The organism is Amycolatopsis sp. lyj-108 (genome assembly GCF_046549005.1).
GTDB lineage: Bacteria > Actinomycetota > Actinomycetes > Mycobacteriales > Pseudonocardiaceae > Amycolatopsis.
On sequence record NZ_JAJPWQ010000004.1, the window covers coordinates 56709 to 114379 of the forward strand.

At 69.2% G+C, this 57671-nt stretch carries 45 protein-coding genes and 1 pseudogene (2 of these 46 cut by a window edge); 28 read left to right on the top strand and 18 right to left on the bottom strand.

From position 1 onward, the window contains the following. The 8 genes from ACLJO0_RS16275 to ACLJO0_RS16310 all read left to right on the top strand — a co-directional run. Positions 1–424: the final stretch of a cytochrome P450 family protein gene (locus tag ACLJO0_RS16275; protein WP_410579358.1), read on the top strand. It extends 803 nt beyond the left edge of the window; the window shows 424 of its 1227 coding nt (coding positions 804–1227); its start codon lies off the left edge, out of view; the stop codon is at positions 422–424. Between the two features lie 336 nt (positions 425–760). Further along, positions 761–1123, top strand: a complete 363-nt coding sequence (locus ACLJO0_RS16280; protein WP_410579359.1) for a hypothetical protein — start codon at positions 761–763, stop codon at positions 1121–1123. Positions 1124–1208: 85 nt separating this feature from the next. Continuing rightward, positions 1209–2435: an amidohydrolase family protein gene (locus tag ACLJO0_RS16285; RefSeq protein WP_410579360.1), complete on the top strand. Its 1227-nt coding sequence runs from the start codon at positions 1209–1211 to the stop codon at positions 2433–2435. Between the two features lie 95 nt (positions 2436–2530). Beyond that, positions 2531–2779 (top strand): phosphopantetheine-binding protein, encoded by a 249-nt coding sequence (locus ACLJO0_RS16290; RefSeq protein WP_410579361.1) that lies wholly within the window; start codon positions 2531–2533, stop codon positions 2777–2779. Next, entirely contained in the window at positions 2776–4332 is a 1557-nt protein-coding gene (locus ACLJO0_RS16295; RefSeq protein WP_410579362.1) for an amino acid adenylation domain-containing protein, read from the top strand. Before ACLJO0_RS16290 ends, ACLJO0_RS16295 begins: the two co-directional genes overlap by 4 nt. Before the next feature lie 20 nt (positions 4333–4352). Beyond that, complete coding sequence (locus ACLJO0_RS16300) at positions 4353–6770, top strand: condensation domain-containing protein (RefSeq protein WP_410579363.1); 2418 nt, start codon at positions 4353–4355, stop codon at positions 6768–6770. A 13-nt stretch (positions 6771–6783) separates the two neighbouring features. Beyond that, complete coding sequence (locus ACLJO0_RS16305; RefSeq protein ID WP_410579364.1) at positions 6784–8073, top strand: MFS transporter; 1290 nt, start codon at positions 6784–6786, stop codon at positions 8071–8073. Continuing rightward, on the top strand, positions 8070–9608 hold the full coding sequence (locus ACLJO0_RS16310; protein ID WP_410579365.1) for an amino acid adenylation domain-containing protein: 1539 nt from the start codon (positions 8070–8072) through the stop codon (positions 9606–9608). Before ACLJO0_RS16305 ends, ACLJO0_RS16310 begins: the two co-directional genes overlap by 4 nt. A gap of 303 nt (positions 9609–9911) precedes the next feature. Here the strand turns inward: ACLJO0_RS16310 and ACLJO0_RS16315 are convergent, their stop codons facing one another. The 3 genes from ACLJO0_RS16315 to ACLJO0_RS16325 are packed head-to-tail and all read right to left on the bottom strand — an operon-like array spanning position 9912 to position 14862. Further along, the gene (locus tag ACLJO0_RS16315; RefSeq protein WP_410579366.1) at positions 9912–11006 is read right to left on the bottom strand and encodes a hypothetical protein; all 1095 of its coding nucleotides are present in this window, start codon (positions 11004–11006) and stop codon (positions 9912–9914) included. Further along, a complete protein-coding gene (locus ACLJO0_RS16320) occupies positions 11003–11731 on the bottom strand; it encodes an alpha/beta fold hydrolase (RefSeq protein ID WP_125787248.1) in 729 nt (242 codons plus the stop codon). The genes ACLJO0_RS16315 and ACLJO0_RS16320 overlap by 4 nt, the downstream gene beginning before the upstream one ends. After that, entirely contained in the window at positions 11728–14862 is a 3135-nt protein-coding gene (locus ACLJO0_RS16325; protein WP_410579367.1) for a non-ribosomal peptide synthetase, read from the bottom strand. The genes ACLJO0_RS16320 and ACLJO0_RS16325 overlap by 4 nt, the downstream gene beginning before the upstream one ends. Before the next feature lie 119 nt (positions 14863–14981). Here ACLJO0_RS16325 and proB point away from each other — a divergent pair, with 119 nt between their 5' ends. The 9 genes from proB (at position 14982) to ACLJO0_RS16370 (ending at position 29473) form a co-directional block, all read left to right on the top strand. Continuing rightward, positions 14982–16094, top strand: a complete 1113-nt coding sequence (proB, locus tag ACLJO0_RS16330; RefSeq protein ID WP_410579368.1) for a glutamate 5-kinase — start codon at positions 14982–14984, stop codon at positions 16092–16094. Beyond that, the gene (locus ACLJO0_RS16335) at positions 16085–17335 is read left to right on the top strand and encodes a glutamate-5-semialdehyde dehydrogenase (protein ID WP_410579369.1); all 1251 of its coding nucleotides are present in this window, start codon (positions 16085–16087) and stop codon (positions 17333–17335) included. The genes proB and ACLJO0_RS16335 overlap by 10 nt, the downstream gene beginning before the upstream one ends. Before the next feature lie 13 nt (positions 17336–17348). Further along, positions 17349–18518, top strand: coding sequence for a pyridoxal phosphate-dependent aminotransferase (locus tag ACLJO0_RS16340; RefSeq protein WP_410579370.1), 1170 nt, complete (start codon positions 17349–17351; stop codon positions 18516–18518). Positions 18519–19182: 664 nt separating this feature from the next. Further along, positions 19183–19983: a VOC family protein gene (locus ACLJO0_RS16345; RefSeq protein WP_410579371.1), complete on the top strand. Its 801-nt coding sequence runs from the start codon at positions 19183–19185 to the stop codon at positions 19981–19983. 217 nt (positions 19984–20200) lie between these two features. Further along, positions 20201–20779, top strand: coding sequence for a DUF5987 family protein (locus ACLJO0_RS16350; protein ID WP_410579372.1), 579 nt, complete (start codon positions 20201–20203; stop codon positions 20777–20779). A gap of 82 nt (positions 20780–20861) precedes the next feature. Next, a complete protein-coding gene (locus ACLJO0_RS16355) occupies positions 20862–21677 on the top strand; it encodes a TIGR03084 family metal-binding protein (RefSeq protein WP_410579373.1) in 816 nt (271 codons plus the stop codon). Positions 21678–21706: 29 nt separating this feature from the next. Then, entirely contained in the window at positions 21707–27472 is a 5766-nt protein-coding gene (locus ACLJO0_RS16360; protein ID WP_410579374.1) for an SDR family NAD(P)-dependent oxidoreductase, read from the top strand. Between the two features lie 7 nt (positions 27473–27479). Next, a complete protein-coding gene (locus ACLJO0_RS16365; protein ID WP_125795790.1) occupies positions 27480–27914 on the top strand; it encodes an acyl-CoA thioesterase in 435 nt (144 codons plus the stop codon). A gap of 23 nt (positions 27915–27937) precedes the next feature. Further along, a complete protein-coding gene (locus tag ACLJO0_RS16370) occupies positions 27938–29473 on the top strand; it encodes an acyl-CoA carboxylase subunit beta (protein ID WP_410579878.1) in 1536 nt (511 codons plus the stop codon). Positions 29474–29489: 16 nt separating this feature from the next. Here the strand turns inward: ACLJO0_RS16370 and ACLJO0_RS16375 are convergent, their stop codons facing one another. From ACLJO0_RS16375 to ACLJO0_RS16405, 7 genes and pseudogenes are all read right to left on the bottom strand, one after another. Further along, on the bottom strand, positions 29490–30824 hold the full coding sequence (locus ACLJO0_RS16375; RefSeq protein ID WP_410579375.1) for a cytochrome P450: 1335 nt from the start codon (positions 30822–30824) through the stop codon (positions 29490–29492). Further along, positions 30821–31819 carry an enediyne biosynthesis protein gene (locus ACLJO0_RS16380; RefSeq protein WP_410579376.1) on the bottom strand — a complete coding sequence of 333 codons (999 nt, stop codon included), beginning with the start codon at positions 31817–31819 and terminating at the stop codon, positions 30821–30823. Before ACLJO0_RS16380 ends, ACLJO0_RS16375 begins: the two co-directional genes overlap by 4 nt. Before the next feature lie 4 nt (positions 31820–31823). Beyond that, the gene (locus tag ACLJO0_RS16385; RefSeq protein ID WP_410579377.1) at positions 31824–33794 is read right to left on the bottom strand and encodes a CRTAC1 family protein; all 1971 of its coding nucleotides are present in this window, start codon (positions 33792–33794) and stop codon (positions 31824–31826) included. Between the two features lie 3 nt (positions 33795–33797). Beyond that, on the bottom strand, positions 33798–34769 hold the full coding sequence (locus tag ACLJO0_RS16390) for a DUF1702 family protein (protein WP_410579378.1): 972 nt from the start codon (positions 34767–34769) through the stop codon (positions 33798–33800). A 116-nt stretch (positions 34770–34885) separates the two neighbouring features. After that, positions 34886–35436, bottom strand: a pseudogene (locus tag ACLJO0_RS16395) (DUF1702 family protein). After that, positions 35361–35609 carry a DUF1702 family protein gene (locus tag ACLJO0_RS16400; RefSeq protein ID WP_410579379.1) on the bottom strand — a complete coding sequence of 83 codons (249 nt, stop codon included), beginning with the start codon at positions 35607–35609 and terminating at the stop codon, positions 35361–35363. The pseudogene ACLJO0_RS16395 and the gene ACLJO0_RS16400 overlap by 76 nt, the downstream one beginning before the upstream one ends. A 50-nt stretch (positions 35610–35659) precedes the next feature. Beyond that, a complete protein-coding gene (locus ACLJO0_RS16405) occupies positions 35660–37000 on the bottom strand; it encodes an aspartate aminotransferase family protein (protein ID WP_410579380.1) in 1341 nt (446 codons plus the stop codon). Positions 37001–37261: 261 nt separating this feature from the next. Here ACLJO0_RS16405 and ACLJO0_RS16410 point away from each other — a divergent pair, with 261 nt between their 5' ends. Next, positions 37262–38395: an epoxide hydrolase family protein gene (locus ACLJO0_RS16410; protein ID WP_410579381.1), complete on the top strand. Its 1134-nt coding sequence runs from the start codon at positions 37262–37264 to the stop codon at positions 38393–38395. Positions 38396–38402: 7 nt separating this feature from the next. Here the strand turns inward: ACLJO0_RS16410 and ACLJO0_RS16415 are convergent, their stop codons facing one another. The 5 genes from ACLJO0_RS16415 to ACLJO0_RS16435 all read right to left on the bottom strand — a co-directional run bounded on the left by ACLJO0_RS16415 (position 38403) and on the right by ACLJO0_RS16435 (position 45602). Next, a complete protein-coding gene (locus tag ACLJO0_RS16415) occupies positions 38403–39977 on the bottom strand; it encodes a GMC family oxidoreductase (protein WP_410579382.1) in 1575 nt (524 codons plus the stop codon). A gap of 24 nt (positions 39978–40001) precedes the next feature. Next, the gene (locus ACLJO0_RS16420) at positions 40002–42935 is read right to left on the bottom strand and encodes an arabinosyltransferase domain-containing protein (RefSeq protein ID WP_410579383.1); all 2934 of its coding nucleotides are present in this window, start codon (positions 42933–42935) and stop codon (positions 40002–40004) included. A gap of 7 nt (positions 42936–42942) precedes the next feature. Next, entirely contained in the window at positions 42943–43314 is a 372-nt protein-coding gene (locus ACLJO0_RS16425) for a VOC family protein (protein ID WP_125795797.1), read from the bottom strand. A 75-nt stretch (positions 43315–43389) separates the two neighbouring features. After that, positions 43390–44412, bottom strand: coding sequence for an alcohol dehydrogenase catalytic domain-containing protein (locus ACLJO0_RS16430; RefSeq protein WP_410579384.1), 1023 nt, complete (start codon positions 44410–44412; stop codon positions 43390–43392). 8 nt (positions 44413–44420) lie between these two features. Continuing rightward, positions 44421–45602, bottom strand: coding sequence for an acyl-CoA dehydrogenase family protein (locus tag ACLJO0_RS16435; RefSeq protein WP_410579385.1), 1182 nt, complete (start codon positions 45600–45602; stop codon positions 44421–44423). A 225-nt stretch (positions 45603–45827) separates the two neighbouring features. Here ACLJO0_RS16435 and ACLJO0_RS16440 point away from each other — a divergent pair, with 225 nt between their 5' ends. Both ACLJO0_RS16440 and ACLJO0_RS16445 read left to right on the top strand, forming a co-directional pair. Further along, entirely contained in the window at positions 45828–46268 is a 441-nt protein-coding gene (locus tag ACLJO0_RS16440) for an SgcJ/EcaC family oxidoreductase (RefSeq protein ID WP_410579386.1), read from the top strand. 24 nt (positions 46269–46292) lie between these two features. Beyond that, the gene (locus tag ACLJO0_RS16445; protein WP_410579387.1) at positions 46293–47675 is read left to right on the top strand and encodes an FAD-dependent oxidoreductase; all 1383 of its coding nucleotides are present in this window, start codon (positions 46293–46295) and stop codon (positions 47673–47675) included. Positions 47676–47734: 59 nt separating this feature from the next. On the opposite strand, the gene ACLJO0_RS16450 is transcribed toward ACLJO0_RS16445, so the two are convergent. Continuing rightward, entirely contained in the window at positions 47735–48496 is a 762-nt protein-coding gene (locus ACLJO0_RS16450; RefSeq protein ID WP_410579388.1) for a helix-turn-helix domain-containing protein, read from the bottom strand. Between the two features lie 488 nt (positions 48497–48984). After that, positions 48985–49866 carry a hypothetical protein gene (locus ACLJO0_RS16455; RefSeq protein WP_410579389.1) on the bottom strand — a complete coding sequence of 294 codons (882 nt, stop codon included), beginning with the start codon at positions 49864–49866 and terminating at the stop codon, positions 48985–48987. 301 nt (positions 49867–50167) lie between these two features. On the opposite strand from ACLJO0_RS16455, the gene ACLJO0_RS16460 reads away from it, so the two are divergent. From ACLJO0_RS16460 to ACLJO0_RS16480, 5 genes are all read left to right on the top strand, one after another. Next, complete coding sequence (locus ACLJO0_RS16460) at positions 50168–50788, top strand: hypothetical protein (RefSeq protein ID WP_410579390.1); 621 nt, start codon at positions 50168–50170, stop codon at positions 50786–50788. A gap of 188 nt (positions 50789–50976) precedes the next feature. Next, on the top strand, positions 50977–51426 hold the full coding sequence (locus ACLJO0_RS16465) for an enediyne antibiotic chromoprotein (protein WP_125795804.1): 450 nt from the start codon (positions 50977–50979) through the stop codon (positions 51424–51426). Positions 51427–51699: 273 nt separating this feature from the next. After that, positions 51700–52491: an NDP-sugar synthase gene (locus ACLJO0_RS16470; protein WP_255431271.1), complete on the top strand. Its 792-nt coding sequence runs from the start codon at positions 51700–51702 to the stop codon at positions 52489–52491. Continuing rightward, a complete protein-coding gene (locus ACLJO0_RS16475) occupies positions 52488–53558 on the top strand; it encodes a glycosyltransferase family 4 protein (protein ID WP_410579391.1) in 1071 nt (356 codons plus the stop codon). The genes ACLJO0_RS16470 and ACLJO0_RS16475 overlap by 4 nt, the downstream gene beginning before the upstream one ends. Next, on the top strand, positions 53555–54706 hold the full coding sequence (locus ACLJO0_RS16480) for a DegT/DnrJ/EryC1/StrS family aminotransferase (RefSeq protein ID WP_410579392.1): 1152 nt from the start codon (positions 53555–53557) through the stop codon (positions 54704–54706). Before ACLJO0_RS16475 ends, ACLJO0_RS16480 begins: the two co-directional genes overlap by 4 nt. 11 nt (positions 54707–54717) lie before the next feature. Here ACLJO0_RS16480 and ACLJO0_RS16485 read toward each other — a convergent pair whose 3' ends face one another. Next, the gene (locus ACLJO0_RS16485; protein ID WP_410579393.1) at positions 54718–56103 is read right to left on the bottom strand and encodes an aldehyde dehydrogenase family protein; all 1386 of its coding nucleotides are present in this window, start codon (positions 56101–56103) and stop codon (positions 54718–54720) included. A 198-nt stretch (positions 56104–56301) separates the two neighbouring features. Between ACLJO0_RS16485 and ACLJO0_RS16490 the strand changes: the two genes are divergently transcribed. The 3 genes in view from ACLJO0_RS16490 to ACLJO0_RS16500 are tightly spaced (at most 1 nt apart) and all read left to right on the top strand, a layout consistent with a single transcriptional unit that may run on beyond the window. Beyond that, positions 56302–57237 carry an alpha/beta hydrolase gene (locus ACLJO0_RS16490; RefSeq protein ID WP_410579879.1) on the top strand — a complete coding sequence of 312 codons (936 nt, stop codon included), beginning with the start codon at positions 56302–56304 and terminating at the stop codon, positions 57235–57237. A gap of 1 nt (position 57238) precedes the next feature. After that, positions 57239–57508, top strand: a complete 270-nt coding sequence (locus tag ACLJO0_RS16495; RefSeq protein ID WP_125795808.1) for a phosphopantetheine-binding protein — start codon at positions 57239–57241, stop codon at positions 57506–57508. Continuing rightward, on the top strand, positions 57498–57671 hold the 5' portion of the coding sequence (locus tag ACLJO0_RS16500; protein ID WP_410579394.1) for a class I adenylate-forming enzyme family protein. The gene runs 1269 nt beyond the window's last position; 174 of the gene's 1443 nt are visible here — the first part of the coding sequence; it begins with the start codon at positions 57498–57500; its stop codon lies off the right edge, out of view. Before ACLJO0_RS16495 ends, ACLJO0_RS16500 begins: the two co-directional genes overlap by 11 nt.

A 57671-nucleotide genomic window follows, 5' to 3' on the forward strand; every position in this document is an offset into this window, starting at 1 on the left:
CAGGCTACGGGCGGATCCGGCGTTGCTTCCCGCCGCGGTCGAGGAACTGCTGCGGTACGAGGGTTCGGTCAGCCTGGCGACGTTCCGCTTCACCACCGAGGACATCGCGCTGGACGGTGTCACCATTCCCGCCGGCGAGATCGTGGTGGTGGCACTGGGTTCGGCGAACCGCGACGCGGAGAAGTTCGAGCACGCGGACAGCCTGGACATCACCCGCGGGCTCGGCAGTCACCTCGCCTTCGGTCATGGCATCCACTACTGCGCGGGCGCACCCCTGGGCCGTCTGCAGGTGGAGATCGGCATCGGCGGGTTGCTGGAACGGTTCCCCGACCTCGCGCTGGCGGCGGGACCGGAGCAGCTCCGGTGGAAGACCAGCACGATCATGCACGGCCTCGTCTCGCTGCCGGTATCCCTGCACGGCTAGGCCGTGTCCTGTGAGTATCGCTTGGCGTGCTGACCTGCGGAAAGAGAGCGGGGGACCTTTGGTGTCGCGTTCCCGGCGGGCTGACTGTGTGGATTTTGGTGCGTTGGATGACCAGAAATCCACACAGTCACCGGGAGGGGGACCGCGAACGCAAGACCCGCCCCGCGGCGAAGGCCCGACAAGCCTTCGCCGCGGGGCATCGGCGTCTTCGACGGGCACGGATGCCTCCTGATCGCGTGATACCGTTTCGGCATGGGCGAATTCGATTTCCTCGTAGGCTCGTGGAATGTCCTCAACCGCCGTCTGACAAAGCGGCTTGCCGGTAGCGACGATTGGGTGGAATTCACGGCACCCGCGAAGAGTTGGAGCCTTTTCGAAGGAAAGGCGAATGTCGACGAAATCGTTTTTCCCGACGGTGTGCGGGGACTGACCCTGCGGTTGTTCGACCCAGTGGCCCGGAAGTGGTCGCTGAACTGGTCGAGCAGCGACGTCGGACGGCTCTTCCCGCCTGTCATCGGCGAGTTCACCGACGGGCGCGGCGTCTTCTACGGCGAGGACACCGAGGGTGAAACGCCCGTGCGGGTCCGGTTCATCTGGTCGGACGTCACCGAGAATTCGGCCCGCTGGGAACAGGCCTTCTCGATCGACGACGGTGAGAGCTGGGAGGTCAACTGGATCATGACCTTCACCCGTGCCTGACGATCATATTTCCGCGAGCGGCGATCCGCGGTGCGCAATCGTCGCCGCGTGACCGGACCGGCCGCGGTCTGCTTCTCTGGCCCGCATGCAGCAACGCATCGAAGCCTCCCAACTGATTCCCGGACGCGGCACGCCGATCACGGACGGTGTCGTGATCGTCGAGGGCGACCGGATCCGCTACGCCGGTCCGCGTGACGAGGCGCCGGCCACACCCGGCGCCGACGTCACCCGCGGGCATACCGTGATGCCCGGAATGTGGGACTGTCACGGGCATTTCATGGGCCTGCGCAGCGCGGACCTGCACGATCTGATGCACGAGCCGATCGCCTTGCGGTCGGCTCGGTGTGTGTCGGACCTGCGGGCCTGCCTCGACTCGGGCTTCACCTCCATCCGCGAGGTCGGCGGTCTCGGCATCCACTTGGTCCGCGCGGTCGCCGAGGGCACCATCGAGGGACCGACGATCTACAGCGCGGGCACGGCCTTGTCGACCACCGGTGGACACGGCGACGTGCACGGCTTCCCTGTCTCGTGGATCAACGACTTCGGCCACCTCGGCGGCGAGCTGCGGCTTGCCGACGGACCCGCCGAGTGCGCGCGGGCCGCCCGTGAGCAGCTGCGCAACAACGCGAAGCTGATCAAGGTGTTCGCCTCCGGCGGGGTTCTGTCCGAAGTGGACCATCCGCACCATCAGCAGTTCACCGACGCCGAACTGGCCGCGATCGTCGAGGTGGCGGGACAGGCCGAGCGGGTGGTCGCGGCGCACTGCCACGGCAAGGCGGGCATCATGGCCGCGCTGAAGGCGGGTGTGCACACCATCGAGCACGGCACCTATCTCGACGAGGAAGCCGCCGCGGCGATGCGCGAGACCGGCGCGATCCTGGTGCCCACCCGCACGATCATGCACCTGCTGCTCACCAGCGATCTGCTTCCCGCCTACGCCAAGCGAAAGCTGGAAGAGGTGGCCGGGCGGCATCTCGACGCGATCGCCTTGGCCCGCGAGGCGGGTGTCACCATCGCGCTGGGCACCGACCTCGCCATGACCGGCCCCGATCGGCCGACCCAATGGGGGAAGGGCGGTATCGAGCTTTCGCTGATGGTGAAGAGCGGTGCCACCCCGCTGGAGGCGATCGAGATGGCCACGGCCACCGCACCCGCCACCCTCGGACCGCAGGCGCCGCGCTCCGGGCAGCTGCTGGCCGGCTACGACGCGGACGTGCTCCTGCTGGACGCGGACCCGGTGCTGGACATCGACGTCCTCGCCGATCCGGCCCACGTGACCGACGTCTGGAAGTCCGGCCGTCAGGTGAAGTGAAGGCAACAACGGCCGTAGAACCCGAGTACATCGAGAGAACAACCGCGGCGGCGATGGTCTCGGTGACGAAGCCCCGGCTCCATGGAGAAATGCCCATGAGTGACACGATTGTCGATTTCGACGCCATCATCACGCGATATGCGACCTTCACCTTCGACGACTCGACGCCCTTGCTCGACGCGGGGCTGGAATCGCTGGCCTTGCTGCGTCTCGCGGTCGACGTGGCGGGTGACGACGACGCTGAGATCGACGCCACCCGGCTGGTCGATCTGCACACGGTCGCCGATCTGAAGCGCTGGCTGGCCGATCTGGCCGCCGCCGGCCAGGACGGGGGCGGGCGATGACGACCCGCAGACTCTTCGACTGGTTCGACGATTCGGTGGCGGTTCACGGTTCCTCGACGGCGATCGAGGTCGCCGAGCTCACGTTGACCTACGACGAACTGCGGGCCGCCGTCGAGCGGATGGCGGTGCGCCTGGTGTCGGCCGCGGGCAGACGACCGGACCGGGTCGGCCTGCTGACCTCGCGCAGCCTCGCGAGCTACGTGGGCTACCTGGCGATCCAGCGGGTCGGCGCGGCCGTGGTGCCGCTCAACCAGGGCGCGCCGGTCGCGAGGAACCTGGCGATCACCAAGGACGCGGGCCTGGACGTGACGATCGTCGACGACACTTCCGCCAAGCAGCTGCCGGAGTACCCGCGGCAGTCGGGTATCCCGATCGTCGACCTGACCGGTGACCGGTGGCGTGGCCTGTTGGACGGCGACGAGCCGCTGCCCGAGATCGGTTCCGGCGACGGGGACGTCGCCTACATCATCTACACCTCCGGCTCGACGGGGAGCCCGAAAGGCGTGCCGGTGACGCACGAATGTGTGTCCTCGTTGCTGGAGGACAACATCCGCCGGTTCGGCTTCACCGACGACTGCCGGGTTTCACAGACCTTCGAGCTTTTCTTCGACGGTTCGATCGTCGAGCTCTTCGCCACCTGGGGGACCGGCGCGACGTTGTGCGTCCCGCAGCACAGCGAAGTGTTCGCGCCGGTGCGCTTCGTCAACGAGAAGCGGCTCACGCACTGGCTTTCGGTGCCGTCGATCATCTCGTTCGCACGCAGGCTGCGGGCCCTCGCCCCGGGCAGTATGCCCAACCTGCGCCGGGGGATGTTCGGCGGCGAACCGCTGAACCTCGAACAGGTCGAGGTGTGGCGGGCCGCCGCACCCAACGCGACCATCCACAACTGCTACGGGCCGACGGAACTGACCGTCATCTGCACCGGATACGAGGTGCCTGCCGCGCGCGCCGACTGGCCGGTCACCTCGAACCGTTCCATGCCGATCGGTGAGCTCTTCCCGCATCTGGACTATGTCCTGCTCGACGAGGAACTCCGGGAATGCGAGGACGGCGAGCTGTGCGTGCGCGGCCCGCAGCGCTTCCCCGGCTACCTGGACTCCGACGACAACGCCGGGCGCTTCCTGGCTTTCGATGGCGAGCAGGGCACGGTCTACGACGGTGCCGAGCCGCTGACCCCCGGGCATTGGTACCGCACCGGTGACCGGGTGCGCCGCGAGAGCGGTGAGCTGGTCCATCTCGGCCGCGTCGACGACCAGATCAAGGTCCGGGGCAACCGGGTCGAACTGGGCGAGATCGAGTCGGCGCTGCGACGGCATCCGTCGATCGCCGAGGTGGTCGTGGTGGCGCTCGCCGCCGCCGACGGCGAGGTGGACCTGCACGCCGTCTACGCGGGCGATCCCGTTGACGAGAAGGAGTTCGTCCGCCTGCTCGAGGACCTCCCGGTCTACATGCGCCCGAGGGGTTACCACCAGCGCGACAGCATCCCGTTGGCCGCCAACGGGAAGGTCGATCGCAAAGGGTTGACCGAAGAGATCCTGCCGATCGTCCGCTGAACACCGGAAAGGAATTCCCGTTGAACGCTCCCGTCGCGACGGACACCGGCATGTTCCCGGCCAGTGCCCTCATGGAGATGCTGTGGTGGATCCATCAGAGGGCCAGGAACAAGTCCGTCTACAACCAGACCTGGCCGCTGAAGGCCGACCGGCCGCTGGACTTCGACGCCCTGCGGGTCGCCTGGCAGGCCGTGGTGGACCGCTACGAGGCGATGCGCGCGAGCCTGCACCACCGTGACGGCGCGATCATGGTGTCCATTGTGGACCATGTCGACGTCGAACCGCAGTGGATCGCGATCGAGGATCCCGGCTCCGTGCCGGTGGAGCCCCTGCTCAGGTCGATCGCGGGGGAGATCCAGGAGCGGCCGCTCGCGCTGGACGTCGCGCCGGCGGCACGGCTGGTGGCGGTGACCGTCGGAGATCAGCACGAGTTGCTGGTCACCGTCCACCACGCTCTCGTCGACGGATGGGGGATGCAGCTGCTGATGGACGACTTCGCCAAGGCGTACGCGGCGGCTGTCGCGGGTGAGGAGCCGGATTTCGGCGCCGAGCCCCCGGTGTCGTTCCGGGAGCACATCCTCGCCTCGAACGCGGCCCGCACCGACGGCCGCTGGGACGCGAGCCTGAAGTACTGGCGAGAGAAGCTCGACGGCGCGGTGACCACGACCCTGGTCGCCGACCGGCACACCTACACCGGAACCGGCAACAAGGGCGGGATGGTGCGGTTCGTCTTCAGCAAGGAGGCCGTCGACGGCATCGGCGAACTCGCGAAGCGGTACTTCACCACACCGTTCAGCGTGCTGTTCGCCGCGTTCCAGACGGTGCTCGCCCGTGGCGGCGCCGGACCGGAGGTGTGCACGGGCCTGGTCAGCGCCAACCGTATGACGCCACAGGACCAGGCGCTGGTCGGGTATCTGGCCAACGTCCTGGTGACCAGGACCGTCATCGAGGACGGCGACTCGTTCGGCACCGTGGTCGAGCAGGTCCGTGACGGCATGTGGGACAGCCTCGCCCATCAGACCGTGCCGTTCTCCCTGGTGTACGGCGCACTCACCGAATCGGCGCAGGCCAGGCTGCGGGACGCGATCCCGCTCCTGGTCACCTGGTACGGATCGATCGGTGTCGGGCTGCGTCTCGGCGACGTCTCGCTGAAGCTGCAACGCGCGCCGAACCGAGCCGCCCGCACCGACCTCGGGTTCGGGGTGTTCGACGTCGAGGGCGAGTACGTCGTCGAGTCCGAGTACAACGTCGGCCGGTTCGACCACTCGACGGCGCGGCGCCTGTTCCAGGACATCGACCGGGTCCTCGCGGAGGGTGGCCTGGATCCGGAGCTGCCGGTGGGCACCATCGAGGTCGGCTCCAGGACCGCGCCCGCCTATCTGGAACACACCATCACGACGGCCGAACCGGACACCACGGAGATGCCTGAGTCCGCGGCGCTCGACCAGGTCCGCAGGGTCTGGACGGAGGTGCTCGGCACTCCGCCGACCGGAGCGGATGAAGACTTCTTCGCCACCGGTGGCCGGTCGCTCAAGGTCGTCCAGTTCGCCTCGGCCATCGAGTCCGAAAGCGGCGTGACGCTGGACATCACCGGGTGGCTCACCGAGCCGACCCCGCGGCGGGCGGCCGAGCAGCTCGACGGCGGCTCCGGCGCCGACGACGGCAGCACTCTGGTCGTCCTGCGGGAAGGCGGTGGCCCGCATCTGCATCTGCTGCCCGGCGCGGGCGGCAGCGTGCGGGACTACCACGAGCTGGTGGCCGAACTTCCGCCGGACTGGCTGGTCACGGCGTCGCAGGAACGCACGCCGCTGGACTCGATACCGGCGATGGCGGCGAAGTTCCGCGCCGATCTCGATGCCGAGGAGCTGCGCCCCCATCTGCTCGGTGGCTGGTCGATGGGCGGGCAGATCGCGTTCGAGATGGCGGCGACCGGCCGGGGCGCCCCGCCGCCGGTGGTGCTGCTCGACTCGACACCACCGGTCCGGCACGGCATCGCCCCCGAGGTGCGGGACGCCGTGGTGTACGAGGTCTTCTCCGAGAACATGGCCGCGACGTTCGGCGCGACCCTCGACGGCACGCCTGCCCGGACCACGCCGGGGGATCCCGAGCTGGCGATGCGGGTGCTGGCCGCCCGGCTGGCCACGGCGAGCGGGCAACCGGTGTCGGTGCCGATGCTCCTCGAGCGCTGGACGACGTTCAACCGGCACACCGATGCGGTCGGCTCGTACCTCAACGAACGGCCGCTCGCGGCTCCCGCGCTGCTCGTCCGGGCGGAGCTGGCCGAGCACCAGGTGGACCAGTGGGCGACGCAGTTCACCGCACCGCCGCGCCTGGTCCGGGTCGAGGCCGACCACTACGGCATCCTCCGAGCCCCGGTGATCGCGGAGATCGCCGGCGAAATCGTGCGACTTCGCGCCACCGCAACACAATCAGTGTGAACTTGGAGGAGCTGTGTCCGAGCGACCCTCGACCGTTCCCGCCGTCGCGATCGAGCCCCGGCCGTCGCAGCGGCGCAACGAGTGGCTGCTGATCTCGTTCACCGGGACGACCAACACCGCGGACGCCGTGATGCGGGTGGCGCTTCCGTTGCTGGCCACCACGGTCACCGATTCACCGGCGTTGATCGCCGCGGTGGCGATCATGCTGACCCTGCCGTGGCTGATCACCGCACTGCACATCGGTGTGCTGGTGGACCGCAAGAACCGGCGCTCGCTGATGGTGGGGGCCGAATTCGCCAGGATGGCCGCGATGGCGGTGATGCTCACCGCGGTCGCGGTGGGCTTCGTCAACCTGCCGCTGATCCTCGCCGTGGCACTGGTACTGGGTGTCGCCGAGGTGGTCGCGCAGCTGTCCGCGATGTCGATCATCCCGACGGTGACGCCGAAGAGCCGATGGCAGTCGCTGAACGCGCGGCTCACCGCGACCGAATACGTCACGTTCAGTTTCGTGGGCGCGCCGATCGGCGGATTCCTCGTCGCCGCCGGATTCGCCGTGGCGCTGGGCGCGAGCGGCGCGGTGTACCTGTTCGGCGCGGTGCTGCTGACCATGCTGGTCGGCGACTTCGCGGTGAAGCAGGCCAAGGAGCGCCGTCCGGCAAGGGTGGAGATCCGCGAAGGTCTGTCGTTCCTGTGGCAGCACCGGTTGCTGCGGACTATGGCCGCGCTGATCACGGGTATGGCGGGCTGCTGGGCCGCGTGGTACGCGCTCATCCCGGCGTACGCGGTCGGCGGGCCACTCGGTCTCACGCCCGCGCAGTACGGATTCCTGCTGACCAGCCTCGGCGCCGGTGGAGTGCTCGGCACGGTCCTGGTCGGCCCGGTCAACCGGTTGATCGGCAGACGCTGGGCGATGTTCGTCGACATCATCGGCACGGTGCTGCTGGTCGGGGTACCCGCGGTGGTGCCCGGCGCGCCCGCCAGTGTCTGGCCGGTCGGTGTCGCCGCGTTCTTCGCGGGCGTCGGCGGGACGATGTGGACGGTGAACTCCCGGGTGATCAGCCAGTCTCTGGTGCCCAACGAGCTGCTGGGCCGGTTCAGCGCGGCGAGCAGGCTGCTGTCCTGGGGCATGCTCCCGGTGTCTGCGGCGATCGCGGGCGGTCTCGCGGAGCTGTTCGGCTTTCAGGTCGCGTTCGGGGTCTTCGCGGTCGTCTGCCTGCTGATGATCTACCCCTTCCTGCGGGTGATCACGGCTGCCGCGATCGCCGAGGTCGACACCCCGGCCGGGGAAAGTGGCGGCAAGTGATCGATCCACAAGGGACGATGTACGGCTGGTTCCTCGACACCGTCCGGAGATGCCCTGATGCGACGGCCATCGAGGTCCGTGAGGACGCGCTGAGTTACAGCGAACTCCGGCTGCTCGTGGACAGGCTGGCGGCCGGGCTGGTGCGGGCGGCGGGAAGGCGCCCGCACGCGGTCGGGCTGCTGGCCGCCCGCAGCCTCGCCACCTACGCCGGTTATCTCGCGGCGCTACGGCTCGGTGCGGTCGTCGTCCCGCTCAACCCGAAGTTCCCGGCCGACCGCAACCGGACGATCTGCGCGGCGGCCGGGGTGGACGTGGTCGTGGTCGACGAGGCGGGCGCGGCGGAGGTGGTGGACGGCACGGGCGCCGTCGCGCTGCCCCTGCTCGGCGATTGGCCCGAGCGGCTGCCCGAGCCGTGGAACCCGCCCTACGAAGGCGATCCCGACGCCGTGGCGTACCTGCTGTTCACGTCCGGCTCGACCGGAACCCCCAAGGGCGTGCCGATCCGGCACCGCAACGTGGCGGGCTACCTGGCGCACTGCGTCGAGCGTTACGCGGTCGCGCCCGGCTGCCGGCTCTCCCAGACCTTCGACCTGACCTTCGACCCCTCGGTGTTCGACCTGTTCGTCGCGTGGAGCACCGGGGCGACCCTGGTGGTGCCCTCCGACGCGGAGGTGCTCACCCCGGCCCGGTTCGTCACCGGCAAGCGGATCACCCACTGGTACTCGGTGCCGTCAGTGGTCTCGCTCGCCGGTCGGCTGCGCGGGCTGCGCCCCGGCGCGATGCCGGAGCTGCGCTGGAGCGTTTTCGCCGGCGAACAGCTGACCGTGGATCAGGCAAGGGCCTGGGCCGCCGCGGCGCCGAACAGCGTGCTGGAGAACGCCTACGGTCCCACCGAGCTCACCGTCACGGTCACCGCGTACCGGCTGCCCGCCGATCCCGGGTCGTGGCCGGACACCTCGAACGGCACCGTGCCGATCGGCCGGGTGCACGACGCGCTCGACGCGGTGCTGGTCACCGAGGACGGCCGCGCGGGCGAGGACGGCGAGCTGTGCGTCCGCGGCGGACAGCGCTTCGACGGCTACCTCGACCCCGCCGACGACCACGGCCGGTTCTTCCGCGGCGAGACGTCGTTCGTCGTGGCCGATGGCGCGCCGCGCGACGGCGATTGGTACCGCACCGGAGACCGGGTCCGGCGGGAACACGGCGAACTCGTCCACATCGGACGGTTGGACGATCAGGTCAAGATCCGCGGTTACCGTATCGAACTGGGCGAGATCGAGGCCGTGCTGCGGAAGCATCCGGGAGTGCGGGACGCCGTGGTGATCGCCGTGCCGTCGCGCGGGCAGACCGTGCTGCATGCGCTGCACACCGGCGACCCTGTCGACGCGGGCGAACTGACCGCCGCCATCGCTCGCCGCCTCCCCGAGTACATGGTCCCGGCCGCCGTGCACCACGTCGACGTCCTGCCCGTCAACGCGAGCGGCAAGATCGACCGTCGCCGCCTCGCCGCGGAGGTGACCGACGCCGCGCGGTGACCTCCGCGTTTCGGCACCTAATTGCGTTCCCCGCCCCGCTCGTTACCCGCTCGGAAGTCCGTGAGGGCCTCCTTCACTACCTTCAGGGTAGGGAAGGAGGCCCTCACGACCTTGTGCCGAGCTGCGCTGGTGCTTGGGGACGTAACTCGCGTGATTGAGCACGTAACTCGCGTGCTTGGGGACGTAACTCGCGTGTTCGGAGGCGGTCCGTCTCTGATCACGCGAGTTACGCTTCTGATCACGCGAGTTACGTCCCTGGGCCTGGCGTTTCGGCACCTGGTTGCGGTGGGAAGTCCGGCTCAGTCACCCCGCAACTCGTCGCGCGAAGGTCGCGCACAGCGAGTCGATGTCCTGCAACGCCTGAGGGGTCAGGTCTTCATCGCCGAGTACCACCGCCAGCCGTGTCTCGACCCGTTCGATGATGTCGACCAGCCCGAAGGAGTTGTAGTTGGGGAGCTCGCGCAGGGTGGTGGCGGCGCGCACGGTGGGCTCATCGATCCGCAGCACGTCCTGGATCGCGGCGAACACCGCGGCGCGGGCGGCGAGCCGGGCCGCGATGGTGACGTCTCCGTGGAGCAGGCGGCCGAGGTCGTCGAGCACGGCGGTACCAGGCGCGCCGGTACGGGATCGGCGCGAGGCCACATAGCTTTTCGAGGCGAGGGTGAGCCAAGCCTTGGCGTGCTCGTCGACCTCGGGGCTCGGCCGGTCGTGCCGGGCGAGCCAGGCACTGTGAAGCAGGCGCGAGCGGCCCAGCAGCCAGATGTCGAGCACCAGGCCGTCGCCGTGGTCCGCCGCGAGATAGGCGTCGATGGCGGGGACCGCGTCGGCCATCGCCCTGGCGTTGGCCGCGAGGACGTCGGGCTGCTCGGTGACCGGTTCGGCGGTGAACCGCAAGGCGGTGGCCGTGGGCAGCATGGCGTCCAGTTCGCCGGAGGAGAGCCGCCACACGCCGGGACGGCACGGACCCCACGGCGTCTCGTCGTAATAGGCGTCGACCACCGTGTCCGATGTGGACAGAAGGAACGTGTGCTCGGTGTGGCGGCGGCCGGCGTACGGCGTCCACGTCAGGCCGTGCGCGTCGGCGATCACGTACAGCGGGCCGGCTTCGTCGGCCAGCGCACGCAGCCGGGCGCCGTCGATCCCGTCCCAGCGTCGCTCCACCCGCAGGCCCAGCGTCTCGTGCGCGGCGGCCAGCCGGTAGGGCAATGAGGCGGCCACCCGCGGCCCCGGCTCGAGATCGAATCGCAGCGGGGCTCCGAGCGACAGGTGCGCGCCCGCCCCGCCGTGCCGGTCGGCCAGCACGGCGAGGTTGGCCTGCAGGCAGTCCAGCGCGTCCGCGCGCACCGTCTCCAGCAGCGGCGACCAGAGCCGGTCGTACGTCTCGGCCAAGGAGGTCACGATTCCCGCTCCAGGCCGAGGAACGCGTCGACCTCACCGGTGAGCCGGTCCAGGTGCCGCGGTTCGAACACGTCGTAGTGGCCCGCGTCCAGGGTCGCGGTCCGCAGATCCGGTGCGAGCTCACACCATCGTCGCAGCGCGACGGTCCGGCCGGAGATGCCGTCGTCGGCGTCCCTGCACATCAGCAGCAGCGCCCGCCCGGGATACTCGCGTTCGGCGGCATACCCGGCGAGCGCGTGCGCCTGTGCCCGGAAGGTGCGCTCCACCCTGGCGACGGTGTGTTCGTCCGGCCGGGGGCCGAGGCCTCCCACGATGAGCTTCCTGATCCGTTCGTCGTCCTCGGCCGAGGCGTGGCGGGGCAGCGGCGAACTGTCCACGATCACCAGATCCGGCCGCGACCCCCGATCGGCCAGCCGCACGCACATCTCCCAGCCGACGGTGCCGCCCAGCGACCAGCCGAACACCAGCGCCGGGGAGCGGTCGCCGAGCGCCGACAGGGCGGACTCGGCCATCGCCGCGATGCTGTCCTCCGGCGGTTCCCCCGGTACCAGCCCGGCCGCACGCACGGCGTACACGCTGTAGTGACGGCCGAGGTGGGAAGCCAGTCGCAAGTACGGGTTCAGCCCGCCGCCCGCGCCGGGCAGCATCACGCATACCGGTCGATCCTTGCGGCGTACCAGAGTGACCAGCCTGCTCGGCGGCTCTTCGCGTACGGGCTCGTTCATTGCCGGACCAGCGCTGCCAGCGTCGCCACGGTCGGCGAGCGGAAGAATTCGACCAGCTGCACGGCCACTCCGTACCGCTCCTGCACCTGGCCCACGACGGTGAAGATGTTCAGCGAGTGCGCGCCGTACTCCAGCACCGGGCGGTCCCGCTCGACCTGGGGTACGCCGAGCACCTCGGCCCAGATGTCTGCCAGCTCCCGCTCGAGGTCGTCGGCGTACTCGGCGGCGGGTGCGGGCTCCACCGCTCGCTGGGCGCTGAGCTGTTCGGCCAGCGCCACCAGCGCGGCACGGTCGGTCTTGCCGCTGCGGGAAGTCGGCACGGACTCGATGTCGACGATCTCCGCGGGTGCCATGTACGACGGCAGCCGCTCGGTGAGTGCGGCCCGGACCTGTTCGTGGTCCGGCGCGGCGCCGGGCTCCGGTAGCAGGAAGAGCAATGGGCGGCGATCGATTCCGTCACCGCGCACCGCGGCCACCGCCTGACGTACGTCCGGCAACCCGGTCGCCACGGCTTCCAGCTCGCCGAGCTCCACCCGATAGCCGCGGATCTTCACCTGGGAGTCGTTCCTGCCGAGGAAGATCAGCGCACCGTTTTCGTCGCGCACCACGTGATCGCCGGTGTGATAGGCCGTTTCGCCCGGGGTGAAACCGTCGGGCAGGAACCGTTCGGCGGTGCGCTCCGGGTCGTTGACGTAGCCCTCCGCGGGCGAGTGGCCGCCGAGCAGCAGCTCGCCGGGGACCCCCGCCGGCGCGAGATGACCGGTTTCGTCGACGACGTACGCGGTCACGTTCGGCAGCGGCAAGCCGATCGGGACGTGGCGTGACCACGGCGGGTCGGCCGCGGTCAGCCGCCAGGTGGTCGCGGCGTTGGTCTCGGTCGGCCCGTAATGGTTGACCAGTGTGCACTGTGGATGGTCGGTGAAGAACCCGCGGATCTCCTCGTCAACCAGCAACTGCTCGCCCGACACGCACAGGTATCGCAGCGACGGCAGGTGCGTCCGCACGGACTGCACGAACGGGCGTAGCGCCGCCACCGGAAGGTAGAGATGGGTCACCTCGGTGTCGGCGACCCGGCGCACCAGCTCGGGGAAGTCGCGCCGGTCGGCGGGCTCCCGCGACACCACGGTCGCCCCGGCCAGCAGCGTGGGCAGGATCTCCTGGAACGACACGTCGAATCCGGCGGGCGCGTACTGCAGGAACCGGCTGTCCGCGGTCATGTCCAGCGCGGAGATCTGCCAGGCGGCGAGATTGAGCAGCGGCCGGTGGCCCATGAGCACGCCCTTGGGCAGCCCGGTCGAGCCGGACGTGAACATCACGTAGACCGGAGAGTCCGCCGTCGCGACGGCCGCGGTTTCCACATCGGACTCGAATGCGGCGGCCGGAGCGACCTCGACCCCGTGCAGGGTGACACCGGAGCCGATCACCACCCGGCAGCGGGACTGCCGCACCATGTACGACAACCGGTCGGCGGGAAGGCTCGACTCCAGCGGCAGGTAGGTCGCGCCACGCCGCAGGATCGCCAGTATCGACGTGACGGTCTCGTTGAGGGAATCCAGCCGCAGCCCGACGACGTCTCCCTGGCCGACCCCACGATCGGCGAGCCCTGAGGCGATGCGCTCGGCGGTACGGGAAAGCTCGGCGTAGGTGAGTGTGCGGCCGGGTTCGGTGACCGCGACGGCGTCCGGAGTCCGGCGTGCGGTCTCGGCGAACCACTCGTACAGGGTCGGCGACGGCACCTGCGCCGGATACCCGTCGTGGCGCCGGCTTCGCACGGCCGAGGCGTCGTCGAACAGTTCGGCGAGGGTGAGCGTGCCGTCGGCCACCGTCCGGCGCAGGGCGGTCCGCATCGAGTTCAGCAGCCCGTCGGCGACCGCGGGCGGGATCAGCTCGCTGTCGTACTCCAGTTCGAGCAGCCACCGGCCGTCGACCAGGGTGGCACCCAGCCACAGGTCGAACTTGGCGGTGCCGTTGCCCGGCTCGTACGCGCCGACCACCGCGCCGGTCCCGGTCGCCGGGTCGAACGTGTCCTGCATGGCGAGCATGCAGGAGAAGAGGGGGTTGCGGTCGCTCGGCCGGTCCGGCTGCACCTGCGCCACCAGCTGGTTGAACGGGACGTCCACCGCGGAGCGGCAGTGGTCCACCGCGGCACGGACGGTCTTGTCGAGGTGTTCGTCGACGGTGCGCGTCCAGTCCACGTCGACGGTGACCGGCAACGTGTTGACGAAGAACCCGCACAGGTCGTACGAGCCGATCGTGCGCCGCGCGGTGAACGGGCTGCCGATCAGCACCCGCGTCACGCCGCCGTGCCGCGCCAGCACCGTGCCGTACACCGCGGAGAACACCACGAACGGGCTGACCCCGAGCCGTTTACAGGTGGCCTGGAACCGCTCCGACTCGGTTTCGCCGAGGGTCCACGAGATCCGCTGTCCGGCGAACTCCGTCCGGTGTGGACGGTCGGGTCGCGGGTACAGCACGAGCGGCGGGACCTCGCGCAGCCGTTCGGCCCAGGTGGTGACCTGTTCGGCCGTCCGCGCCGAACCCGCGGCCCGGTTCTGCGCGTTGAGTTCCTTCACCAGCGCGGCTTCCCGGCTCACCCGCAGCGTCTCCACGTCCATCGGGCCCGCCAGGGCGCGGTCGAGGTCGCGCACGATCGGGCCCATGGAAACCCCGTCGCCGACCAGATGGTGGCCGCAGATCAGGATCGCCGCGGCACTGTCGTCGGTGGCGCGCACGAAACCGAACCGGTGCACCGGTCCGGTCGTCAGATCGAACGGCGCGCGGCCGATGTCCCTGCCCAGCGCAGCGAGTGTGGCGGCGTACTCGGCGGGCGGCACGGAGATCGACTCCAGTGGCAACTCGTCCGCGGTGGGCGGAGGCCGCAGCACGGCGTGCATCTCCGGATGCAGCCGGAACACCTGGCGCAGCGCCGGCTGAACGGTGACCAGGGCGACCAGCGCCCGGGTCACCGTCTCGGCCAGCGGGCCGGCGCATTTGGCCGGATCGAGGTCGAACTGGATGACCTGGTTGTAGATCTGCTTCGTCGGCACCAGGCTGTCCACCACCAGCAGTCCCTTCTGGGACTCGGTGAGGTGGAGTGTCGCCGTGTCGGCCAGCTGGAGTTCTGCTGTCATGCCGAGAGCGTCGCCGGATCCGATGTACCGCCGATGTTCCGGTGATGCAACCGTGCGGAACACCGGCGGCGTATCGCGAGCACATCGGCGGTACATCGACGGCGGTGAGCATCTGCCGCATGTCGACCAACAGCTTGCCCGTCACCGCGCCGCCGACCGAGGACCTGGCGCCGCCGGGGGGCCGGGTGGTGCTCAAGATAGGCACGTCCTCGCTGCTCACGGACGGCAGGCTGGACGCGCTCAAACTCGACAGGCTGTGCGAGATCGTCCACAGAGGACTCATCGCGGGCCTGCACCCGGTGCTGCTCGCTTCCGGTGCCATCGCGATCGGCCGCGGCAGGCATCCCGCGCTGGCCATGGACGATCCGGCGGCGTTGCAGGTGTCCGCCGCGCTCGGCCAGTCTCGGCTGTACTCGGCCGTCGAGGCCGCGTTCGCCGAACGCGGCGTGCAGACCGGGCAGCTGCTGCTCACCCCGCCCGACCTGGTCGAAGACGAGCGGAGCGGAGGCGTCGGGCACACCTTGCACACCATGCTGGCGCTGGGCATGGTGCCAGTGGTCAACGAGAACGACGCGCTCGGCGTGCGCAACAACGACGTGCTCGCCGCGCTGCTCGGCGGCTACCTCCAGGCCGAGCTGCTGCTGTTGCTGACCAACGTGCCCGGTCTCTACGACAGCAACCCGAAGCTGGCCCCCGGCGCCCGGCACATCGAGGAGGTGCCGGTGCTGACGGCCGAGACCGAACGGCAGGCCGGCGGCGCGATCGGAGACGGCGGCACCGGCGGGATGGTGATGAAGCTCGGCGCGTGCTGGATCGCCACGTTCAGCGGCGTACGCACGGTCATCGCGGAGAGCGCGGATCCCGACGTACTGGTCGCCGCGCACTGTGGCCGTCCCGCGGGCACGGTGTTCCACCCGCGCGCGGTCACCGGCGCGACTCCCGGCATCGGAACGCTCTGGCGCGCGTTCCGGACCCCGCCGGTCGGGGCGCTGCACTGCACCCCGGCGGGCCGGGAGGTCGTCGTCCGCGGTGAAACCGTGTGCCACCACCACGTCGCCGCCGTCCACGGCACCGTCGCGCCCGGCGACGTGGTCGACATCTGTGACCAGCACGGGCGGCCACTCGCCCGTGGCCCGCTGAGCCGCGCCGTCGAGCCCGGCCGCCCGCCGACCGCACCCGTCGTCGACGGTGGCGACTACGTACCGATCATGGAGGACCTGCCATGTCAGTGACCGACGTCTGCCGCGCCGCGGCCGAGGCGTGGACCGAGATCAAAGGGCTGACCACCGCGCGCAAGAACGCGCTGCTGCTGGACATGGCCGTCGCGATCGAGGAGCACCGGGACCGGATCGTCACGGCCAACGAGACGGACGTCGCCGCCGCCCGCGACAACGGCGTCTCGGCCACGCTGGTCGATCGCTTGACCCTGACCGAGCGGCGGATGGCGGGTCTGGTCTCGGCCATCCGGACCATCGCCGACCTGCCCGATCCGGTCGGCCAGGTGGTCGAGGGCTGGACAAGGCCCAACGGCCTGCTGATCGAGCGGGTCCGCGAGCCGATCGGGGTGGTCGCGGTGATCTACGAGGCACGGCCCAATGTCACCGCCGAAGTCGCCGCGCTCTGCCTGAAGTCGGGCAACTGCGCCGTACTGCGCGGCTCCTCGATGGCCATGGCGACGAACACGGCGATCATGGCCGCACTGGACAGCGCGATCGCCCGGCACGACGAGGTGCCATCCGGTGCGGTCCAACTGCTCACCGACCCGTCTCATGACGCCGCTCGGGAACTGATGCGCGCCAAGGAGTTCGTCGACCTGCTGGTGCCACGCGGTGGGCCGGAGCTGATCGAGTCCGTCGAGCGCAACGCCACCGTGCCCACGGTGATCGACGGCGCGGGCAACTGCCACGTCTACATCGACCGGTCGGCGGACCTGGAGATGGCCACGGCGGTCACGGTCAATGCCAAGACCTCCCGGCCCAGCGTGTGCAACGCCATGGAAACTCTGCTGGTACACGAGGAACTCGCCCAGGACTGGCTGCCCGACGTACTCGACGAGCTGTCGGCCGCGGGTGTGGAGATCCGCGGTGACGCGACCGTCCGCGAGGTCTGGCCCAAGGCGGTGGCCGCGCGCGAAGAGGACTGGGGCACCGAGTACCTCGACCTGGTGCTGGCCGTGCGGGTGGTGCCGGACGTGGGCGCGGCGATCGCGCATATCGACCGGTGGGGCACCTCCAACGCCGAGGCGATCGTGGCACGGGACATCGACGTGGCCCGCCGGTTCGCCCGAGAGGTGGACTCCGGCAGCGTGTTCGTGAACACCTCGACCCGTTACTCCGACGGCGGCGAGTTCGGCTACGGCGTCGAGATCGGCGTGTCCACGCAGAAACTGCATATCCGCGGTCCGATCGGGCTGACCGCGCTGACCACCGTGAAGAACGTCGTCTGGGGTACCGGACAGACGAGGATCGTGTAGGGGAGCGAGTCCAGTGTCCACTGTCCGAACCGCGTCGCCGATCCGCCCGTCGTCCCTTGTGGACAATGCGGCGCAGGCGCTGTCCATCAAGTACAACAACCTGGTCTACGAGCTGAGCGCGGCCGGGCAGGACATCATCACGCTCTCGCTCGGCGAGGCGTTCTTCGACCTGCCGCTGCCCCGGTTCGACGACCTGGCCGGGCACGGCCTGCATCACTACTCGCACTCCCGTGGGCTGCCGGAGCTGCGGCAGCGGCTGGCCGGGTACTGGGCCGACTTCGACCTCCCGGTCGACCCGGATACCGAGATCGTCGTCACCGCCGGCTCGAAGGTGGCGATCTACATGGTGTTTCTGGCGCTGCTCGAGCCGGGGGACGAGGTGATCGTCCCGGAGCCGTTCTGGCTGAGCTATCCCGAGCAGGTGCGGCTCTGCCGCGGCGTTCCGGTGCTGGTGCCGCACGACGTGAGTGTGTTCGACTTCGGCCGTTACGTCACGCCGCGCACCAGGGCCATCGTGATCAACAACCCGAACAACCCGTCCGGCCGGGTGCACACCGACGCCGAGCTGGAGTTCGTGCACGATCTGGCGGACGCGCGGGGCCTGGTGGTGATCGCCGACGAGGCGTACCACGAGTTCGTGCCGTCGGAGACCCCGTTCCGGGCGTGCGGCTCGTTCGATCCGGAGCTGCGGCACACCGTCACGGTCAACTCGATGTCCAAGAACTACGGGGTTTCCGGCTGGCGTGTCGGCTACGTCATCGCGCATCGCACGCTGATCGACCAAGTGCTGAAGATCAACCAGCACCTGATCACCTGCGCGCCGACGATCCTGTCCTGGTATCTCGCCGAACACTTCGACGACATCCTGGACATCACCCGTCCGCAGATCCGCCGTGTCGTGGACCTGCGCCGCGAGGTCGCGGGCCAGCTCGCGGACATCGGCATCGAGACCCTGCCCGGCTCGGCGACGTTCTACCTCTTCGCCTCCCTCGGCAGGTCCACTTTGGACTCGATGGAGTTCGCCACCCGGCTGCTGCGGGAAAGCGCGGTCAGCGTGGTGGCGGGCATCGCCTACGGTGAGTCGTGCGACCGGCACATCCGCATCTCCGTGGGCACGGAGTCGCCGTACCGGGTGGCAAGGGGCATCGCCGAGATCCGGAACCTGATCGACGCCACGAGCTGACCAGCGCAGGAGAGTGGGGCGTTCGAAGCTCGCACCCGAGCTTGAACGCCCCTCGGGCCTTCCAGAGGCCGGCTTGGGGAACCGTGGAGGATCGGGTCGTAGTACGGGTACTTGCGCTGCAAGGCCTCGGGGTCTTCGTGTTCCATCCCGGTGCGGTAGTTTTTGGTCCAGTAGGAGACGCCGCCTTCCGGAACCAGGCCTCGGCTCGCGTCGCGTCGTAGACCGTGCAGACCTTCAGGGGCGAACCCGAGTGGGCCCTCGGCGTTTGCCGATCAGCCTGCGGTCTCCGTCGTCGAGCAAGAAGAACCGCTCCAGGCTCCGGGTGCCTTATTGAGGGGTAAGGCAAATGTGTCGTGGCGCGGGGGCAGTGTCGCTCCTGCGTGGGCGTTCTCCTGGTAGTGAGGGCCTCTTTTCCTACTCTGACGGTAGTGAAGGAGGCTTTCGCTACCTGCCGGATGTGATCCCTGGTGACAGTGGGGCGGCTGTGACCTTGGCGGCCGGTCGTGAAGTCGTGACTCGCGTGCTTGGGGACGTGGCTCGGGTGTGCGAAGTCTGAACACGCGAGATCCCGGGTCTGAGCACGCGTGTGCGGTGTCGCGTCACCCAGCCGACTTTGCGGCTACCCTTTGTGAAAGCGGATAAAGGGACCAGGTGAGGAGATCGAATGGCTCTGTCGGACGCGGTCGTGGAGACAAGGCTGCCTGCGAAGGATCTTGATCGCGCGAGGGTCTGGTATGCGGAGAAGCTCGGTTTGGAAGCCGTTGACGAACGCCCCGGCGGTCTGCGCTATCGCTGCGGACCGACGGTGTTCTGCCTGTTCGCTTCCAGGGGTGCCTCCGAGGGTTCTTTCACTCAGTTGGCGTTCGAGGTCGACGATATCGAGGCGGAGGTCGCCGAGTTGCGCGCGCGGGGTGTCGAATTCGAGGAGTACGATTTTCCGGGCTTCCGCACGGTAAACGGGATCATCGACCTCGACGACAACTATCCGAGCCGCGGGGCGGGAGAACGGGGAGCGTTCTTTCGCGACAGCGAGGGCAACATGCTATCGCTCGGCCAGCCCGTCGGAGCCTCGACGCCGGCATCGGCGGTCCCGGCGCTGCGGGGCACGAGTGTCCTGCTCGGCAGCGCCGATCCCTTGTCGCTGCGTGGTTTCTACGAGCGCGTGTTCGGGCGTGAACCGGTCGAAGGCTGGCTCCAGCTGGGCAGTATCGGTCTGCTCGTAGACGGCCGGGACGACGTGGCCACCCGGACCGCGGAGCCCGGCCGCGTCCTGCTCACCTTCGACACCGACGACGCGAAGACGTTGGCGGACCGGCTTCGGGCGGCAGGTGCGCCGGTGGTCAGTGAGCTGGAGGAACGGGAGGACGGCCTGTTCTGCACGTTCGAAGATCCGGACGGGAACTACGTTCAGGTAATCCAGCTGAACGAGAGCTATTTCGCGCGGATCGGCGCCAGAGAAATCTGACCGCATTCGAAAGCTGTTTTCCGGCTGCTGACGCCGGCATGGCAATTCCGCCATGCCGGCGTCGGGGAATGCGGCCAAATTGCTCTTCCAGGTTGCCGACAGCGTGATCGGGAGGGGAAGCGCGAAGCCCAAGGCAACAACGAAGGTGTCGCCGTCCGAGACGGACTGATGTGCTGTTGACGCGTTGATCGGCGGCACTCTCGGCGGAAGGAACTTCATGCCAGGCGACGGGGTGAGCGAAGACGAGCAGACGATGATCCTGGAGGCGTTCGCCGACACGATCCTGCCTGGAGCGAAGCGGTCACCCGGCGACCGGGCGATCGCCGGAGTGTCAGCGACACCGGGTGCGGTGGCCGCGGGAGCGCTGACGTTGCTGTGCACACCCGCCACCGGGGTGACCGCGGGCCTGGAGTTCCTCGTACCGGCCCTCAACCGCCATGCGGAGGAACGTGCGGTCGCGAACGGCTGGACGCTCGACGAGACCGTCCCGGCGTTTGTCGCGCTCGACTTCGAGCAGCGTTGCTCACTGGTGCTGGACTTGACGGCCCCTCGGCGGAGATCGAGCGAGCGGCTGATCCGGCGGTGCCGCCCGCGGTACGGGAAGTACTCGACGGCTGGACAGGCGGGCCACCTGGGCCGGGTCGCGGCTGGATGGACCCCGTCGTCGCCGAGCTGCCACCGGCCGATCGCGCCGCCGGAAAGCTGGCCCTGCTCACGGCACTCGCGTCGTACCGGATCGACGACGACGTGGTCGAGGAGTACCGGCGGGACGCTCCCGGGGACGAGGCCTTGCTGAGCCTCACCTCCTGGGTCGCACTGACGGCGGCCCGACGCACCGGGGAATGGATGACCGCCACGAGGCCGGAGGGATCGCGGGAATGACCGAGATACCGAAGAACGCCGGCCCGATCATCAAGGGACTCATCGCGGACGCCGCCGAGTTCGACGAGCTCGTAGCCGGGCTGCCCGAACAGAGTTGGCTGCTGCCGACGCCGGCGCCCGGCTGGACGATCCGGGACCAGGTCGCGCACGTGTCGTTCGTCTTCCGGCTCGCCGGACTCGCCGCCGCGGATACCGCGGCGTTCCAGGCGGCGACAGCGAAGCTCAACGGGGGCTTCTCCGCAACGGTGAACGCCGCCCTCGCCGACTATGCCGGACACACCGTCGAGGAGTTGTCCGCCCGGTGGCGGTCCGAACGGGACACCGCGATCCGCGCACTGGCGACGGTTCCACACGGCCGGACCGTGCCATGGCTGGTCGACCCGCTGCCGCCGGACGTACTCGCCTGCGCGGGGATGATGGAGCTCTTCGGCCACGGGCAGGACATCGCCGACACCCTCGGCATCCGGCGGCGGCGGACCGACCGGCTCCGGTATCTGGCCGGATTCGGTGTGCGTACCTGGGAGTTCGGCTACCAGGCACGCGGGCTGACACCGCCGGAGTCCGGATTCCACTTCGAGCTGATCGCCCCGTCCGGCGCAGTATGGGAGTTCGGTCCCGACGAGACCGGCCAGCGGATCACCGGCCCCGTGGAGGACTTCTGCCTCCTGGTCACGAGGCGCCGACACCGGGACGACCTGGAACTGGTCGCCTCCGGCGCCGACGCGGACCACTGGCTCGACATCGCACAGGCCTACCGCGGGCCGGCCGGCCCAGGACGCGAGCCCGGTCAGTTCAGCGGCCGGCCGAGTTGAGCCGGGACCACCAGAGGAGTGCGGACAGGATGAGTGGGGAAAGAATCTCGATAGTGGGCATCGGCCTGACCTATCCCGACGCCGGTTCGCCCACCGAGTTCTGGGAGAACGTCCTGGGTGGCAGGCGGGCGTTCCGCGAGATCCCACCGGAACGGCTCGACCCGAACGACTACTGGGCCGCCGATCCCGCCGCGCCGGACCGCCACTACGCCCGCCGAGCGGCCGTGTTGCGTGACTTCGAGTTCGACCGCGTGCGATACCGGGTCGCCGGCAGCACCTTCCGCTCGACCGATCTGACCCACTGGCTCGCACTCGACGTGGCGGCACGGGCGCTGGAGGACGCAGGCTTCCCCGACGGGGCAGGCCTGCCCCGGTCCACGACCGGCGTGATACTGGGCAACAGCCTCACCGGGGAGTTCTCCCGTGCGAACGTGCTTCGGCTGCGATGGCCCTACGTACGCCGCACGGTGGCCGCGGCGCTGTCGGCCGACGGCTGGGACGGCGGTGCCGTCGCCACGTTCCTGCACAAGCTCGAAGCCGGCTACAAGGCGCCGTTCCCGGAGATCGACGAGGACTCCCTCGCGGGAGGACTGGCCAACACCATCGCCGGACGGATCTGCAATCACTTCGACCTGGCAGGCGGCGGTTTCGTCGTCGACGGGGCGTGCTCGTCGTCCTTGCTGTCCGTCGTGACCGCCGCGAACGCGCTTGCCGCCGGAGACCTCGACGTCGCGCTCGTCGGTGGCGTCGACCTGTCCATCGACCCGTTCGAGGTGATCGGCTTCGCCAAGACCGGCGCGCTGGCCACCGGCGAGATGGTCGTCTACGACCGGGGCTCGAACGGGTTCTGGCCCGGCGAGGGCTGCGGGATCGTCGTGCTGATGCGTGAACGCGAAGCGGTCGCGGAAGGACGGCGGATCTACGCCTCGCTCACCGGGTGGGGTGTCTCATCGGACGGTAAAGGCGGGCTCACCCGGCCCGAAGCGGCCGGGCATCGGCTCGCGCTTTCCCGGGCCTACGAACGTGCCGGCTACGGAACCGAGACGGTCTCCCTCTTCGAAGGGCACGGCACCGGTACCGCCGTCGGTGACGCGACGGAGATCGAGGTTCTCTCCGGTGCCCACCGCGCGGCCGGTCCGGCCACCCGGCCGGCGGCGCTCGGCACGATCAAGGGCAACATCGGACATACGAAGGCCGCGGCCGGTGTCGCCGGGTTGATCAAGGCTTCGCTGGCCATCCACCACCAGGTGATCCCTCCCGCGACCGGGCATCGCGATCCGCATCCGTTGCTGTTGGAGGCCGAAGCCGGCGTGTACGTACCGGTCGAAGCCCGGCCCTGGCCGGAGAACGTCCCGATGCGCGCAGGGGTGTCGGCGATGGGTTTCGGAGGCATCAACTCGCACGTCTCCCTCGAACAGGGGCCCAGCGTGCACCGGCGCGGCGAGGTCGACGTACGCACCCGAGCCATGGTGGACGGCAGGCAGGACGCCGAGCTGCTGCTGTTCGACGCCGACGACCAAGCCGAGCTGCGCGCCCGCGTTGACCGGCTGGCCGCCCAGGCCATGCGATGGGCGGAGGGTGAACTCGCCGACGTCGCGGGCACCCTTGCCGCCGGTCTGTCCGGACGTCGCCTGCGGGCCGCCGTCGTCGCGAGCGGACCACAGGACGCCGCGCGAGCGCTGGCCCGGCTGCGTGACCGGCTCGACGACCGGCGCAGGGTGATCGAGGACGACGTCTTCCTCGACGACGGAACGCGCGCGCCGCGCATCGCGTATCTGTTCCCCGGCCAGGGGTCCGGGAGGGACGGCAGGGGAGCCATCGCCCGGCGGTTCGCGTCGGCCCGGCGAATCATGGCGGACGCGGCGCTGCCCGAGAACGGCGACCAGGTGGCCACCGAGGTGGCGCAACCTCGCATCGTCGCCGGTTCGCTGGCGACGATGGAGGTGCTGCGCGAGCTCGGAATCGAGGCCGAGGTCGCCGCGGGGCACAGTCTCGGCGAATTGACCGCGTTGTCTTGGGGCGGCTCGGTAGGGGCGCGGACGGTCCTCGACCTCGCCACCCTGCGGGGCAGGGTGATGGCCGACGCGAGCGAAGGTGACGGAGCGATGGCCGGTCTGGCGACCACACCCGACCGCACCGAACGGCTCATGGCGGGATCGGGCACGGTCATCGCCGGTTACAACGGACCTGAGCAGACGGTCGTTTCCGGTCCTTCGGCGGGGGTGGCGCTGGTCTGCGCTCGTGCCCGCGCCGCAGGGGTGACGGCGATCGCCATCAGGGTCTCGCACGCGTTCCACTCGCCCGCGGTCGAGCCGGCGGCCCGAGCGCTGGCCCGGCAGCTCGCCGAGGTGCGGTTCGGGAAGCTCGACCGGCCGGTCGTCTCTACCGTCACCGGCGAGCTCCTGTCCGCCGACACCGACTTGCGTGTGCTGCTGCGGGACCAGGTGGTGCTGCCCGTGCGGTTCGACGAGGCCGCGCGCAAGGCCGTCGCCGGTTGCGATCTCGTGGTCGAAGTCGGTCCAGGGCAGGTCCTCACCGGACTCGTGAAACAGATCGCGCCGGAGACGCCGGTGCTGCCGACTGATTCGGACGGCCGGTCGCTCGCGCCACTGCTGCGGGTGATCGGTGCGGCATACGTGCTCGGCGCACCGGTCGAGGTACCCGCCCTGTTCGCGGGCCGCGTGGTTCGGCCGTTCCCGCTCGACCGGGACCCGGTGTTCTTGGCGAGCCCGTGCGAGCAGGCGCCGTCGATCGCCATCGAGCCGGTGGCGCCGGGCCTCCCGCCCTCATCGGCGGTGCCGTCCGACGGCGAATCCAGCCAGGGCGGCACGCTGGACTTGCTGCGGAAGCTCGCCGCCGAACGCGTCGAGCTTCCGCTGGAGATCGTGACCGCCGAAACACATCCGCTGGACGACCTCCATCTGAGTTCCATCACCGTCGGGCAGCTCGTCAACGACGTCACGCGATCGCTGGGCCGCCCGCCGCTGGACGGCGTTCCCGGTGTCGCCACCGCCAGGCTGGGCGAGCTCGCGGAGCTGATCGACGACCTCGCGGCGACCGACGCCGAAGGGCACGGTCGGCAGGCGGACGAGGTGGCCGGCGTCGGCCCGTGGGTACGAGCGTTCGAGGTGCGTCACGTCGAGGCTCCTCGTCCCGACACTGTCATTCATGGTCGCGGCCCTGGCGGCTGGACGGTTTTCGCTTCCTCGGACAGTCCACTAGCGGAGCCCCTGCGCGCGGCTCTGGTCGCCGCGCAGCTTGGCGACGGCGTTCTGCTGTGCCTGCCCGCCGCCGGCGAGGTACAGGTCGACCTATACCTCGCCGCCGCGAAGGCCGTGCTCGCCGCGGAAACGACCCGGTTCGTCGTTGTGCAGCATGGTCGGGGTGCGGCGGGGCTGGCGAAGTGCCTTCACTTGGAACAACCTGCCAGCCCGACCACGATCGTCGAACTTCCCGATGTCACGCCACCAGGAAGCGAGACAGTGGCCACGGTGGTGGCTGAAGTGGCTTCGACCACCGGGTTCACCGAAGTGCGGTACAACACCGACGGCACCCGCACGGTTCCCGTGCTGTCCGGCGTCGTCGGCGCCGGTTCGGCGAGCCCGCCTCTGGGACCGGGCGACGTCCTGCTCGTGACCGGGGGCGGAAAGGGCATCACCGCGGAATGCGCGTTGGCCATGGCGAAAGACCACGACGTGGCCTTGGCGATCGTGGGGCGTGGTGACCCCGCGACCGACCCTGAGCTGTCCGGGAACCTGCGGCGGATGGCCATCGCCGGCGTCCGGTGCCACTACGAACGCGCCGACGTCACCTCGCCGGAGCAGGTCCACCAGGCGATCCAGCGGCTGACCACCGAACTGGGCGAGATCACGGGACTGCTGCACGGCGCCGGGCGCAACGAACCGGTGATGCTGACCGGGCTCACCGCGGAACGGTTCCGCGCGACACTGGGGCCGAAGGTCGACGGGCTGTGTGCGGTGCTCGGCGCACTCGATCCTGGCAAGCTGAAGCTGCTGGTCACGTTCGGCAGCGTCATCGGCAGAGCCGGCCTGCGCGGCGAGGCGCATTACGCGACGGCGAACGACTGGCTGACCGGGCTGGCGCTGGACTTCGGCCGCGAACATCCTCAGGTCAGGGTCCTCGCGCTGGAGTGGTCGGTGTGGTCCGGCGGGGGAATGGGGGAGAAGCTCGGCGTCGTCGAGGCGCTCAAACGCGACGGTATCGCGCCGATCTCCGTCGACGACGGCGTCGAGGTGTTCCGGCGGCTGCTGGTCGATCCGGTCCCGCGGTCCGCGCTGGTCGTCACCGGCCGTGCGGGCGGGCTGCCGACGCTCGGCTTCGAACAGGCCGAACCGCCGTTGCGGCGGTTCACCGATCGAATACTCGTGCACTACCCGGCGGTCGAACTGGTCACCGAGGCGACGCTCGGACCGGACAGTGATCCCTACCTCGACGACCACCTGCTCGACGGGAACGGGTTGTTCCCCGCGGTACTCGGGATGGAGGCGATGACCCAGGTCGCCGCCGCGTTGACCGGGTCGGCCGGGCCGCCTTGCCTGGAGGACGTGGAGTTCGCTCGTCCCATCGTGGTCGGTACCAGCGGCACGACCACCGTCCGCATCGCCGCGCTCGCCCGCGACTCGTCCACTGTGGACGTCTCGATCCGGTCGGAGGACACAGGCTTCAAGACGGACCACTTCCGGGCCCGGCTGCGCTTTCCCCGGCCGGACCTGCCGCGGGTACGGGGCGAAGAGACCGGTCTGCCACCAGTTCCGGTGGACCCCGCCGATCTCTACGGTGGGGTCTTGTTCCAGGGCGAGCGGTTCCGGCGGCTGACGCGTTATCGCAAGGTGGCGGCACGGCACGCGGTGGCGGAGGTCGCCGCCGGGCAGGTGTCGAACTGGTTCGGCTCGTTCCTGCCACAGGAACTGGTACTGGCCGATCCCGGCACCCGCGACGTCATGATGCACGCGATCCAGTGCTGCGTACCCGACGCGACCCTGTTGCCACAGGGAATCGACCGGCTTTGGCTGTCCACACGCGAAGCACAAGAGTCCGGGCACGTGGTGTTGGACGCGCGGGAACGGTCACAAGACGGGGACACCTACGTCTACGACCTCGACGTGTACGGCGAAACCGACGTACTCGTCGAGCGCTGGGCGGGATTACGGCTGCGTGCCGTCCGAAGGGGAGACGGCGCGCGCCCGTGGGTGCCGTCACTGCTCGGGCCGTATCTGGAACGCAGCGTCGAGCGGCTGCTCGGCCCTGGCCGGGTGATCGTCGTCGAACCGGACGACGGCTCCGGCGACGATTCCGTCACCGCCCGCCGCGCGCGGACAACCCTCGCGGCGAGCCGGGCGCTGGGCCACGAGGTGGAGGTCACCCATCGGCCGGACGGTAAGCCCGAGGTCCTCGGGACCGGACTGTCGGCGTCCCATGGGGCGGGACTGACCCTGGTCGTCACCGGGGCTCCGCGCCTCGGCTGCGACGTCCAGCAGGTGACCGAACGGCCTGAACAGGAGTGGGCGAACTTGCTCGGCGGCGGGCTTCTGGAGCTGGGACGCCGGCTCGCGAGCGAAGGCGGCGAGTCCGCCGGGGTGGCGGGTACTCGACTGTGGAGCGCCCTGGAATGCCTGCGCAAGGCGGGTATGACGACCTCGGAACTCGTTGTCGACGCGGTTCACGCCGACGGCTGGACGACGTTGTCCGCGGGCGATGTCCGCATCGCGACCTGGGTCACCGAAGTGGCGGGCGCCCGGGAACGGGCCGTGTTCGCGGTACTGGCGGGGAGGTAGGGCGGAAGTGACGGACTACTACGAGATCCGGCACACGGTCGGTTTCGAGGAGACGAACCTGGTCGGCAACGTCTACTACGTGAACTACTTGCGTTGGCAGGGGCGATGTCGGGAGATGTTCCTCAAGGAGCGCGCCCCGTCCGTCCTCGGAGAACTGCGGGCAGACCTCAAGTTGTTCACCCTCAAGGTCGAATGCGAGTTCCTCGCGGAGATCACCGCCTTCGACGAGCTGTCCGTGCGGATGCGGCTCGAAGAGCTGACCCGGACCCAGATCGAGTTCAGCTTCGACTACGTCGCGCTGCGGCCGGACGGAGAACTTCTCGTCGCCCGCGGCCGCCAGCGGATCGCTTGCATGCGGGGACCCAACACCGCGACCGTGCCCGCCCAGGTGCCTGACGCGCTGCGTCGGGCACTCGCACCGTATTCCGCGAGGCGTGGGTGACGGACGAGGTGCCGCCCCGTTCGCTGCGTGAGCTGACCGCGGAGAACGCGGAGCTGAAGCGCGCGATCGTGGCCGGTGATCGCGTGGCCGTCCGGCGCCAGCGCGACCTCGGCAAGCACCTCGCGCGCGAACGGCTGGCCATGCTGCTCGACGAGGACTCGTTCACCGAACTCGAAATCCACCGCCGCCACCAGAGCCGGGGGCCGAAGCTCGACGAGAGACGGCCGTTCACCGACGGCGTGATCATCGGTTCCGGCACCATCGAAGGGCGGCGGGTCTTCGTGTACGCCCAGGACTTCACCGTTTTCGGCGGATCGCTCGGAGCGGCACACGCGGCCAAGATCCAGAAGGTGCTCGACCTCGCGACGGAGACCGGAAGCCCGATCATCGGACTGGTCGACAGCGGGGGCGCACGGATCCAGGAGGGCGTGCAGGCACTCGACGGGTACGGCGGGATCTTCCGCAGACAGGTCGCGGCGTCCGGCATGATCCCGCAGATCAGTGTCGTGCTCGGGCCGTCGGCCGGAGGCGCGGCCTATTCGCCCGCACTGGCCGACTTCACCTTCATGGTGCGCGATACCGCCCGCCTCTACCTCACCGGGCCGGACGTGGTGGAAGCGGTCAGCGGTGAGCGGGTCAGTCACGAGGAGCTCGGCGGCGCGACTGTCCACGGTGAACGTTCCGGAGTCGCCACGGTCGTGCACGCCGACGAAGGCGCCTGCCTTGCCGACGTCCGCTACCTGGTGTCGCTGTTGCCGTCCAACAACATGGAACCCACACCGGTGACGGCCGTCCGCGGCGCGTCCCGTGACGTGCGGCCCCGGTTGGCCGAGATCGTGCCTGCCGAGCCGAATCGGCCCTACGACATGAAGGCGGTGATCGGCGAACTCGTCGACGACGGCGAGTTCTTCGAGGTGCACGAGGATTGGGCACGCAACGTGGTATGCGCACTCGCCCGCGTGGACGGCGAAGTCGTCGGAGTGGTGGGGAACCAGCCGATGGTGCTGGCCGGCGTGCTGGACCGGCGGGCGGCGCAGAAGGCGGCCCGGTTCGTCCGGTTCTGTGACGCGTTCGGGATCCCGCTGGTCACCCTGGTGGACGTGCCGGGGTTCCTGCCCGGCACCGAACAGGAACACGAGGGCGTCATCCGGCACGGCGCACAACTGCTTTACGCCTACTGCGAGGCGACGGTACCGAGGATCCAGGTCGTGCTGCGCAAAGCCTACGGCGGTGCCTACATCGTCATGGATTCCCGGTCGGTGGGCTCCGACCTTTCCCTGGCCTGGCCGACCAACCAGATCGCCGTGATGGGCGCGGAAGCCGCGGTGAACGTCCTGTACGCCAAGGAGAAACCGGCCGGTGATCCGGACCGTGCCCGGCTGCTGGCCGAGGACTATGCCGAGCGGTTCTTGCACTCGCGCTACGCCGCCGAACGCGGCCTGGTCGACGACATCATCGATCCGGCGACGACCAGGGCCGCGATCGCGCGTGGCCTGGTCATGCTGCGCGGCAAGCGCAAGCCGCGTCCACGGCGCAAACACGGCAACATACCGCTGTAACGCACACGGCCGCGGCTCAGACCGGGTGCACCGTCATCGACAGCCCGCCCCGCACACGCAGCGAAAGCATCGGCTCCGGGACCAACCGGGCGCCGGGGAGAGTCGACAGCCGTAGCTCCCTGGCGATCATCGCCACCACGAAGACCGACTCGAGAACACCGAGGGAGTTGCCGACGCAGAAGCGCGGGCCCGCACCGAACGGGATGTAGGAATAGCGTGGCCGCCCGCTCGCCCCCTGTGGCGCGAAACGCTCCGGGGCGAACCGGTCGGGCTCCGGCCAGAACTCGGGATGCCGGTGCAGCGTGTAGGTGCAGACCACGACATCCGAGCCGGCGGGCACCGAGTACCCGGCCACCTCGTCGTCGTACACCGCGATCCTCGGCAGCAGCCAAACCGGTGGATAGAGCCGGAGGACCTCTTCGACGACCATGGACGTGTACGTCAGCCGGTGCAGGTCCTCGTACTCCGGTGGACGGTCGCCGAGCACGTCGACGGCCTCCTGGTGTATCCGGTCCGCGACTTCGGGATGCCGGTCGAGCAGCGTCATGGTCCAGCTCAAGGTGCTGGCCGTCGTCTCGTGCCCGGCCAGCAGCAGCGTGATCAGCTCGTCACGGGCCTGCCGCAGACCGGCCTCACCGTCGGCGGAGGCGACCAATCTGCTCAGCACGTCGTCCGCACCGGGCACTGGTGCGGACCGTCGCCGGGCGATCAGCTCGTCGGCCACCTGGCGCAGTTCGCGGCGGGAACGCCGGAACCGCCGGTGGATCGGCAGCGGCAGCCACCGGGGCACGAGCCCCAGTGTCACCGCTTCGAACATTGCCTGGTCCTGAACGGACTCGAACGAGTGCCGGATCGAACCGAACGCGTCAAGATCCGCGTCGAGCAGGGATCTGCCCAGCACCCCGAGGGTCAGCCGGGTCATCTCGCCGACCAGGTCCACCGGCCCATGGCCGTGTCTGGCGAGCAACCGGTCGACCAGCGCCCTGCCCTCCTCGGCGACGACCGCGGCCTGCCGCGCGATCCGTTTCGTCGAGAACGCCGGTGCGACGGTCCGGCGCTGCTTGCTCCACAGTTCGCCGTCGCTGGTCAGCAAGCCGTCGCCGAGTGTCCTCCGGGCCTCCGCGAGGCCGATTCCCTTGTGGTAGTTGGTGTTGTTGTCGGCGAGGACGTGCTTGACGTGATCCGGATGGTTGAAGACATAGAGCGCCTTCGGGCCGATGGCGATCCTCACCGCGTCACCGTAGGTCGACGTCGCCGACCCGATCAGCTCCAGCCGGTCTGTGAACAACTGCCCGAGAAGTCGTGGTGTTGCCGTCCACGGCGGTCCCGGTGGACGGCGGGCGCTCGTCACGTTCGCGCACCTTCGGTCGCGATCGGAGGCTTGGCGACCCCGCCGTCGTGATGTCCTGGCCGTCGCACTGCGAGTTCGGCGGCTCGCTGCTCGGCCGCCGTGTGGACCAGGTGCAGCGACCACAGGAACAGACCGCGGATCAGGCAGACCGCGGTCGTCGCGAAGAACAGTCCGTAGGCGATTTGCGAGATCATGAAGAACCCGTAAAGCAGCGCGACGCCGGCGCCGAACGCCACCTGCGCCCCGGGACTGGACGGCGAGGTGCCAGGGTCGGTGACCATGTAGTTGGTGAACAGGACGAAAGCGACCCCGGTCATCATTCCGAGCGCCGCCGAGATCGAGGTGTCGAACAGCCATCCGCGGACGACGGCTTGCAGGACGAACACCACGAGCCAGGCGCCGATGAGCCACATCCGGCCGGTCAGCTTCGCGTTGAGCATCGTGCCCGAAGCCAGGATGACGGCGACGATCAGCCAGCCGATCCAGCTGTCCACCCGCTCGGTGAAGTGGTAAGGCGGCGAGATGCTGGCCCAGGGGAACAGCAGGAGAATGACCGAAATGCCGAGGTTGGACGGATTCATGTAATGCCGGAGACGGCCCCGTACCGGTGCCCGCAGCACCCACTTCGCGCTGACCGCGACGAAGACGCCGAACATCATCACGAGGACCTGGTCGTTGACATAGGTCAGCATGTTCAGCGCGAGCCCGGTGATGTGGGCGGGATAGAGGAACTCCAGCAGCCCCTTGCCCCCGTGGCCGAGGAACCGAGGAGCGCGCCGGTCGGTCCGGGCGGAGACGAGTTCGAGGGCGATCTCGGTGGCGTACGCGGTGAGCAGGGCGATCAGCGGCCAGGACCAGGGCTGCTCGAATCCGAGCACGGTGTAGCCGAGGACGTTGAAGACGGTGATCGAGATGGCGAAGCGGCGCAGTGCGACGACCACCTTGGGATCGTGCCGTGGGACGGCGGACTGTTTCTCGGTCGTCGTGTCCGTCATCGGATCACTTCTCCTTCGCCTGCGAACCGAGTTCGAATGTGTGGGTGCCCGGACCGAGCCGTAGGTCCGTCTTCCGTACCTGCCCGGACCGGTCGCGCCACTGAAGCGTCACGGCGACCGGCTCGGCGCCGGTCTCGCCGAGTCCGATGTGGACGTCGTGGCTGCGCTTGCCGGAATGCCCGCTGCCGCCGTCGACGCGGCCGATCAGGCGCCGCCCGTCAGCTGTCGTGACGGTGACCTGGGCGCCGATCACCGGTGAGCCCGCCGACGGCGGGGCGGCAGAGGTCACGGACGGTTCGTGGTGGAGCCGGAGACGCAGGAACGCGTTGGTGGCGGGACCGGTGTTGCGGTAGAAGACCGGCGCGTCCCACTGCCGGGCGATGGCCAGGTCGAGCCTGCCGTCGCCGTCGGCGTCACCGGTGGCGATCCCGCGGGTGGGTACCGGAACCGCGAGTCCCAGCCGGTCCGCGATGTCGGTGTACCGGCCGTCGGCTCCCTTCGCGAAGAACCGCAGAGCCTGGTCGCCCGCGAGGTCGTCGCCGCTGCGGACGTTGGGCCACCAATAGGGGTTGTCCAGCAACGCGTCGTTGGCGGTGGCGAGCTCCTGCAGCTGCGGCCACCGGTTCATCCCGCCCTTGACGAACCCGGTCGCCTGCGCGATGGCGGGCACGCCACTGTTGTCGAAGTCGTCGATCTTCGTGTCCCAGCCCCAGCCCGTCCACGCCGTTCCGGCCTGCGCACTGCGGTCGTCATAGGGGGCTTCACCGGCGCTCAGCCGCGCGCGGAGGTCCTCTTTGTCCTGCGCCGTCGCCATGAACTGGAAGTTGCTCTCCTGGATACCGAACGACGTGGTGATGTTGCTGACGAACGCGTCGTTCAGGCCGTTTCCGTCGAGGTCACCGAAGTCGACTCCCATACCTTTGAACGAGTCGTCGCCAAGGCGCTTGGACTTCGGCACGCCGGGTGTCCTGGGCCCGCTCACCGAGCTGAACACGAAGTGTCCCGGCGTGGATCGGTTGTACAGCAGCCGATCCGGCCCGAAGTCGTTGGCAACGTACAGTTCGGGCAGCAGATCGCCGTCGAGGTCGGTCGCGCTCGACGCCAGCGTCCAGCCGTTGCGTGCTTCCTCGGGAAAGACGTCGCGGGGGGCCTTCTCGTACCGCGCGGACGGCGACGCGCCGGACGTGGCGCCGGTCCAGCGGAACAGCAGTTTGTCCCCGCCGTTATCGGCGTGGGACATCGATCGGTTCATCTCGACACCGCCGTCGGCGGACCCGTCGAGAATCGGGCTGTCGGGAAAATAGTTCCCGATGAACAGGTCGTCGTGTCCGTCGCCGTCGAAGTCGCCGACCGTGGCGGAGTTGGTGTTCCACTGTGGACCGGTGTACCGGCCGCTCGTGGAGTTCGGGCCCGGCACCAGTTCGGTGGCGCGGTAGGTGTTCGCCGACAGCGCCGGCGTCTCGGACGCGGCCAGGTACAGGATCGCCGTACGTCCCCAGTAGTAAGCGAGCAGATCCATCCGGCCGTCTTCGTTGAAGTCCGCGGGCACACAACCCATCGGGGCCATCACGTCGTTCATCGGCAAGGCGGACGGGTTCAGCGCGAACGGCGCGTACCGGTCGCCGCCCGCGCCCGGCGTCGGTGTCACGATGACCTGATCGGACCTCGGGTCCACGAGGCACAGGTCGTTGGCCAGTCCATCGCCGTCGAGGTCGTTCATCGCGACGGCGGCGCCGACCGAGGAGATCCACGCGCGGATGTGTTCGTAGTCCTTGTTGACCGTGCGGATGTTCTGCTGTCGTGGCGCGGCGGGGAGCGCGATCGACATCGGGGTGAAGGCGTACCTGGCCGCGAGGCGGTCACCTTCCGCCGCGTCGGTGGAGGGCAGCCGTACGACGAGGTAACCGAGCACCATCAGGACGACCGCGATGATGCCGGGGAGCTGCCGCCGAACCCGGCTTGGTTCCGTAGTCACGTTTCAAGACCTTCCCGTGAGGACGAACTCGTCGGCGATACGCCGTCGCCAGACCTCGAAAGCAGGCACGCCGTCGTGCGTGCCGGTGTCGATGGGTCTGGTCCGGCGGCAGACTTCGGCCGCCTCCTCGGGCGTCCTGCCGCAGAACACCTCGGTGGCGAGACCGGTGTGCGGGACACGCAACCCGGCACGCAGCCGTGCCTCGGCCGCGAAGGCGCTGCCCTGTGCGACATCGGGCTGGTGTTTCCCGGCTCGTTCGAAGAACAGACGGAGTTCCTCTGTGGACACTCCGCCGGCATAGGTGGCCGCCAGGCCCGCTCCGCTGTACAGGTCGGCGTGCCTGCTGCCTGGATAGGCGTCGATCAGCCGCCCGGCGACCTCGGGGTCAGTGCCCGCGACGAACCAGAGCGCCCGGCCGATTCCCTGGTCGATCACCCGCTGCGCGTAGGGCAGGGGAGCGTCGGGCCAGGCGAACCGGTTGTCCCGGTACTGCTCGTGGACGTACTCGCGGGTGTGGAAGTACGCCTGGTGGAAGCCGTAGCCGTCAAGGAGGAGCCAGCGCAGGAGCGGGTCGAGTGCCTCGATCGATGGCCAGCGCAGGCGCGGGAGCCGGGCCAAGGCCCAGCCGACGCCGATGTAGGCCATGTAGAGATGCTCCGTGCCGCGTCCCGCCAAGAACCTGGTCACCCGGCGTCCACGCGGCGGCAGCGCGTCCAGCACGGCGAAACCCATCGCCGCGCCTTCGTAGGCGAAGCCCCGGAAACGTTCCGGAACGCTTTGGAGCCGATATTCGGCGGCGGTGGTCGACCTCGCCTCGACCGCGGTCCCATAGCCGTCGAGAAAGGTGGAGCCGATTGTTTCGAGCAGTTCTTTGCCGGTTTCGTTCTTTACTTCGAAACCGCGTACCGCCATGGTCGACTGCGCGCTGTCGGGGGTGAGTATGCGACGCCTCAACGTTCGCCAATGGCTGCTCAAAACGGCTCGCTCCTCGGTTTGTTGTTTCAGGGTTGGCCGTATACGATCGTCGCAGTACCGCAGCCGGGTTTTCTATGTCCGCCGATGCTCTGTGCGTGGCGCCTTTCCTGGACCGTTCAGGCGGTTTCGGCGAACTTTCCGCGGATACGTTCCCGCCACAGTTCGTACGCCGAGGAACTCCCGTCGTCCTCGGAGGAGACCGCGGTCCGCATCGCGAGTTCGACGGCTTCGGTGGAGGACAGTCCGGTCAGCTCGGCGCCGGTCTCGGTGGTGTGTGACGGCAGGTACCCGGCCATGGCCCGCGCACTGGTGGCGAAGACCGAACCGAGCGCCAGCGAAGGCGCATGCCCGGACCGCTCCACAGGTCGGTGCGCCGGGACTCGGCGAACCGGTTCACGGCCACGGCGGTGTTCGACGCGTCTCCGTTGTGGATGAACCAGAGCGCCCGGCCGAGCCCCTGGTCGAAGGCACGAGGGAAATAGCGCGGACAGCCCTGCCACGGATAGGCCGTGACGGACTCCTGCCGGTCGACCCACCGTCGCGTGTGGAACTAGGCGAGATCGAAGCCGTAGCCGTCCACGGCGAGCCAGCTCATCGTGGGGTGGAACGGGCCGGGAGCGAGGTCGGGCAGCACCTTCTTCCACAGTGGCCGGGGAAGCCGTGCCATCGCGAACCCGATGCCGATGTACGCGAGAAGGGCACGCGTGCGTCTGCCCACTCGAATCCGCAGACGACGGCTTGAGGAATAGCTTCCAGCCGTCGTTTCGGTGTCCCGACGGGGAATCCCCGTCCGGCGAACGTCACGTCGGCGAGCTTCGGCGTGAACAGGAGCCTTCGCACGAACCGGTGAAGGTGGGCACGCGATCCTCCCGGTGCTGATCGATAGGGCCTCAGTGCCCGCCGGTGATCTGTCCGTCGGGGGCGAGCCGGGACAGGACCTCGGTCGCGGCCCCCGTCGTCCGTGCCGCCTGCTCCTCGTCGAGCACGAGCGGCGGGGAGAGCACGATGGTGTTGCCGTAGTCGCGGACCACCACCTGATGCGCCTCGCGGATCTCGGCGGCCACCTCGGCGGCCATGATCGGCTCCCGGGTGTCCCGGTCGGAGACCAGCTCGATGCCGGCGGTCGCACCCTCGACCCGCACGTCACCGACGACAGGCAGGTCCGCCGCGGCCGCCAGCCCTTCGCGGAACCAGTCGCCGATCCGAGTCGCGTTGACCAGCAGGCCTTCCCGCTCGATCAGGTCGAGGTTGGCGAGTCCGACGGCGCAGGCGACGGCGTGGCCGAAGTACGTGTGCCCGTGGAAGAAACCGTCGCCTCCGGTCAGTGCGTCGGCGATCCGGTCGCCGAGCAGCACAGCGCCGAGCGGGACATAGCCGCTGGTGAGTCCCTTGGCCGTGACGACGAGGTCGGGCCGCATCCCGCGCCGTTCCGAGTCGAACCAGCTTCCGGTGCGGCCGAACGCGGTGACCACCTCGTCGGCGATGAGCAGGATCCGGTGTTCGTCGAGGACCTCGCGCACCGCGGGCCAGTAGTCCGGCGGCGGGGTGATCACGCCGCCGCCCGCCATGACGGGCTCCCCGATCATCGCGGCGATCCGATGCGCGCCGATACGCTCGATCGTCTGCCGCAGTTCGGCGACGAGGAAGTCCGTCGGGTCCTGGCCGTCGTAGAACTCGGCACGGTACGGATGCGGCGGCGTGAGCTTCTCCACGTGCGGGAGGTTCGGGCCGACGGCGTGCTGCATACCGTCGAAGCCGGTCGCCGTGCCGCTGCCGTAGGTGGCGCCGTGGTACCCCATCCGCCGGGCGAGGAGCCAAGTGCGTTCGGGCTCGCCTCGCCGGTGGTGAAAGAGCCGTGCGGCCTTGATCGCCGTGTCGACGCCCTCCGAGCCGCCGTTGGTGAAGAAGACCCGGTCGAGGCCGGCGGGAGCCAGCTCGGCCAGGCGAGCGGCCAGCAGGATGGACTTGTCGTTGGAGTACACGTCGAAGCTCGTGAAGTACTCCAGCCGCGCGAGCTGCTCGGCGGCGGCGTCCGCGATCTCCCGGCGACCGTGGCCGACCTGGCACAGCCAGTTCGCGCCTCCGGTCGCGTCGAGCAGCTCGGTGCCGCGCGCGTCCCAGACGAGACAGCCTTCGCCGCGCACGATCACGTGTCGTTCGGAGCGGGAGTCGCGCTGGTGCGGATGGATGAGGTGACGCCGGTCGAGTGCCTCGAGCGCGTCCGCTGTCATCCGCGCCGTTCCCGTTGGGCTGGAAATCGTCACTGCATACTCCGATCTTCGTCGTGGAACTGCGAATGCGCGGATTCCGCTGACCTTCCGGGGCACAGTCGACGTTAGCAATCCGGCGGCGGCCCACCAGCTCGCAGAATGCTTCGTCATCCGGCACAGCACGTTCGCACACGGAATTCCGCCACGGTCCGCCTTAGCGTGACTGCGAGCAGGGGAACCGGAATGCGGTGTCCCTTCCCGACCGGAGTCGAGGCGAGAACAATGCGTCCTTTTCAGATCGCTGTTGCCCAAGACGAGCTCGACGAAATGGGACGCAGGATCGCGGATACGAGGTGGCCCTCCGAAATCGCGGACGCCGGCTGGGAACGCGGGGTCCCGCTGGACTATCTCCGCGATCTCGCCGATTACTGGCGGACCGGGTTCGACTGGCGTGCCGTGGAGCGGCGGCTGAACGAGTTCGACCAGTACGTCACGACCATCGACGGCGCCCAGGTCCACTTCCTCCACGTGCGCTCACCCGAAACCGACGCGCTTCCACTGGTGCTCACCCACGGCTGGCCGGGTTCGGTCGCCGAGTTCGCGGAGGTGATCCCGCGGCTGACCGATCCCCGCGCATACGGTGGTGAGGCCGCGGACGCGTTCCACGTGGTCGTGCCATCCATCCCCGGCTTCGGGTTCTCGGGCCGCACCGAGGACGCCGGTTGGAACGCCCGCAGGGTGGCGGGGGCATGGGCCGAGCTCATGCGCGAGCTCGGCTACGACCGGTACGGCGCGCACGGGGGTGACGCCGGTTCGGTGATCTCCCTCGAATTGGGCAAGCTGCGGTCCGTGGATCCGGTGGGTATCCACCTGACCATGCTGCTGACCTTTCCCTCGGGTGCCCCCGGCGAGCTGGCCGATCTGTCCGCTGTGGACAGGGAACGGCTCGGTAGGCTGAAGCGGTTCGACGAGGAACTGTCCGGGTACATGAAGTTGCAGTCCACCAAGCCGCAGACCCTGGCCTACGCACTGACCGACTCACCGGTGGGGCAGCTGGCTTGGATCGCGGAGCGGTACCACGACTGGACCGGCGAACAGCCGCTCGATCCGGACATCCTGCTCACCGCCGCCACGATCTACTGGCTGACGGCGACGGCGGGCTCTTCGGCACACCACTACTACGAGAGTGCCGCCGACCTGCGTGGCGTCGGCCAGGAGAGTGCGCTGATTACCACACCGGTGGGCGTCGCGGTGTTCGGCGAAGACATCCTGCCCCCGATCCGTCGCCTCGCCGAACGGGACCTGCCCACGATCGTCCACTGGTCGGAGTTCGAACGAGGCGGGCACTTCCCGGCACTCGAGCAGCCGGACGAGTTCGTCGCCGACGTTCGCCGCTTCTTCTCCCGCCTACGCTGAGCGCCGCCTACGGGTGTAGGGGTTCCTCCGCAGGCAGCGGTTCCCGGCCGCGGATCAGATCCGCGGCCTTCTCCGCGATGGCGATGGTGGGCGCGTTGGTGTTGCCGCGCACGAGCCGCGGCATCACCGAGGCGTCCACCACGCGCAGGCCGTCCACTCCTCGCACGCGTAGTCCGGCGTCGAGTACCGTGCCCATCGCACAGGTTCCGGCGGGGTGGAACAGCGTCTGGGTGTGCCGGCGGGCATGGTCGCGCAGGTCGTCGTCGTAGTCGGACTCCGGTGGGTCGAGCAGTCTCGTGGTGTACCTCCGCAGCGCCGATCCACGGGCGATCGCCAGCCCGGCCCGCAGGCCCGCCACCGCGACGTCGAGGTCTTCGGGCTCGGCGTAGTAGTCGTGGATGATGCGCGGTTTGGCGGTCGGATCTGGTGACACGATGCGGACGCTGCCGCGGCTGCGCGGCGCGAGAACGCAAGCGCCGTAGGACAGTGCGTGCCCGGTCGGCGCTCCGAGCCCGCCCGCGAGGAACATCATCGGCGCCGCGTGGAACTGGACGTCCGGTGCGGCCAGGCCGTCGCGTGTCCGGATGAACCCGCCCGCCTCGGGACCGTTGGACGTCAACGGCCCCGTTCCGGAGCGTTCGAACTCCGCCACGTGACGCGGCTCGGCGGTGACCAGCAGGCTGACCGGTTCGGTATGCGCGAAGTTCAGGTTCACCTGGGGATGGTCCTGCAGGTTCGCCCCCACCTCCGGCTGGTCGACCAGCACCCCGATACCCAGTCCGGTGAGAAGATCGGCGGGTCCGACCCCGGACAGCATGAGCAACTGGGGTGAGTTGTAGGCCCCCGCCGAGAGGATCACCTCCCGTTCGGCCCGAAAGGACACCTGCTCGCCGAACCGCTCACCTTCCACGCCACACGCTCTCCCGTTCTCGAGCACCACGCGGTGCACCTGAAGGTCGGTCAGCACGGTGAGATTGGGACGATCCGACACGGGGCGCAGAAATCCGGCGGCGGTACTGCAGCGGCGGCCTTCGCGTTGGGTCACCTGGTAATGGCCGAACCCGTCCTGCTCGGCACCGTTGAAGTCCGCGTTGGCCGCGTACCCGGTCTCCGTGGCCGCCTCGACGAACGCGGTCGTCATGGGATTGCGTGACCTGCTCTCGGACACGGCCAGCGGACCACCCGTTCCGTGGTAGGCGCCAGCGCCGCGTTCGTTGTCCTCCGACCGCTTGAAATAGGGCAGGAGTTCGGGGTAGCTCCAGCCCGGCTGCCGCCAGCCGTCGTAGTCGGAGCGGTGTCCGCGGATATAGACCATCGCGTTCATCGAACTCGTCCCGCCGAGTACTCGCCCGCGGGGCAGGTAGATCCGGCGGTTGCCGCAGTGCCGCTCGTCGTGGCTGTCGTAGTCCCAGTCGAGCGCGGTACGGAAGAGTTTTACGAAGGCGTACGGGGTATGGATGTTCTCGTTGGTGTCGGCAGGCCCGGCCTCCAGCAGGCAGACCTCGACGCCGGGGTCCTCACTCAACCGGTTCGCCAGGACGCAGCCCGCCGAACCCGCGCCGACGATCACATAGTCGTACAAGATCCCTCCAGGCGTTGGTGTTCGTCATCCGAAGCACAGGAACCCGTCCGGACCATCCGAAGTGGACGGACCAGGCGGCGGTGTGACGGTGCGGGGCAGCGGTCCGGGGGACCAGGTCCCCGGCACGGTGCGCGAGGGAGCGGTGCTGACCGCCGCGTCCGAGGGAAGTGCCTCCGGCGCGTACGGCTCGATGACCTGCAGTTGCCCCCAGTCGGTGGTGGGACGGCCGCGCAGGTAGGTGGTGAGCGTCCGCCGTCCGCCGACGACGTCGAGCCAGCCGGCCGGACCACCCTTTTCCGCGCACGACCACCCGGAGTACCGGAAGGTGGCGTCGCCGTCGATCCGAAAGCGCGGCAGCCTGCCGATCCCGCTCCGCGGTCCGATGACGTCGAGGCACGGGAAGGGGAACGCGGCGGGCCAGTCGATGTACGTGGGCGCGTCCGCGACGACTTCGGTCAACGTGCGTACCCGAGGGACTCTGGGCACGCCGTTCGCCCCGGTGATCGAGGCGGCCGGGGCGAGGAACCGGATCCGGTCCGCCCCGACGGCGTCGCCATCGACGGGGACCCGCACTTCCGGGATGCCCGCCGCGACAGAGCGCCGGGTGACGCTCGGCCCACCGGGCCCCCGGTGGCCGAATTCCACGGTGAGGTCGCCGGTGTTCCCGGCCGGGATCGGCAGGACGACCGGGAGTTCACCGTTCGACGCCGTGGCGGGCAGCGCGTACCACGGCGTTCCCGCCAGCCCACCGCCGGCGTCGGCCCACGGCGCTCGGGCCTGCTCGCCGTCCGCGGGGGTCAGGCTTCCGATAGACGGATCGGTTTCGACGAGGACGTCGTCGGCCAGACCGCATCCGCCCCTGCCGACGAGGCGTTCGAAGTTGTCCGCCCCGGGGCTGTAACTGTCGTGCTGCCGACCGATCGCGACACCGGCCGAGGTGAAATGGGCCAGCACCATGGTGGTCGAGACGAGCAGGGCCGGCGCCGTCCGGGAACGGGTGCGGGCGGCCGAGGGCCTGCCCCGAAGGTGTTCGACGACCACGACGGCGGCGGCTGCGCAGGCCAGGATCACGGCGACGGTCCGCAGCGGGATCGGGCCCACCGCCGGTGCGCCGTCTGCCAACGGGAAACCCCAGCCCGACACGTACCAGGCGGTGTTCGGTCCGGACAGCGCCAGCGCGGCAGCCAGCAAGACCGCGGTCGCGACCAGAGCGGCGTCGCGACGGGTCCGAGTCACCGGGGGAGCCCACGTCCTGGTCATCGCGGCGGCGAGCAGGGGGCCGGCGAGGGCGAGGATCCCGAACTGGTGCGAGATCTTGGTCGGGGCCAGCGCGAGAACGGCGAAGGTACCGACCGTGAGACCCAGCAGTCTGCGCAACGGCGCCGTCGCCAAGCCGGCGAGCCGACGGCGCCGGATCAGCAGCACCGCGCACACCACGAGCGAGACGATCGTGAGCAAGACCGGCAGCCGGTAAGCGACGGAACCGGCCACGGAGTCGCTGAGCAGGTCGGCGTAGCGCAGATGATCCTCGTACCAGCCGAATGCCGGGCCGAGGTCGAAATGCAGCCTGGTGGCGTCGGCGAGCGAACGCCAGCTCTGGTCCCAGAACACCACGGTGCCGATCACGGTCGCCGCGGCGGCGATCGGCGGAGCGACCGCCACGAACCCGCGCACCCGCACTCGTTCCCGCACCAGACGCAGCAGCGGACGGGCTCCGACCAGGAAGGGCAGTGTGGCGAGCAGGCCGGTGGGGCTCGCCGCCAGCGCCGGTCCCGCGCACAACGCGGCGAGAGCGACCGGAAGGGGCCTGCGGGTGGCGATGGCGCGCTCGACCGCCCCGTAGACCAGCGCGGTGAAGAACAAGATCACCGGCTCGGCACGCAAGCCGTCGTTGTACGGCAGCCAGAACGCCAGGAACATGGCCGCGCAGGCCCACCGCGATGCTCCGCCTCGCGTCCGCGCACCCAGCCGCGGCAGCAGGACGTGATCGATGACCAGCCAGGTCCCGACGCCCATGATGAGTGACGGCAGCCGGAGTACCGGACCTGCCTCGGACAGCCGCGTCAGAAGGGCGTAGCCCTCGTAGAACCAGCCGAAGAACGAGTCCGGTGCGCCGAACCATCGGTAGAAGTTGGGCAGGTAGCCCGCGTTCACGCGATCGCGCACCATGGTCAGGATGTAGCCGTCGTCGGGGGTACGCGTCCCGATCACCCACCACGCCGTCAGCGCCGCCGTGACAACGAGGTCGGCTTTCCCCGGGCGCCGCCTGTGGCGGGACGGCCGGCGTCCCCGGCCGTCGATTCCTCGCAGGGCGAGGACCGCGCAGCCGGTCAGGGTGATCGCGAGCGCGATCGCGATGAGCTTCATCGGTGAGGGGCTCGTGTCGAACCGGTTGTCCACCTCCGCGCGAACGGACAGGCCCCGGACGCCGTCCTGTGCGCCGTCGATGTCGGAGTAGATCCCGGTCAGCTGAGGACGGTGGTCCCCGGAGACGACCGCGACCGGCGAGCCGCCGATCGAGGTAAGCGTCGCGGCAGCGGTCGCGGTGACAGTGATGTCGCAGTCGCCGCCGGGCAGCGGCACGAACGTCTGGGGCTCGCCTCGCGGCCGCACGATCAAGAGGCCGTTGTCGACGCTCAGTGCGAGTCCGGCGATGGCGCCGAGAGGCGAGGCCGGTGGCGTGGTGGACAGCAGAGTGCCGGGGCCGCTCATCCGGCTGTCCAAGGCTCTCGCCGTGGCACAGCCGATCGTGGCGTCCAGCCGCGTCGGGGAGTAGCTCGTCAACGGGGCGTTCACCGCGCGCGTGCCGTACGCGGTCGGCCAAGTCACCGTGGTCGTTGCCTGGGAAACCGGGAGGAACGGGACGGTCAGGGTGACCAGGACCGCCAGCAGACCGGTCGACCCGGCGACGACGCGGTATCGCGCACCCCGCCGGGTGACCTGTCCGGCGGCGGGCATTCCGTGGTCACCTCTCCTCGACGACGGCGATCACGTTGCCGTCCGGGTCGGTGAACCAGGCGATGTCCGGCCCCCTGCCCCGGAAGATCCCCTTCTCGTCGGTACGAGGTTTGGTGTAGCGCTCGAAGACGACGCCCCGTGCGGTCAGCTCGTCCACCGCCTCGTCGACGTCGCTGACCGGCAGGTACAGCGCCGTGTAGGTGGCGGGCCGGTGGTCCGGCTTGCGGTAGATGAGCACCTTGTGCCCGCCGGGGAGGTGAACGTGCAGCTGGCCGAACTTCTTCGTCACTTCGAACCCGAGTGTCCCGCCGTAGAACTGCTGGGCCTTCTGCAGGTCGTTCACCGACATCCCGCTGAACGCCTGTTTCGTGGTGGGCATGGACATCTCTCCTCGGTGCTCGGTGGATCCGAAAGTGCTGCTGTAAAGGGGCTGTTCGTCCCCGACGGCGTCACGTCAGGGCGTGATCACCGCCCGGAACCGGACCGTGCTCGAAGCGACCCGGTCGACCGCGTGGCTGATCTCGTTGAGCTGGAAGGTCTCCACCTGCGGGACCACCGCCCTCGATGCCGCGAGGTCGAGTGCTTCGCTCAGCAGGTGAAGACCGTTGTGCGTGGCCCCGATCAGCTTGTGGCGCTGGGCGAAGAACGGTGGCCACAGATTCGGCGGAATCGTCAAGCCGCCTGCCGGGTCGATGCCGGCGAGCACCATCCGGCCGTCGGCGCGCAGCCCGTGCAGGCAGTCCGTGGCCGCGGCATACGAGGTTCCCGTCACCAGGACGATGTCGGCTCCTCCCACGTCGCGCAGCTCTTCACCGTCGGCGACCACGATGTCGGCGCCGAGTGCCCTGGCGAGGTCGTGCTTGTCCGGTGACCGGGTGACCGCGATGGTCTCCGCGCCGGACGCCTTGGCGAACTGGAGGGCGAGGTGGCCGACTCCGCCGATGCCGAGCACGGCGACGCGGTCGTGCGGACGCGGCTCGGCCGCCCGGAAGGCACTCCAGGCCGTGTAACCGGCGCAGAGCATGGGCGCGGCGAGTTCGTCGGGCAGACCGTCCGGGATGAGCACGGTCGCCTCCGCCGCCGCCACCAGGTACTGCGCCTGACCGCCGGGGACGGTGAACCCGGTCATCGAAGGGGCGGTGCAGTTCAGCGCCGCCTGCCCGCCAACCGGCCGATGAGACCGGCAGTGTGCACAGCGCCCGCAGGTGGCCTGGACCCAGGTGACACCGACGCGGTCACCGGTCCGCCTACTGGTCACGCCCGCGCCGACCTCGACGACGACGCCCGCCACCTCATGGCCGGGGATCGCCGGATCCGTGGCGGGAAAGGGGATGGCACCGCTAGTGGCCAGGATGTCGTTGTAGCAGATCCCGCAGGCGCGGACCTCCACCAGTACCTCGCCGGGCCCCGGCGCCGGTGTCGGCACGTCACGCACTTCCCACTTCTCGTTCACGCCGGGAATGACCGCTGCTCGCACGAGGTCTCCTAGAGGTAGCGCGTGTTCGGTTCGAGCCCGCACAGCACCCGGCCGTACAGTTCGAGGTTCGTGTCCGGGTGCATGAGGGCGTGCTGGTTGATGGCATGGACGTCGCGTGCCATCCGCTGGATGGGCACCGAGAGGTAGATCGACGAGCCCCCGCTGGCGGAGTCGAGGATGTCGACCGCCTCCTTGGCCAGCAGGCAGGCCTGGCCCATGTCGGCGCGGGCGCGGACCCGCTCGTCGGGTGACCACGGTTCGTCAACGGCGCTCTTGTGATCGACCAGTGCCGCCAACCGGTGGACATGGAACTCCGCGGCGTCGATCTTGAGCGCGGCCTGGGCGACCTGCCGGTGCGTGAGCGGTGCTTCGCGCTGGCTGCTGTAGTTCGTGTAGGTGATCCCGCGGCCGGGCAGCCGGAGCAGGAAGTGCTCCATGGCCGATTTGGCAAGGCCGAGGACGGTGCCTGCCGACGAGACCGACGCCGTCGGCAGCAACGGCGCGCGAAAGATCGGGGACGTGGCGTTGAGCTTGGAGCCGTATTGCTCCACCAGCGCGGCGGCGAGGGGAAGCACCCTGGCGTAGGGCACGTGCACGTCTTGCGCGACCGTCGTGACGCTGCCACTCGCGCCGAGCCCGCTGGTGTGCCAGTCGTCGACGATGGTCAGGTCCGACAGCGGAACCATGGCCATGACCGGCTGTTGCGCGCCGTCGGGGGTCGGCGACATCGCGATGGCGACCTGCCATCGGGCGTGCAGGGCGCCGCTGATGAAGCTCCACTTGCCGTTCAGCAGCAGCCCGCCGTCGACCGGTACCGCCGTCCCGGTGGGACTGAGCGTGCCGCAGACACGGACGTCTCCGTCCGCGAAGACCTCGTCCTGTGTCTCGTCAGGGAAGAGGCCTGCCATCCACGTCGTGATCCAGGAGACGGCGGTGACCCACGACGCCGAACCGTCCCCGCGGCCGAGTTCCGTGGCGACGTCGACCATCGTGCGGGCGTCGCATTCCCAGCCCCCGTAGCGGGCGGGGACCCGCATGCGGTACACGCCGGCGTCGGTGAGCGCGTCGATGACCGCATCGGACAGACGCCGGTCCTGCTCGGCGGACGTCGCCTGTTCCCTCAGCAGCGGTACCAGGTTCGCGGCCCGTTCGACGAGCTGCGTGGTCGTCGGCCTGTGGATGGTGTCCACTCTTGTCCTCCCTGGATGGTCGGGGCCCTCGGCCCATCGGGCTCATCGTGCTCCGTCGCGGCGAAGAGTTAGACCTCGCGGAATGCCCTTTCGGAAACGGCTCTCTCATAAGGAATCTCGATTCCCCGCAGCGCAACAAGCGAGGTGGTGACCCGATCCGGTGGATGTGACGATGCGATGGTGCCGGGCGCGGGCAAAGATCAGCCGCCGATCAGGGGAGCATTCATGTCCGAAAGCGACGAACAGTCCACTGTGGCCAGTGCCGCCGTCCTGCCGGAACCGGAACGGATGGCGGCGCAAAGCAGCATCCAGCGCGTCGTCGACGCGTGGGCCGCGCACGACGCACAGGCATTCGCCGAGGCGTTCGCTCCCGACGGGAGCATGATCCTGCCCGGTGTCTACGTGCACGGACGCGCTCAAATCCGGTTCTTCATGGCGAGCGCGTTCGCCGTTCCCTACTTCGGCACCCGGGTGACCGGGGCGCCGATCGAGGTGAAGGTGTTGTCCCCCAACGTCGTGGTCTTCGTCAACAACGGAGGAGTGCTCGCACCGGGCGACCGGAAGGTGACACCGGAGCGAGCCATTCGCGCGACCTGGGTGGTCGTCAAACACGACGGCCGGTGGCAGATCGCCGTCTACCAGAACTGTGCTGCCGGAACCGCGTGAACCAAGCACGAGAAGGAGAGCGCCATGGGCGATCGAGTGGGACGGCGAGCGGTGGTGCTGGGCGCGAGCATGGCGGGGCTGGTCACCGCACGGGTCCTCGCCGAGGAGTACGAGCGGGTGACGATCATCGACCGGGACGAGGTGACCGAGGTCGAGGACGCGCGCCGCGGTGTACCGCAGGGTGCGCACGCCCACGCGCTCCTGGCGAAGGGACAGCAGACCTTGGAGGCGTTGTTCCCCGGGATGACCGAGGAACTGCGCGCCGACGGCATCCCGATGGTCGACATGGGCGAGATGCATTGGTTCTTCGAGGGCAGGACGTGGCGGCCCGCGACGACGGGGCTCGTCGTGGCGTCGGTGGCGAGGCCGTTTCTCGAGCGCTGGGTCCGGGCCAGGGTCGCCGCACTGCCGGAGGTCGAGTTCGTCGAACGGTGCGACATCGTCGGCGTCCGGACGACCCCGGACGGCGGACGGATCACCGGTGCCCGCGTGCGACGGCATGGCGCCGCTTCGGACGAGGAAGTGCTGGAGGCGGACCTCACGGTGGACTGCACCGGCCGCGGCTCCAGGATGCCGGTATGGCTCGAGGAACTCGGGTACGCAAGGCCGGAACAAGAGCAGGTGAAGATCGGGCTCTCCTACACCACCTGCGAGTTCGACTTGCCTGACCGGCCATTGACCGGGAGCCTCTCGCTGATTCCGCTGGCGACGCCGGGCAGTCCACGTGGCGCGTTCTTCGGCAGAGTGGGCGGGGACCGGCACATCCTGTCCCTGACCGGAATGGTGGGCGACTGTCCGGACGCCGGTCTGGAAGGCTTCTTGGCCTATACGCGTTCGTTGCCGGTACCGGCCATCCACGACGCCGTCGGCACGACCCCGCCGGTCGCCGAGCCGGTCACGATCCGTTTTCCCGCCAGCGTCCGTCGCCGGTACGAGCGGTTGAGCCGCTTTCCCGCAGGGGTACTGGTACTGGGCGATGCCGTGTGCAGCTTCAATCCGGTGTACGGCCAGGGGATGACGGTCGCCGCGCTGGAGGCCGTCGTGTTGCGTGATCAGTTGCGCGAGGGGCGGGTACCGGAAGCGGGCCGGTTCTTCCGGCGTATCGCGGAGGTCATCGACGCGCCGTGGGCGATCGCGGCCGGGGGCGACCTCAGTTGGCCCGAGGTGGAAGGCAAGCGCACCGCCCAGGTGCGGATGATGAACGCCTACATGGGCAAGCTTCAGACGGCCGCGACCACGGATGGGCGGATCACCCACGCGTTCATGCGAGTGGCGGGCCTGATCGAGCCGCCGACCGCGTTGATGCGCCCCTCGGTGGTCGCTCGCGTGGTGCGGGGCTCACTGCGGCGTTCCGGCCGTGCTCCCGGTACCCGGCCGACCGAACAAACCGGCGCGAAGGCATTCTGAAGCGGAACTCCCGTGCCGAAGGCCAGGATCACACGGATCCCCGGCCTTCGGCACCGGAGTCAGCCGGCATCGTGCTGGGATGTCGCGGGGACACGGTCGAGTATGGCCAGCAACGCGGGGGGGTCGGCGATGCGCCTCGGGCGCAGGTGCACGTCGATCCGCTGGACACTGCCGGGGTGGACGGTGAACGGGCCGTGCACCCCGATCGACGGCACGCCGGCCATGCTGTCGGCGGAAGTCTCCATCGTCGCGCAGCGGGCGAGAAGGTACCACGTTCCGGCCGGCACCTGTTCGAGAATGAAAGGGCCCGGTCGCGAGAGAATGGCGCACCCGGCGGGGCTTCCTTCTGGCAGGGGATCAGGGAACAGTCCGACGAACGCCGGACCGATCGTATCCGTCCGGGGCGACAGCAGACGTCCGCAGACCACGGCGGTCTGCTTGCGTGAAGCGGGGCCGTGCCTGCCGAATCGCAACCCCGTCCGGCAGGGCAGGCCGCCGTATTGGCGGTAGACACTGGGCGGCAGACCGACACAACTGGTGAAGCGGTTACCGAACGTGCCGACGCTGGCGTAGCCGACCCGGTGGCTGATCTCCATTGTGGTGAGGTCGGTCGACATGAGCAGTTGCTTGGCGTGCTCCAGTCTCAGCGCCGAGAGAAACCGGCCCGGTGAGATTCCGGTGATTCTGTGAAACATTCTTGAGAAGTGGAACTTGCTGTACATCGCGGCGTCGGCCATGTCGCCGATCGTGATCTTTTCGGAAAGTCTCTGTTGCATGAGTAAAATAGCACGATTTATACCCTGTTCGATTTCCTGTTCCACCAACGTCCCTCCTCCGAAGATGGTTTATCCGCATACTTCAAGCCGAATGCGAGGCTTTGGCGGTGCGCGTATCCCGGCTGCTGCGGGCACGTGGAGACCGCGTCCGAGACCCGTCGAAGCCGGCTGCGAACCGATCAATGACGCTCCGTCACGGTGTTCTAAACGGCCGCGGAAGCTGCCCGCCGAACCTGAGGGCATGTCGCCCACATGTTCGACGGCTGGTCACTGTTTTCGCCATGGTTCCCCCCAGAGAATCGCACCTTGATCACACAGTACCGTCCGTCGTAGGGGGCTTTAGCTTCATGCGCTTAGGTAAGCAACGTCGAAGGGCGGTGGCGGTCCGTGAAAGCAGTAGGCAATTTGGCGAGTGGTACATGTGAGTGACCACAGCCGTTTGGCATCACCCATCTTTCGTAACAGTCGCACCGCGCGAATTCCGAACCAGACACGGATTCGTTATCCGGCAGGACGTCCGGCTCCGCCCGGTGTCAGTCCGGCACGCCGTAGGTGATTCCGGCGGTCTGCAGCAGCGCCAGTCGAAGTTCGGTATAGGTCCGGCCCAGCACGCGGAGGGTCTCCGCGGCCGTCTTGGTGTCACCTGTCACGAGCGGGAATTGGAGCGAACCGATCAAGCGCGCCTGGCGCTCCATGACGCGGGCCGCGGCGGTGCAGCCGATCGAGCCGAACAGGACGGCCGCGTCCGACAGCCGCATCGCCCCGCCGCTGATCTGGTACTCCACCAGGTACTTGTGCTGCATGCGGCCCAGTCCCGACTCGACCATCTCGGCCAGTCGCTCCGCGCTGGCGGCGGAGTCCGGCCCGTCGAGAAGCTCGATCGCCCGGGGAATGGATTCGCGCAGCGCCGAGACGAGGTCGACCTCGCGCTCCCTGCGGAAGTTCGTGCGGGTGGTGTAGGGCTGCACCGGGTAGCCGACCGTGTCTGCGGCCCACGCGGTCAGGAACGCCTCGGTCGGCACGGTGGCGAACGGGTACCCGTGAGGATCGTGCATGAGGATCAAATCGCCCTCGACGCCGAAGACCACCACGTGGTGGTCGGCCCCGATGGGCTGCCCGAGCCCGGGGTGATGCGGAAGCAGTCCCATCTCGACCGGGCCGGCGAGAACCGGATGCGCAGGGGTCGCGTGCCGCAGGATGCCCATCGCTTCGTCGCGCGAGCCCCCCTGTTGGTCGAAGGTCCATCCGAGAAGCTCGAGTGAGGTGCGAATGCCGTCCGGCGGGAGCCAGTCCTTGGCGCAGAAAAAAGGAAGGTCCTGTTCGACCATTCCCGCGCTTTGAATACTCAGCCCGAACGGCGATCCGCCCAGTACCTCCAGTGCCGCGGGCCCTGGACTGTGCGGCTGGATCATCATCGTCAACGCGTCAGAGGCGCAGTATGGTCCGTTTCCGTGATACTTAACCACCATGGAAGGAGTGTGGCTGGATTCTCATTGTCATTAGCCATTCGTATTTGCGCTTGTCTGAGCAATACCGGAGTGAGATGGCGCGGCGGCGATCACGCCGGGGATAGTGTCGGCTGGGATAAGGACCTACCGGCCACTGCCCGCTTGGGCGGACGAAAGGCCGGAAGTCGCCTGCCGAAAACCGACATCAGGGCACGGCTGCGGTCCTACGGTCCCACTCGGCGCGTGGGCGAGGAATGGGGGAGAGGACATGCCAGACCCGATCATTGTGGTTATCGATCGAGTCCCGGCGTTCGGGGCCGGCCTGGAGGCGATACTCACCGGCGATGGATTCGAGGTGGCGACCCCGGTGCGGCCGTCAGCGTGGTTGCGCCAACGCGAGGTCGCGGCCGCGGTGGTCACGCTGCGCGGGCACGAGGACGTCGATCGGCTGCAGGAGCTGAGCGAAGAGTTCACCAGTCTCGTGCTCGTGGCGGTCCTCTCCTCCTCGGCGCACTCGGTGTACGCCACCGCGCTGCGGTCCGGTGCGCACGCGGCGGTCAGCTGGGATTCCGCGCCCGGCGACATCCTCGCGGTGGTCCGTGCCGCGATGGCGGGCCGGACGGTCCTGCCCACTCCGACCGCACGTGCGCTCGCGAAGTCGGCGCAGGACCGGCCACAGGGCACCGGCCTGCGACCACAGGAGGTCCAGTGGCTTCGCGTGCTCGCCGGCGGTGGCTCGGTCGTGCAATTGGCCCGTGCCGAGGGGTATTCGCAGCGGGAGGTCTTCCGCCGGTTGTCGACGGTGTACCGCCGGATGGGCGCCCGCAACCGGCAGGAGGCGATCGCGCTCGCCGGCCAATGGGGGCTACTGGCCCCGGCCTCTCGGTAGTTGCGCAATGTGGACAGCCAACCGATTGTCCGGATGGTAAGTGCTTGACCGACCGTCGCTGATCTGGTTAGCGTCGATGGCAGGTCCGGTTCCGGACTTGCTCGCACCATTCCCACACAGATATCCCCCGCCGGATTCATGCCGAATTCCGGCTGTCCCTCTTCCTTGTCAATCGGAGGTACTAGATCATGTCTTCGCAGAGAACCGGTGTTGTCCGAAAGATCGCACTGATCATCGCCACCGGTTCCGGTGTCGCAGTACTCGGCGCCCTTCCGGCCGCCGCGGCGGCTCCCGGCGCCACCGTGACGCCCTCGTCTGGTCTGCAGAACGGCCAGTCCGTCACGGCGGCGGGCACCGGATTCCCCGCAGGGGAACAGATCGGCGTCATGCAATGCGGTCCGGGCGACTGGCCGGCGGTCAGCTGTGACTTCGCCGACCGGGTGATCGTGACCGCGAACGCCGGTGGCGGGTTCACCACGCCGGTCACCGTGCGCGCCTCTTACGATGGCGTCGATCCGGTGGAGGGCAAACCCGCGGGCACGGTCGACTGCACGGCGGTCGCTTGCTCGTTGCGCTTCGGAAGTATCACCAACGGTTCCGTCTTCGCGAACCCGGTAATCCTGGGCTTCGGCGCTTAGGTCCGGGTCTCTCGATTCGCTGAGTGTGGGGTCGTGACTGGCGCCTTGCCGTGCCACAAGTACATGAAGGGCCCCTTGCTTGCGCTAGGCGCAAGCAAGGGGCCGTTCATGTACTTGAGAATAGTGATCAGACGGCCCGCGGACATTCGGTCAGGGCAGGGAGGCGCACCTTCGCACCTTACCCGTGCCACTCGCGCTCGATAGCTTGGAACCAACAGAAGATCATGACTCTTCTCGACTACCGGGGTGACGCCGTTGCATGCGATTGTCTTGGTGGGCGGCAAGGGATCCCGCTTGCTCCCGTACACCAGAACCCGGCCGAAGGCGTTGCTCGAACTGGGCGGCCACAGCGTGCTGGAGATCATCCTGCGCCGACTCCGCGCGTTCGGGTTCGACCGGGTGACCCTGTGCGTCTCACATCTGGGCGAGCAGATCCGCGCCGAGATCGGGGACGGTGCGCGACTGGGCCTGTCCGTCGACTACAGCGTCGACGAGCGGCCGCTGGGCACTGCCGCTCCGCTCCGGCTGACGCTGGGATGGACCGGTCCTGCCGTCGTCATGAACGGCGACATCCTGACCACTCTCGACTTCGCGGACCTGCACCGTGCGCACGAACGCACCGGCAGTGTGCTCACGGTCGCCTTCCTGCGCCGCCGGTTCACGGCGGGCGTCGGACTGGTGCGCCTCGAAGAGGATCGCGTCATCGAAGTCATGGAGAAGCCGACTTTCGGCCTGAACGTGTCATCAGGGATCTACGTCGTCAGCCCGTCGGCCCTGGACCATATCCCGGAAGGGCCCGCGGATATGCCCACGCTGATCAACAACCTGATCGGCCACGGCGAGCCCGTACACGGCTACGGCTTCGCCGGGTCGTGGCACGACATCGGCACGCCGGCGCGGTATGAGGAGGCGAAGAAGGCCTTTCAGTCCGAACCCCGCCGCTACCTCGAGCCCGGCCCCCCGGGGGCTACCGAGCACGTCGCGGTCGACGAACTCGCCGCTGTGCGGGACATCGGCCTTCTCGTCGACGGCGGGGGTCACCAGCGGAAGGAGGCACGAGCGTGACGAGTCTCCCGGACGTTCTTGTGGTGTTCGGCGGCTACGGACGGGACTTCGCCGGCGCCGAGCGGATGGCGTGGCGGACGCTGGAGCGGCTGGCCCGGCCCGGTCGACGGGTAGCGGTGCTCACCGACAGCGTCGGCGCGACCGGTGAGCACCGCCCACGGGCTGTGCCGGTGTTCGGCAGTGAAGCCGACTTGCGCCGCGCATTACCGGGGTGGCGGCCGTCGGTGGTGCATGCCTTCGACCTCGCCCTGCCCGCCTGGGTGGAGGCGGCCGCGGAGCTGGCGGACCGCTATCGGGCCACGTTCGCACTCACGCCCGCGTCGGCCGTCCAGGTGTGGCCCGAGCCTGAAACCGCGGCGGCGCTGTGCCGCCGGGCGGACGTCCTGTTCACCCTCAACGACACCGAGAACACCGTCCTCACCGGATACGGAGTGCCGCCGTGGCGGATCCGGGCGATCCCGCACGCCGCCGATCTCGTCGGCACCCCGGACGCGAGCGGCTTCCGGCGCCGGTACGGAGTGGACGGTCGGATGGTGCTCTTCGCCGGACGGCGTACTGCCTCCAAGGGGTATCGGCGCCTGCTGGCCGCGACCGGGCCGGTGTGGGAACGCCTGCCGGACACGTGGTTCGCCTTCATCGGCTCGAACGCCGACGCCGACGCCGAAGCGGCGTTCCTTGCCAACGCAGCACCTCGGCTGCTCGATCTCGGCATGGTGGACGAGCAGACGAAGCACGACGCACTGGCGGCCTGCGACCTGCTGTGCCTCCCCACCGTGGCCGATGTCTTCCCACTGGTCTTCGTCGAGGCGTGGACCTGCGGCAGACCGGTGGTGAGCGGCGACTTCCCTGGGGTGGATGACGTGCTCCGGCCCGGTGTGGACGGTCTGGTCGCCGGACCGGGACCGTCCGGTCTGGCCACGACCCTGATCGACGCCCTGCGCGACGAGAAGGGGCTCGCGGCCATGGGACAAGCCGCACTGCTGCGGGCCGGCCGCGAGTTCGGCTGGGACAAGGTAGCGGCCGCGGTCGAGGGCGGCTACGGATCGGCGATCGGGAGGACCGGATGAACGACATGCCGCCGCCGTGGCGGGTTACCTTGGCGGACAACACGATCGGCGAACCGGAGATCGAGGCTGTCACCGCCGTGCTGCGCTCCCGCTGGCTCTCCGCCGGCGCGGTGACCCGCGAGTTCGAACACGACTTCGCCGAGCGGCTCGGTGTCCCCGACGCCGTGGCGGTCAGCAGCGGGACAGCGGCACTGCACCTCGCGGTCCTCGGCCTGGAGCTGGGACCCGGTGACGAGATCGTGCTGCCCGCGCTGAGTTTCGTCGCGGCCGCGGCGGTCGCCACACTCCACGGCGCGACACCGGTTTTCGCCGACGTGCGCTCCGAGGCCGACCTCACCGTCGACCCTGCCGACGTGGCTGCTCTGCTCACGGACCACACGAAGGCGGTCGTCGCGATGCACTACGGCGGTTACTCCGCCGATCTCGCCGCGCTGCGGGAGATCACCGCGCAGCGTGGTATCCGGTTGATCGAGGACGCGGCGCACGCTCCCGTCGTCCGTACCGGCGACCGGATGCTCGGTACGGTGGGCGACGTGGGTTGTTTCAGCTTCTTCGCCACCAAGAACGTCACCACCGGCGAGGGTGGGATGGTGGTGACGGCCGACCGATCGCTACTCGATGAGATCAGGCTGCTGCGCTCACACCACTTGACCCGGTCGACCTGGCAGCGCGCGCAGACCGGGCAAGCCGACTACGACGTCGACGGCGTCGGGCTCAACTACCGTCCCACCGAGATCTCCTCGGCGCTCGGCCGGATCCAGCTCGGACGGCTCGACCGGGATCGAGCACGCCGCCGGGAGCTGGTGGCGGTCTACCGTGACCGGTTGCGGAGGATCCCGGGCCTGGTGATCCCATTCGACGGACGCGACGACGACAGCGCTCACCACCTGATGGCGGTCCTGCTACCGCCGGGCAGCTCGCGGGACGATGTACGGGACACCCTGTCCGCGGCCCGGATCCAGACGTCGGTGCACTACCCGCCGACCCACCGGTTCACCCGTTACCGCTCCGTGGCGAGCAGGGCGTTGCCGATCACCGAGAGGATCGCACCTCGTCTGCTCTCACTTCCCTTGCACAGCCGCATGTCCGACGCTGACGTCGAACTCGTCGCCGACGTGCTGGACACCGCCCTGCCCCGGCCGCGGTGAAACCGTCCATGTCAGCCGCGTAGGTGCAGGACTCTCGGGTGGGTGTACTCCACCAGACCCCAGTAGCCGTACTCGACACCCATTCCCGACTGCCGGACGCCGCCGAAGGGCACATCCGGCCGGAGGTCACCATGGGTGTTGACCCAGGCTGTTCCACAGTCGAGCCCGGCGGCGACCAGGCGAGCGGTCTCTTGGTCGCCCCATACCGAACCGCCGAGGCCGAACTTCGTCGCGTTGGCCCTGTCGACGGCTTCGTCCACTGAGGAGTAGGCGATGACCGGGAGCACGGGACCGAATTGTTCGTCTTTCTCGAGCCGGGTGCCCGGCGGCAGGTTCGTCACGATCGTCGGCGGATAGAAATGGCCGGGGCGATCGAGGGCGACGCCACCGGTGACGATCTCGGCGCCCGCGTGGGCCGCCTCGGTCACGAAGCCGTGCAATCTGGTCAGCTGGGGTTCGCTCACCACCGGGCCGAGGTCGGTCGCTGGGTCGGTTCCCGCCCCGACCACGGTAGCTTTCGCTTGTGCGGCAAAGGCTTCGATGAACGCCGGCCGATCGGCTGCTGGGACGTAGACTCTTTTCACCGCGGCGCAGAACTGACCGCTGTTGGTCATGGCGCTCGCGTAGAGCCGCTCGGCGGTCGTGGCGATGTCGGCTCCGGGAAGCACGATCGCGGCGTCGTTGCCACCCAGTTCCAGCACGACCCTGGCGAGCCGGGCGGCGGCGGAACACGCGATCGCCGTACCGGTCTCGACCGAGCCGGTGAAGGAGATCAACCGGACGTCCGGGTGCTCGCACAGGGCGGCACCCAGTCGACCCCCGCCGGTCACCGCCGCACAGACACCCCGCGGCAGCACCTCGGAGAGCAGCTCCGCCATCCGCGTGGTCGCCAGCGGTGTCAGCGGGGACGGTTTGAGCACCACCGTGTTCCCGGCCAGCAGCGCGGGGGCCAGTTTCGTCACCGCCAGGATGAGCGGGAAGTTCGACGGCGCGATCGCGGCGACCACCCCGTGCGGAACGTGCTCGACGGTGATCCGGCTTCCCCCATCGGCGACTGTTTCCGGTTCGAGTGAGAGTGCGGCGGTGTGGTCGAACCAGCCTGCCGCGAGGTCGACCTCGACGTAGGCCGATCGCAAGGGTTTGCCCTGTTCCCTGGTGAGCAGGGTGGCCAGTTCCTCCCGGCAGGCCGCGATCGACGCACCACAGTCCCGCAGGGCGGCCCGGCGGGAATCCGACGGACTTCGCGCCCAGTGCGGTTGGGCGGCCGAGGCGGCGGTGACGACCCCGCCGAGTTCCGACGGCGAGGTCGCCGCGATCTCGGCGAAGACGGAACCGGTCGCGGGATCCTCCACGGCGATCAGGTCGGTGGCGGCACCGCGCCCCGGTTGAAACGTCATCGACCGCTCCCGCCACTCGACTGCACCGGCCGTTTCCAGCCTGACCGGGAACTCCGCGATCGGGAAGGTGTCCTTGTGACCTGCCCGGCCGGCCAGGTGTTTCGCGCGCTCCAGGGCCGCTTGTCCAGCGTCCGTCCTGTTGCGACCGTGAACCGACGGTGTTCGTGGATCGCTCGTCCTCGCGGAGGTGACGCGTTGGTGCTCAAGGCATACACGGCGGCGGTGATGTCGATGATGGCCGCGGCTCACCCGGACGTCGGCGGCACCGTCACCGACGCCGCACAGGCGCGCCGCATCCACGCCGAAGCCCGGTTCCCGCCCGGCCCGTCCGTCGCGTCCGTCGAGGACGTCGACCTCGACGGCGGTCTCTCGGTACGCGTCTACCGGCCGCGAGATCCCGGCACCGGAGGTGACCTGCCGGTGGTCGCGTACTTCCACGGAGGCGGGTTCGTGCTGTGCGACCTCGACACCCACGACGGCGTGTGCCGGATGATCGCGGCGAGGACACCGGCCGTCGTGATCGCGGTGCACTACCGGCGCGCTCCCGAGCATCCGTTCCCCGCCGCGGTCGAGGACGCCTACCGCGCGGTGCGCTGGGCGTCGGAGAACGCGGCGGCCTACGGCGCCGCTCCGGACCGGCTCGCAGTCGCGGGAGACAGCGCGGGCGGCACTCTCGCCACCGTCGCCTGCCTGATGGCGCGGGACCAGGGCGGACCGTCCATTCGCTTCCAGCTGCTCGTCTACCCGGTGACCGACTGCTTCGCACCGAGGACCGAGCATGCCCGGGGATTTCACCTGACGCGCCGCCAGATGACCTGGTTCATCGAGCAGTACCTCGCCGACCCCGCCGACGGAGGACAGCCCTACGCGTCACCGCTGCGTGCCCCAGACCTGAGCGGCCTGCCGCCGGCGCTGGTCCTGACCGTCGAGCACGACCCCCTGCGCGCCGAGGGCGAAGCCTACGCGCGACGACTGGCCGACGCCGCCGTCCCGGTCACCCTGCACCGGGTCGACGGCTTGTTCCACGGCGTGTTCGGGCTCTCGGGGCTCTTGCCCGAGGCAGGCGAACTGGAACACCGGGCGGTCTCCGCGCTGAGAGACAACACACGCTCGACCACGACGAGAAGGGGATGAGATGCACGATCAGGCGATCGACCTGGTGCCGGCCATCGGCAGGGTGATGGGCGAGGTGTTGACCCGTGAACCACTGGACGGCGGCGACGACTTCTTCGCCTGCGGAGGCGATTCCGTCCGGGCGGTGGAGGTGCTCCAGCGGCTGGCTTCGGAACACGGTCCGGCCGGAGAGGAGGCGTCGGACATCTTCCAGGCCCAGTTGCTGCTCGCGATCTTCGACGACGCCTCGCCCGCGGCGCTGGCGTCGGTGATCACGTCCTATGTGGACTGAAAGGGCGGCGACGCCGGTACGCGCGGTGCTGCGGGCGAGGCTGAAATGGAACCGGGAGCGGGTGCCGGACCGGACCGCCTTGCGGGTCGCCACCGCGACCGGCTGGGACCACACCACCTGGGCGGAACTCGACCACGCGGTCGCCCAGGTCGAGCGACGCGCG

Bases quoted from the DNA above. Each gene is read 5' to 3' on its own strand.
- ACLJO0_RS16445 (WP_410579387.1), top strand. From the start codon at position 46,293: ATGGGCGATCGAGTGGGACGGCGAGCGGTGGTGCTGGGCGCGAGCATG.
- ACLJO0_RS16465 (WP_125795804.1), top strand. From the start codon at position 50,977: ATGTCTTCGCAGAGAACCGGTGTTGTCCGAAAGATCGCACTGATCATC.
- ACLJO0_RS16455 (WP_410579389.1), bottom strand. From the start codon at position 49,866: ATGATGATCCAGCCGCACAGTCCAGGGCCCGCGGCACTGGAGGTACTG.
- ACLJO0_RS16480 (WP_410579392.1), top strand. From the start codon at position 53,555: ATGAACGACATGCCGCCGCCGTGGCGGGTTACCTTGGCGGACAACACG.
- ACLJO0_RS16345 (WP_410579371.1), top strand. From the start codon at position 19,183: ATGGCTCTGTCGGACGCGGTCGTGGAGACAAGGCTGCCTGCGAAGGAT.
- ACLJO0_RS16485 (WP_410579393.1), bottom strand. From the start codon at position 56,103: ATGACGTTTCAACCGGGGCGCGGTGCCGCCACCGACCTGATCGCCGTG.
- ACLJO0_RS16295 (WP_410579362.1), top strand. From the start codon at position 2,776: ATGACGACCCGCAGACTCTTCGACTGGTTCGACGATTCGGTGGCGGTT.
- ACLJO0_RS16425 (WP_125795797.1), bottom strand. From the start codon at position 43,314: ATGCCCACCACGAAACAGGCGTTCAGCGGGATGTCGGTGAACGACCTG.
- ACLJO0_RS16360 (WP_410579374.1), top strand. From the start codon at position 21,707: ATGAGTGGGGAAAGAATCTCGATAGTGGGCATCGGCCTGACCTATCCC.
- ACLJO0_RS16355 (WP_410579373.1), top strand. From the start codon at position 20,862: ATGACCGAGATACCGAAGAACGCCGGCCCGATCATCAAGGGACTCATC.
- ACLJO0_RS16495 (WP_125795808.1), top strand. From the start codon at position 57,239: ATGCACGATCAGGCGATCGACCTGGTGCCGGCCATCGGCAGGGTGATG.
- ACLJO0_RS16325 (WP_410579367.1), bottom strand. From the start codon at position 14,862: ATGACAGCAGAACTCCAGCTGGCCGACACGGCGACACTCCACCTCACC.
- ACLJO0_RS16350 (WP_410579372.1), top strand. From the start codon at position 20,201: ATGCCAGGCGACGGGGTGAGCGAAGACGAGCAGACGATGATCCTGGAG.
- ACLJO0_RS16460 (WP_410579390.1), top strand. From the start codon at position 50,168: ATGCCAGACCCGATCATTGTGGTTATCGATCGAGTCCCGGCGTTCGGG.
- ACLJO0_RS16440 (WP_410579386.1), top strand. From the start codon at position 45,828: ATGTCCGAAAGCGACGAACAGTCCACTGTGGCCAGTGCCGCCGTCCTG.
- ACLJO0_RS16410 (WP_410579381.1), top strand. From the start codon at position 37,262: ATGCGTCCTTTTCAGATCGCTGTTGCCCAAGACGAGCTCGACGAAATG.
- ACLJO0_RS16420 (WP_410579383.1), bottom strand. From the start codon at position 42,935: ATGCCCGCCGCCGGACAGGTCACCCGGCGGGGTGCGCGATACCGCGTC.
- proB (WP_410579368.1), top strand. From the start codon at position 14,982: ATGTCGACCAACAGCTTGCCCGTCACCGCGCCGCCGACCGAGGACCTG.
- ACLJO0_RS16290 (WP_410579361.1), top strand. From the start codon at position 2,531: ATGAGTGACACGATTGTCGATTTCGACGCCATCATCACGCGATATGCG.
- ACLJO0_RS16285 (WP_410579360.1), top strand. From the start codon at position 1,209: ATGCAGCAACGCATCGAAGCCTCCCAACTGATTCCCGGACGCGGCACG.
- ACLJO0_RS16380 (WP_410579376.1), bottom strand. From the start codon at position 31,819: ATGACGGACACGACGACCGAGAAACAGTCCGCCGTCCCACGGCACGAT.
- ACLJO0_RS16335 (WP_410579369.1), top strand. From the start codon at position 16,085: ATGTCAGTGACCGACGTCTGCCGCGCCGCGGCCGAGGCGTGGACCGAG.
- ACLJO0_RS16405 (WP_410579380.1), bottom strand. From the start codon at position 37,000: ATGACAGCGGACGCGCTCGAGGCACTCGACCGGCGTCACCTCATCCAT.
- ACLJO0_RS16320 (WP_125787248.1), bottom strand. From the start codon at position 11,731: ATGAACGAGCCCGTACGCGAAGAGCCGCCGAGCAGGCTGGTCACTCTG.